Here is a 57,671-nt window from a genome sequence, read left to right as displayed (position 1 = left end):
GCATGATCGGCCACGACGTGCCCAGCCAGATTCTCAAGGCCGGCCGCCGTCTCGACCTGCATCCGGTGCCGGAACAGGCGCAAGGTATGCCCGTACAACGGGCGCTCGCATGACAAGGAGTGAAGCATGGCATTGATCGACCACCTCGACCATCTGGTGCTGACCTGCGTGGACCCCGAGGCCACGAAGCACTTTTATACGGAAGTGTTGCAGATGCAACTGGAGACCTTCGGCGCGGGGCGGCTCGCGTTTCGCTTCGGCAACCAGAAGATCAATCTGCATGTGCGTGGCGCGGAATTCGAGCCCAAGGCGCATGTGCCGGTGCCGGGTGCGCTCGATCTGTGCTTCATCGCCGCGGTCCCGCTCGATGCGGTGATCGCGCATCTCGCGCAGAAGCACTGGCCGATCGTCGAAGGTCCGGTCGAGCGCACCGGCGCGACGCAGAAGATCCGTTCCGTCTATGTGCGCGACCCGGATCTGAATCTCATCGAAATTTCCGAGCTGATCCAGGCCGGTTGATCCCTCTCGCCAGTTTTCGCCGTTGAGCCGGGGGGCGCCGGTTTCGCGGCGAGCACGCCGGCCCGCGCGGCCGGCACGCGGGCGTGCATCGCAGCACGTCCGCCTCTCCATTCTCCGATCTGCACTTCCTCCCAGGCCCGCGATGCAGGACAATCGTCTCTCGCGCCGGCTTTGCCCCATTCATCATGGTCAATCCACTTCACTTCGATCTGCAGTCGCTGCGGGTCTTTCTGCTCGTCGCGGAACATGGCAGCCTCACCAAGGCCGCCGAGCACGGGCAGCTCACGCTTTCGGCGGTCAGCAAGCGCATTGCCGAACTCGAAAGCGTGACCGACTGCGCCTTGTTCCTCCGCCGCGCGCGCGGCGTGGATCTCACGCCCGCGGGGCATGCGCTGCTGGAGCACGCCACGCGCGTGGTCGATCAGGTCAATCGCATGGCCACCGAAATGAGCGATTACGCCGCCGGCGTGCGCGGGCACGTGCGCATGTGGGCGAATACATCGGCAATCGTGCAGTTTCTGCCCGTCGATCTCGCCTCTTTCCTGAACGAGCATCCGGGCATCAAGGTCAGTCTCGAAGAGCGGCTGAGCCACGAAATCGTCGAGGCGCTTGGCGCAGGCAAGGCCGACCTCGGCGTGTTCGCCGACAACGTGCCCGCGCCCGGCATCGAGCGGCGGCTCTATCGCCGCGACGAACTCGTGCTGCTCGTGCCGCGCAGTCATCACTTTGCGCAACTCGAGGTGATCCGCTTCGCCGATACGCTCGATGAGGACTACGTGGGCCTGAGCGATGGCAGCTCGCTGCTCGCGCGCATGACGGACGCGGCATTTGCCATCGAGCGATCGCTGAAGCTGCGTATCCAGGCCTCGAACTTCGACGGCGTGTTCCGCATGATCGAAGCGGGACTGGGTATCGGCGTGCTGCCGCGCGACGCGGTGAGCGACGAGCGCGGCAAGGCCGGCGTCGTCAAGGTCAAGCTGGCGGACACGTGGGCGACGCGCACGCTCTGGATCGGCATGAAGGCGGATAGCGCGCCGAGCTCGGACATCGTGAGCCTGTTCGACTACATGTCGGCGCGCGCGGAGCAATGAAAAGCGGGGCGGCCCCGCAAGACGCGGCAGCCGCCCCGATGATGCTGGGACGCTCGAGGGATCGGGCGGTCAGACCGGATTGATCTCGTCCTGGCTGCGCCGCGTGGTGAGGGGCCCGAGCGCACGCAGGGTCACGGCGACGATGGCCAGCGCGGCGGAGATCACGCCGAACATCGCGATCGGGCCGTGCTGCGTGAGCACCGGCAACAGGATGAAGGGCAGGGCGCTGCTCATGATGCGCGAGAGCGAATAGGTGCTGCCGATCGCCGTCGAGCGCACGCTGGCGGGGAAAATTTCGGCCTGGTACACGTGGTAAGCGTTGCTGAACACATTCGACGCACAGGTCGTCAGCACGCCGAAGCAAACGATCAGCGCGGCCTGTCCCGAGTACGCGAAGCCAAGACCAAAAATGCCGATGGAGATCAGCGAGGCGATCACGAGCGTGCGGCGCTCGATCCAGTTGAGCAGCGGCACGGAAAGCAGCGAGCCGATCGGGTAGCCGAGGAACGAGAGGGCGACGAACAGCGTGCTGCCCGTCACGTCGATGCCGCGGCTCTTCACGACGACGCCCGCGAGCGTGCCGAAGCCGTAGTAGCCGAAGGCCTGGAACAGGTGAAACACGACGAGCATGACATAGCGCTTGTCGTAGGGTGCGCGCCGCAGCACGGCAATGCGCTCCGAGAGGCGCAGCGGATGCTGGCGCGTATGCGGCTCGGCAAAGCGTTTCGGCATCGGCGCGCCGGCGCTTTGCGCGAAGCGGCCCAGGGTGGCATAGGCTTCGTCGGTGCGGCCTTGCGCCAGCAGCCAGCGCGGGCTTTCCGGCAGGCGATGCTGCACGGCCAGCACGAACAGGGCGCCGAGGCTGCCGATGGCGAGAATGATGCGCCATCCCGCAATGCCGGCAGGATGGATCGGATTGAGCCAAACCGCGAGGAAGCCGACCAGCGGCACCGCGACGTACGAGGTGGTATAGGCCCACGCGGCCATCCGGCCGCGTTTCTCCTTCGGCAGGATCTCCGAAAGGAAACTATCGGCCACGGGATAGATCGCACCGACGCCCACGCCGGTCAGAAAGCGGCACACCACGAGCATGGTGGCGTTCACGGAAAATGCGGCGAGCAGCGAGAACGCGCTGTACCACACGAGCGTGAACAGGAAGGCGCGCCGCCGGCCGATGCGGTCGGCGAGACTGCCGAGGAATAGCGAGCCGAAAAACATGCCGACGAAGGCCGAGGCCAGCAAGAGCTTGAACGCGAGGCTGTGCGCATCGAGCCCGTATTCGTTCTGCAGCGCGGAGCCGATCGAGCTGACGAGAAAGATCTCGTACATGTCGAAGAAGAGGCCGATGCCGATCACCCACACCACGAAGCGGTGCAGCGCGCCCACGGGCATGTCGTCCATGAAGCTGCTGAGCGTGACGCCCTGAGGGCTTGGCAACGGGGCTTCCGCGGTGAGCGGGCGGCGTGGCGCTTCGCCCGGCGCGCTGCCGCCCAGGTCGAGGGGATGGCTGTTCATGCTGTCTCCAGTATTGTCGATGCCGCGTCACGAGCCGCGGTCGGGCGCAACTCCGTACGAACGGTACGGAACCGGCGTGATGGCAAGTGTGGGAGATTTTCGCGAGCGCGAAAATTGAGGAAGGGTGAAGCGTGCTTTCCCGTGGGGAAAGGCTAAGGCGGGGCGGCGCGTTCGAGCCGCGCCTTTGCGCCCGAAATGCGTCCAGCTTTGCGTTTGCGCGCCCGAGGCAGGCGCCGGGTCAGATCTGCAGCCGCTCGAGCACTTCAAGGAAGAGCAGCACCGCAATGAGGATGCCGATCCACCTTACCGTCAGTCTGAGGTTGAGGAGCGTCGGTCCCAGCGAGCTCACGGCTTCCGCGACGACCTTCGCCGCTCCCTCCGGGTCGCTGCTCGCCGCCGAGCCACGCAATGACGCCGTTGCAAAGTCGATCCGCAGGTGGGTGACATAGCCAGTCGCTATGTTCGGCCATTCGATCGTGTCGTCGCTTTCATTGGGACGGAGAAAGAGCCGGGGCTGGCGTGCCGGCTCGGCCGCGGGATCTTCGGACGTATAGAGGTGCCGCATTGCCAGACCCAGCTCTACCGCGCCAAGCTGGCCGTCCGAGATCGCCTTCGCGAGCACCTGCAGGCAGGCGGGGGGAATGTGGCACGCGAGCCACCATTGATCGGGCTCTCCGGCCTCGTCGTCGGCGGGATTGAAGCCTAGCCGGGCGGTGCCGAGCGCCACATCGGACATCGAGTTGCCCAGTTCGTCTTCCAGCGCGCGCAGGCCAAGCCGGTCGGCCGTGCTGACGTCGCGGGCTTCGAAGCTCACCTGAAGCATGCGCGTCGCCAGCTGGGGAAGGCCAATGATCGCAAGCTCCTGGCCGTCGAGATGCGCCACGCCGTGGAGCGATGTGGACAGAACCGGCTGCCGGTCCTGATCCAGCGGCTCGACGAGCTGCTGCGCCACCTGAAGCTGTTCCAGCTTCAACCACATCGACATGGTGGGGTAGTAGGTCCGCTTCGCGCTTTCCAGTTCGACGACTTCAAGAGCGTGATCTGTGCGTTCGACGAGATTCACCACCGCTCTCTTTTCCAGAAAATCCATGTCCCACTCCCGCCGCTAAGTCCGCCAAGTCCCTCGCCGGCATGAGACCAGGAGGTGAGTGCCGTCCGTCTGACCGCGTGATCGAGAAGCGTCCGCGGTATTCGCATTTTCGCGTGACGTGAATAGGGGGGATTGTACCCATCGGAAAGTTCGCCGCTATATGCCACAGGGCACATAAGAACGACCTTTCAATCCTCAGATGGATTCGAAGAACCACGTCGATCTGAAATGCTAATGAAAGCAATGGCGCTGCGCGAGCGGTCCGCTTCCATGCCGGAATCTCGGCATGACGGGTCGCTTGTGTGGGCCAGGACACACTCCATCGCCCGTCAGCAACGCGACCGCGCAACGCGATGGGTTTGCCCTACTGCAAGTGTAGGGAGGTGACCCATCGCAGGCTCCGCTGCCCATATCCAGAATCCACATACGGGTCAGTGTGACGATCGCATCAGCCCGCAACTGCAGTTGAGCGTGACGTTCAGCGCCTGACGCGCTGCTTGACCCCAAGGACGGAGGTCATATGTTCAGCATCCGCATGTGTCGCAATAGCGTGGCAGCCCTGCTGTGCATGATGTTTGCGATCCCCTCATTTTCCCAGTCGTTCATGGTTCAATGCCCGCCGACCACGCCCTCCCATCCGACGGCGCTGGCGGCGGGCGCCGGCGAACCGCCGTACACGGGACCGTCCTTCACGGGCCAGACCTCGGCATCGACGGGTGTCGTCAACGGCGCCATCAAGTGCCAGCAGATCTCGGGTGGCGACGGTTACGCGACGATGGCCAATGGTGTGCAGACCTATCTGTTCGCGTTCGGGCCGCTGTCCGGTCTCGCCGACATCAAGGCGGGCCTGCCCGGCACGCAGTTCGCCTCGGTGTTCAACACCGTCGGCGATCCGAGAACCGACCCGACCTATAACGGCGCGGTCGGTCTCACGCCCGATCCGGAATCCACGCCGCCCGGCCAGCTCACGGGCCATGTCGACCCGCGGCCGATCATGGACATCGGCGTGATGAACGGCAACGAGCCCGCGCCGATGATGGCGATCGACGAGGACGACGAGTTCTTCCTCACGCTCACGAACGTCGGCATGATCATGCGCCCTGACCTGTTCGAGAAGCACACGGTGCACTTCCACGGCTATCCGAATGCCTCGTCATTCTATGACGGCGTGCCGGACGCGTCGGTCGCGATCAACATCGGCGCGAGCTTCACGTACTACTACCTCGCGCCGGATGCGGGCACCTACTTCTGGCACTGCCACATCACGCCGCCGGAGCACCTGCAGATGGGCATGGTCGGCCAGATCTTCGTGCGTCCGCGTCAGAACCGCGTACCCGCAGGCCAGTCGCTCTACCAGTCGCTGGTGCTGCAGCAGCAGGATCTGCGCACGCGGTGCGGCACCGACATTCTGTGCACGACGCCGCTGCCACCGCAAAACGGCGTGCTGCACGTGAACAACCTGAGCGGGACGCCCACGCTCTACGCGTACAACGACGGCGACGGCTCGACCGCCTACGACGTCGAGTACCCGGTGCAGATCCACGGCTTCGATCCGAACTTCCACTTCGTCGGCATGACGTTCAATCCGGAGCCCTTCACCGACATGAAAGACAAGTTTTTCATGCTGAATGGCCGCAGCTATCCGGACACCGTCAATCCGAATCCGCTTTCGACGCCGGCGTCGGACGGCGTGCCGCGCTTCTCGCAACCGCTGCCGTCGCTGATCAATATCCCCGTCGGCGGCAAGGTGCTGCTGCGCATCTCCGATCTCGACGTCACCGAATATCAGACGCTCGCCTCGCTCGGCATTCCGATGCACGTGGTCGCGGTCAATGCGCGGCTGCTGCGCGACATGGCCGGCAACGACATGACCTACTACACGAACTCGATCACGCTCGGCGGCGGGGAGTCGCTCGACCTGATCCTCGACGCCAGCGACACGACGAAGTATCAGTCCGGGCAGGTCTTCTACCTGTACACGCCGAATCTGGATCATCTGGCGAACGACCAGGAAAACTTCGGAGGCCTGATGACCGAGGTGCACATCTGCAGGTCGGTGGATCCGAAGACGAAGGTCTGCACGCTATGAGACGCATCATGCACGCGATAAAGACGGTTCATGGCTGGCCTGCCATGGACCCGGCCAGGAAGTCCTGCACTTAGGAGAAGAGCCGTGGGACACATCACTTACCGCATCGGGATCGCGACCCTCGCGCGCCTCGGACGGCTTGCACGGTTCGGCGTGGCGGCGCTCGCGGCGCTCTTCTGCATGCAGGTGCATGCGGCCGCGCCTGGCATCACGGGAACGCATTTCGACCTGCGCGCCGAGGCGAGCCGCATCACCCAGCCGGACGGCAACAGCGTCTATTCGTGGGGCTACGGCTGCAACTCCGCGCCGGCCGGATTCTCGCCGCCCAACATTGCCGGTGCGAACTGCCCGAGCATGCAGATTCCCGGCCCGACGCTGATCGTCAACCAGGGCGACATCGTCACGGTGACGCTCACCAACAATCTGCCGGCGGCGGCGGGCAACACGTCGATCCTCTTTCCCGGGTTCGACGTCTGCATGGGGACGATCGACCCGACGACGCGGCTCTGCTCCGGCACGCCGACGGGCGTGCAGGGCCTGCTCACGCGTGAGGCGTCCCACACCGTCACGGTCACCTACAGCTTCATCGCCGCCACACCGGGCACGCACGCTTACTACAGCGGCACGCAGGGCGATCTGCAGATCGAAATGGGCCTGTATGGCGCGGTCATCGTGCTGCCCACGTCGTCGCCCGGCACGCTCGCCGTGCCGACCGGCTGCAACCCGATCCAGGGCACGCGCAAGCTGCTGGACGGCCAGCCCGACTTCCGCAATGCCGCGGCGGCCTACAATCACAGCGCGGCGTGCTACGACCGCGAGTATCTGTTTCAGTTCTCCGAAATGGATCCGCGCATTCACGCACAGGCGGAGCAGCAGGCCAGCAACGCCTGCACGAGTCCAACCGGCTGCATGACCGTCGAAACGGAGCCTTATCACCCGGCGTACTACATGGTGAACGGACGCTCGATGCCGGACGACATGGACCCGAACTACGCGGCGCAATATCCGAATCAGCCATACAACGGCAATCCGCACATGCACCCCGGCGAGCTGGTGCTGCTGCGGATCATCGGCACGGGCCGCTGGCAGCATCCATTCCACGAGCACGGCAATCACGTGCGCGTGCTCGCGCGCGACGGCAACATGCTGCTCGCCAAAACGGACGCGACCAAGGTCGCCGGCCCGCTGCTGTTCACGACCACGACGACGCCGGGCCTTGCGATGGACGGGATCTTCTACTGGACGGGCAAGGGGCTGAACTGGGACGTCTATGGGCACTACCCCGGCGACGGCAGCGTCTGCATCCCGGATGCAAACGGCTACTACACGCAGGATCCGACGGCGCCGAACTATTACGAGTGGTGCGCGGATCACAACAAGGCGCTCGAAACCCATCCGTTCGGCAAGGTGGGGAGCGGCGGCCCGGTGACGTTGCCCGACTCGCACGTGCTGACCAACGGCTTCTGGTACGGCGGCAGCCCCTATCTCGGCCCCGATGCGACCATGCGCGCGACTTCACCCACGGGTACGACGCCGCCAAGCGGCACCGTGGTGAATCCACCGCAAACGGAAGCTGGCTTTGCATTCATGTGGCACTCGCACAATGAGCGTGAGATCACCACGAACAACATCTTCCCTGGCGGAATGATGATGATGATGCTCGTTGATCCGCAAGCGTTCCTGATCGACGAATCGAACTAGAGGCGGGGAGAACGGCGATGAGATCCACCACACTCAAGGCAAATCTGTTAGGGATGCTTAAGGCGTCGATTGCCGCTTCCGTATTGCTGAGCGCGAGCGGGATGGCATTCGCCCAGGCATCCGTCACGCTGACTGCGAAGGCCACCACGGCCGTGATGTCCGACGGGCAGGCGGTGCCGATGTGGGGTTACAGCTGCACAGCGGCCGGTGCGCCGGCCACGTGTACGGCGGCGAACCCCGGGGCAGGGGCGAACTGGTCGCCCGTCGTCATCACGGTGCCGCCAGGTCCGCTCACGATTAATCTCGCCAACAGCCTGCCCGGCGCCGTGCCGACCTCGCTCGTGATCGTCGGGCAACTGGGCGGCGGTCTGGGCACGTCGGCGACGAGCATGCCGAGCCCGACGCACCCCACCCAGACCGCGACCACATGGCCGACCGCTGCCGCCGCGCCCGGCGGCGCGACCTTCACGCCGCCGACGCAAACGGCCCGCGTGCAGTCGTTCGCGACCGAAGTGGCGCACGGCAGCACCACCGCGCTCACGTGGAGCAACCTGAACCCGGGCACCTACCTGATCGAGTCGGGCACGCACCCGTCGATCCAGGGGGCGATGGGGCTGTATGGCGTGCTGGTGGTGAGAACGGCGGCCAACGGCACGACGCCCGCGCAGGCGTATCCGGGCATCAGCTACGACACCGACGTGCCGCTCGTGCTCAGCGAAATCGATCCGGTGCAGAACACCGCGGTCGCCGCCGCGGTCGCGACGCCGGGCTTCAGCGAAACCCTGTCCTGGTCCGGGCAGCCGGGCGGCTGCGGCGATTCGAAGTCGACTGCGTTCGGCACCTGCTATCCGCCCACGGTGAACTACGATCCGCGCTACTACCTGATCAACGGCGTCTCGTTCGACCGCACCAATCCGGGCGCTTCGACCTTCGCCGCGACGAGCGCCGCGACCACCGGGCCGGTGATGCTTCGCTTCGTCAACGCGGGACTGCGCATGCACGTGCCGGCCGTGGTCGGCGCGCAAACGGGCGCCACGCCGGTCTCCGGCTTCGCGTTGATCGCCGAGGACGGCAACGTGCTGCCCGGCAATCCGCGGATTCAGTCGGAAGTGTTCATGGCGGCCGGCAAGACCTACGACGCGCTGGTCAACATGCCAGCGGCAGCCGCTTCCGCGCTGCCGGTGTTCGATCGCGAACTGAGCCTGTCGACGAACAACGCGCGTGACGGCGGCATGCAGGGTTACATCAGCGTGAACAACTCCACCGCGGCGTCCGCTGCCGCGGTGGCGAACGCTTCGGTCACCGGTTCCACCTATTTCTTCGTCCCCGGCAAGACGCTGACCGTGTCCGACCCGGCGCGAGGCGTGGCGGCGAAGGACGCCAACGTCTATGGCGTGCAGGTGAAGACGCCACCGACTGGCGGCTCGCTCACGCTGAACCCGGACGGCACGTTCGTCTACACGCCGAGTCAAGGGACGACGGCCGACAGCTTCGTGTACCAGGCGAACGGCAATCCGAACGCCTCGGCGACGGTGACGCTCACCGCGTGCACGACGGGCAACGGGTGTCAGTCCGGACCGCCCACGGCCGGCAACGCCGCCTATACGAGCAACATCGCCTCGCGGCTGCAGATCTCCGAGCCCGGTGTGCTCACTTACGCCAGCGATCCGAATGGCCTGCAGCTCACCGCGACGCTGGTCGGCACCCCTTCGGGCGGCTCGGTCACGCTGAATCCGGACGGCTCGTTCTCGGCGAGCCCGGCGACGGCGCCAACGGGCAGCGCGGCATCCGCCAGCGTGACGTTCCAGTATCAGGCGGTGAACGCGCAGAATACGGCGAGCAACACGGCGACCGTGACGGTGACGTTCAAGGGCGGCAGCGGACTCGTCGTCAACGTGCTGGACGCGCCCAGCACGCAGCCGGGCAAGACGCCGGTGAAGATCAGCGACTACCGCTGGATCATCGAGGAAGACCGCACGTTCCAGATCGATCCGGCGTGCCAGGTGAACTCGCCCACGCGGCCGGCGACGTGTCCGCCGCTGCCGGTGCCGAGTCTCGGTGCGAACTTCCATACGAGCTACATGCCGGTGGTGGCGGCGGGCTGTGTCGGCGTCGCCGCGTGCGAAGCGGGGCAGACGGTCTACGATCCGGTCAGCCAGACCCACAAGCCGGCGGTGTGCGACATCGGCAACGGCGTGTGCCGGACCACGGCGGCGCAGCAGGTACCGGTGGATCCGTCACAGGTCGCGCTCGATCCGAAGAAGCACTATTACATTTCGATCCTGCCGGGCAACGCCTACAACTCGTTCACGAACGGCGGCGGCGCTCCGCAGCCGGTCGATCCGGCCAACCCCTCGGGCGCGCAGCGGCAGTTCGATATTTCCAAAGACTGTCCGAGCGTCGCGAACTTCGCGCCCGGCACGGGCAAGTGCGGCAACGGCATGGGCGGCGCGCCGATCGCGGCAGGGCAGACTTCGGTCAACGTGCTGCTCGAGGAATCGCCGTTCCCGACAGCGAAGGTTTCCGTGTTCGTGTTCGAGGATGACGCACCGCTGAACGGCGAAGTGGACGTGAGCGGCGGCACCGACACCTTCGGCTCGGCCCGCGAGCCGGGACTCGGCGGCTTCGAGATCAAGCTGTGGGACGACGCCGGCGGCAGCGGCAGCCCGACCGGACAGATGACTTACGACATGTTCAACATGCCGCTGTCCAATTCGCTGGCGGGCACGATCGACCCGGTCACCCAACTCAATGCGTGCCCGATTTCGACGAACCCCGACGGCCTGGTCGGCATGGTCCCGACCTGCCCGAAATACGAGTCGGACGGCAAGACGCTGTCGCCGCTCGTCGGTCAGGCGATCGTCGCCAACCTGATGCCGGGCCGCTACGGCATTGTCGCGACGCCGGCGGCCGACCGGATCGCGCGCGGCGAAGAGTGGCTGCAGACGAACACGCTGGACGGACAGAAGGCCCACGACTCGTTCATCAAGATCGGCGGCCCGGCTTACTTCCAGGAGTTCGGACCGGCGGGCTTCCACGTCTCGATCGGCTTCGCGAACCCGAAGATCGTCAACGCGCGGCTGCCTTTGCTGTGCGCCACCTCGACCTGCAACAACGGACTCAAGGGGCGGGTGACGAACCTGCACTACAGCCGTCCGCCTGACGAGCACCTGTACGGCAGCCAGTCGCGCAAGCCGTTGAGCTTCACGCAATGCTATGTGAGCGTGGGCGATCCGGATGGCGAAGACTACGCGTTCACCAAGTGCAACGCGGACGGCACGTTCAGCTTCACGGGCCTGCCTGCGGGCATCACTCGAATCACCGTGTTCGACCAGTGGAACGACCAGATCGTCGACGGGCTCGCATCGGCCGTGACGCTCGGCGGCGGCGCGGTGACGGACGCCGGCGACATCGCGGTCCTTCAATGGCAGACGAATCTCTATACGCGAACGTTCCTCGACACGAACGGCAACGGCGTGGGCGACCCGAGCAAGCCAGGGCTCGCGCTGCTGCCGACCAACATCCGTTTCCGCGACGGCAGCTATTCGGACTTCAACAACACGGACATGAACGGCTATGCGTCGTTCAACGAAGAGTTCCCGCTGTTCAACTGGTACGTCGTCGATACCGACCTGACCCGCTTCAAGCAGACGGGCGTGCACGTCGTCTATGACGCGGGCGGTCCGCCCGACGGCACGCCGGGCGGAGGCAAGTCGACCATTGCCGCGAACTACGCGAACACGCAGGAATCGGTCCATCTGCCGACGAACCTGCGGGTGCCGGGCGCGGTGTACTGCAACGACGCGGACTGCAACGACCGCTCGGGCTCGAATCCTTCGACCGGCCGGGTCGATCCGCCGTGGGTCACCACGATGGGCTGGCAGGGCTTCTCGGGCCAGAGCTCGTTCATCGAGTTCGGCAAGACCCAGTACGCGGCGAACGAGAATGGCGGCATCCACGGCGAAGTCGTCTACGCCTCGACACGCCCGTTCGACGACCCCGCCTTGCTGGTTCACACGAAGTGGACGCCCGACGTGCCGAACGTCACAGTGAACCTGTACCAGGAAGGCGTCGCGGCGGACGGCTCCACGAGCCTGAAGCTCGTCGACACGACGAAGACCGCGAGCTGGGACGACTGGGCCCAGGGCTTCCGGACGGACGGCGTGCCGAACATGAACTGTCCGGGCCAGAGCACCAGCGATCCGTACTTCTTCACGCTGCAGAACACGAAAATGTGGCTCGACCCGCAGCAGCGTGCGCTGCCCAACAACTCGCAGTTCAAGTGCTATGACGGCATGCACGTGTTCAACCAGGTGCAGCCGGCGCCGTACGACGGCATGTACCAGTTCCCGAGCGTCACGACCCGCAATCCGCAAAGCGGCCTGCCGACCGGCACCAACTGCACGATCTGCCAGGCGAATCCCACCAGTGACGGCACGCAGATGCTGCCGCCCGGCAAGTATGTGGTCGAGATCATCGTGCCGCCGGGCTACGAACTGGTGAAGGAGGAGGACAAGAACATCCTGATCGGCGATAACTACATCGCACCGGTAACGCAGCAGTTCGGCGGCATCGGCGACATCTTCATCCTGCCCGATCAGGCCGCGATGAACTCCACCTACAACCAGAACAACGCGCAGAATCCGACCACGAATCTCGGCTCGACCCCGCACGCCGAAGGCGACACCGGGTCCATCGAACGCTTCTGGCCGTGCGTCGGCGAGCTGCGGATCGTGCCGGACTACATCAGCCTGTTCCCGGGCTCGCAGGAAGTCTCGCCGTTCGCGGGGGCTTCGAGGAACCTGTGCGATCGCAAGGAGGTGGAACTCACCGACCAGAGCGCGGTGCTGGCGAAGTTCTGGATCTTCAGCTCGACGCACGTTGCCGCGCACTATACCGGCTTCATGCTGGACGACTTCTCGTCGGAGTTCGACCCGTACTCGCCGCAGTTCGGCGAAAAGTTCGCAGTACCGAACGTGCCGGTATCGTTCAAGGACTTCGCGGGCAACGAAATCTCGCGCACCTATTCGGACCAGTGGGGCATCTTCAACGGATTGACCTACTCGACCTGGCAGGTCAACCCGCCGAACCCGACGGGCTACGCGCCGACGATGATGGTCGCCTGCATGAACGACCCGTATATGGCCGACCCGGCGCACTCGGGCCAGACCATCAAGGACCCGCTCTACAACCCGGCATACAGCCAGTTCTGCTACGAGATTCCGTTCATGCCGGGACAGACGCAGTACATGGACACGCCGGTCGTGCCCGTCTCGGCCTTCGCGGACGGCTATAACCAGGTCGACTGTGCCTATCCGGACGGCACGCCGGGCATTGCCTCGGTGACCGGCGACGCGATTGCGGGCAATACGTCCGCGGGCAGCAACGGCGGCGCGGGCCCGTGGGTCAGCTCACCGCTGAAGACGCTGACGATCACGTCGGTCGGCACGCAGCAGGTGCCGAACCACGCCTACACGGGTCCGAGTGCCACCGGCGCGCCGTTCAACCAGAAGTTCATCACGCGCAACTACGGTTTTGGCCAGCAACGGGGCGTCGTGACGATCGCGGGCATCCCGGCGCTGGTGACAGCGTGGAGCGACGCGAAGATCACGGTGGTCGTGCCGCCTCTGCTCGGTGCCGATGCGGCCTGCACGATCCAGCAGCGCGGGGTGGCGACGCCGACCCAGTGCGGCCAGCTCGTCGTCACCGCGGCCAGCGGCAAGCGCTCGATCGACGCGGTCACCGTCACGGTCGGCGGCAAGGCGCCCACCTTCGTGGGTGGCGAGAACACGGCGGGCAATGCGATCCAGACCGCGATCGACCATGCCGCTCCGGGCGACATGATCGTCGTCGGTCCGGGCACCTACAAGGAGATGCTGCTCATGTGGAAGCCGGTGCGGCTGCAGGGCGTGGGTGCAACGTCGGTGACCGTGGACGCGAACCCGCATCCGTCGGGCAAGCTCGACCCGTGGCGCAGGCAGGTAGGGTGCCTGTTCGGCGATGCGCTGAACGGCGGGCTGATCTCCGCAAGCAATCCGTACGACTCGACCGGTGCGTACAGTTGCCTCGCCTCGATGCAGCGCAAGATCGACGGGATCCCGTTCGAGCCGACTTCCGGCTGGGATTTCAACCTCAACGGCAACCTGGCGGAGACGCTGATCGAGCCGACGCTGATGGGCGCGTACGAAGGCGCAGCGATCACCGTGCTCGGCAAGGGCGTGAAGGACGTGCTGGTGGGCGGTGTGCTGACCCAGGACCAGAACTGTGTGGCGAACGGCATCTGCACGCCGCTCACCAACAGCGCTGCGGACTGCACTGCCTATCCGAGCAACTTCCTGTGCAACCCGTCGCGCATCGACGGCATGTCGTTCACGAACAGCTCGCAAGGCGGCGGCGGTATCTACCTGCATGGCTGGAACCACTACACGGAGGTGTCGAACAACCGCGTCTTCTCCAATGCGGGAACGCTCACCGGCGGCATCATCGTCGGCCAGGTCGAAGTACCCGACGGCAACATCGCGGCGGATAACGTGACCCAGCTGGCGTTCCAGTACAACGTCCACGTGAACGTGCACAACAACCAGGTCACGTCGAACGCTTCGTATGGCGACGAAATCAATTCGACCACGCCGTCTTCGGCCGGAGGGGTGACGTTCTGTTCGGGCGCCGACTACTACAAGTTCAACTACAACTGGGTATGCGGCAATATCAGCAGCGGCGACGGCGGCGGTGTCGCGCACTTCGGCTTCAGCTACAACGGCGACCTGTCGCACAACTGGATCCTGTTCAATCAGAGCAACAACCCGACGCTGCCGACGTACGGCGGCGGGCTGATCGTTCAGGGCGTGCCGCCTGACGGCACCTTCTGCGAGAACGCGGCCACCGACGTCGACTGTGCGCCGCAGCTTTCGGACGGCGCGGGCCCAGGCATCACGATCGACGGCAACATGATTGTCGGCAACACGGCGGAAAGCGGCAAGGGCGGCGGCCTGCGCCTGCAGAACGTCAACGGCACCGACGTGCAAAGGAGTCCAAACGACAGCTCCCGGTGGTATCGCGTGAAGGTGACGAACAACATCATCGCGAACAACGTGGCGGGCTGGGCCGGCGGCGGCGTGTCGCTGCAGGACGCGGTGGCCGTGAGCTTCATCAACAACACGGTCATCTCCAACGACACGACGGCGACGGCCGGCGTGCTGTTCAACACAGCCGCCGCGACCCAGGCCAATGTCGGGCCGCCGAACTGCACGACCTCGGGTTCGGAAACGACGTGCCAGCCGACCACGACGTCGCAGTACGAGCCGGCCGGGCTCGAGACCGCGCGCCACACGCAGAACCTGGTGGCGGCATTCACGAGCCCGAACGTGACGTGCCCGGCGGGCAGCCCGCACTGCACGACGTTCTCGAACCCGGTAATCACGAATGACCTGTTCTGGCAGAACCGCACGTTCTACATCACAGTGGGAGGACTGGATCCGGGCATCGCCGGGCTGCAGAACGTGGTCACGCTGAATCCGTCGCTGAATCAGGCCGGGCACGCCACGGGCTATTGCGATCCGAAGGCGGTCTACTGGGACATCGGCGCGTTCGGCGACACCGGCGCCGCCAACCATGGGTCCGGTCTGACGATGAACCCGCGGTACTCGATCCTGACCGACGCCGGCGACTATCCGAACGCGAACAACAGCGGCTCGAATCCGGGTGTCGTGCATCAGTACTGCAACGGTGCGCGCGTGCCGCCGGAGGCGGGTGGCATCGGCATCACGGTGCCGCCGGGCATCGCGGACACGGTGCTGCCGAATCCGTTGTTCAGCCTGCTGCCGTCGGCGACGCCGGACGAGGGCAACAACTGGATCAACATGTCGTACGGTCCGCTGTCGCTGTTCAACGAGGCGAGCACGGGCACGCAACTCAACACGCTGCTCGGCAACTACACGATCCCGGGGACCTCGCCTGCGGTCAACCATGCCACGGGAGCGGGTGCGCCGAATCGCGACATCTTCGGCACGCCGCGGCCGCAGCTGGGTGGCTACGACATCGGCGCAGTCGAGTTCGTGAGAGCCGGCGTGTTCGCAGGGCAGCCGTACCCGCTCGCACTCGGGGTCAACGATCCGTCGACGCTGCTCGGATTGCTGCAGGGGATCTTGCCGAACGCCGCGAACGCCGGAGGGCTGCCCGGCACCGCGGGCGCACAGGGCAACCAGGGCAATCAGGGCCAGCCTGTGCTGCCGGTGGGTACGCCGCCCGCAGTCACGACGCCGGCGGGTCTGAAGACACTGGGAGCGTTGCCATGAGCCAGCGTCGCGACCGGTCGCCGCGGGCCGTGCTGCTGGCCGGCAGTATCTGCCTCGCCGCCGCCTCGCTTCAGCCGGCGGTGGGCGAGGCCGGTGCGAGCGCGGCGGCGAAGCAGTCGCCGTACTCGCCGGCGAGCCTGCCGCAGCGCGCGAAGGGCTACTACGAAATGATGCAGGGCATCGATCACCTGAGCGTGCGCCGCACGGCGTCGGGCAACCTGATCCGCTTCAGCTATCGCGTGACGGACCCGGTGGCCGCGCGGCCGCTCGGCGAAAAGACCGCGACGGCCGTGATGTTCGGGCGCACGAGCCATGCGTTGCTCGAAATCCCGGTAATGGACAAGGTCGGCGCGCTGCGCCAGAGCGGTCCGCTGGAAACCGGTCAGGAGTACTGGATGGTGTTCTCGAATAAAGGCGGTCTGATCAAGGCCGGGGAGCGCGTCGACGTATTCGTGGGGTCGTTCCACATCGACGGGCTGATAGTCGAATGATGGCGCACGCGCTTTTCTGCGCAGATGAAGAGGAGATGACTCATGAACCGCTTTCTTTCGCTGGCGATCCGGACCGCGTCGGTGGTGACGCTCGTGGCGAGCGCTCCCATGGCGCTCGCGGGGTCTTCTGCGGCGAGCGCACAGACCGCGGGCGCGGCGCACATGAGCGCCGCGCAGATCGTCGAGCGCAACGTCGCGGCGCGCGGCGGCCTGCAGGCGTGGCACGCCGTCAACGCGATGACGATGTCGGGGCAGCTCGAGGCGGGCGGCACGAAGAATACGAAGCTGCCTTTCACGATGACGCTCAAGCGCCCGCGCAAGAGCCGCATCGAGGTCCGCTTCAACGACCAGACGGCATTCCAGGTCTATGACGGCGCGCAGGGCTGGAAGGTCAGGCCGTTCCTCGGCCGCAACGAAGTGGAGCCCTACACGCCCGCGGAGGCCAAGGCGGCCGCATCGTGGGCCGAACTGGACGGTCCGCTCATGGACTATGCGGCGAAAGGCACGCGCATCGAAGTGCTCGGCATGGAAATGGTCGAGGGCCACCGCGCGTATGTGCTCAAGCTTTCGCTGAAAGACGGCACATCGCGCCGCGTATGGATCGATGCGGCCAGCTTTCTCGAACTGAAGGTCGACGGCGATGCGCGCAAGCTCGACGGCAAGATGCACAACGTCGCCATCTTCTATCGCGACTACCGCAAGGAGGGCGGCCTCGTCATGCCGCATACGCTCGAGACGGTGGTCGTCGGCGCAAGAGGCACGCACAAGCTGATCATCGATAAGGTCGCGCTGAATCCGCAGGTGGACGACACCGCGTTTGCCAAGCCTCAGGTCACGGTGGCGAAAGTGACGCATCCGGCGCCCGTCGTCAGCGCCAGCCCGGGCCCGAGCCCGCGTCCGGCGGTGAATGCGAAGCCAGGCGTAAGTGCCAATTCTGGCGCGCACCCGGGCCCGCGCCAGAGCGCAAGCCACTAGCCGCCGGGTGCCCCATGAGGTTGACGGCCATGAAACCAGTCGTGGTATGGATACTCGCCGGCAGCGTGGCGGCGGTCGTGTTCGCGGGCGAGCAGATCCCCGCGCACGAACTGGGCGCCGATGAGATCGTCGAGAAGAACGTCGAGGCGAGAGGCGGCCTCGACGCGTGGCGCAAAGTCCAGACCATGATCTGGTCCGGTCACGTGGATAGCGCCAATGCGCCTGCGCCGGATCTGCCGTTCGTCCTCGCCATGAAGCGCCCCAACAAGACACGTTTCGAGGTCACCGTGTTCAACCAGAAGTCCGTGCGCGTATTCGACGGCAAGCAAGGCTGGAAACTGGGCCCGAACGGCATGGGCAGCGCGACGCCGCGGCCGTACTCGATGGACGAGGCGAGCTCCGCGCGCGACGAGCAGGTGATCGACGGGCTCCTGATCGACCATGCAGCGAAGGGCGTCACCGTCACGCTCGAGGGCAGGGATCAGGTGGGCGGGCGCGATGCGTATCGTCTTGCCGCGAAGCTGCCATCCGGTGTGATCCGCCATGTATGGATCGACGCTCAAACGTTTCTCGACGTGCAGGTCGACCACCAGGTGCGCACGCCGCGTGGCCAGACGGTCGTCGTGGAGGTGAATTACAGCGACTTCAGGAGCGTCGAGGGTCTGCAGATACCGCTCGAGATCGAGAGCGGCGCGGCGGCGTCCGACAAAAAGGACAAGCTGACGATCGACAAGGTGTCGCTCAATCCGGTGCTGGACGACGGCATCTTCACGAGGCCCGCGCCGCCGCAGATGCACCGCAAATCGGTTTCGATCGACGTCGATGCCTCGCCGGCACTGCCTGGCGCGGGACATCCGTCGCCCTGATCATGAAGCGCGCGGCAAGCGGGCCGGGAGGCCGCACACGGGCTCCGTCGCGGGCGGCGCGATGGCTGGCTCCATGCGCGATGCTCGCCGCGCTGATCATGCCTGTGCGCGAGGCGCGTTGCGCGCCTGCCGCCGAGCCGGTCGCGACGGCAAGTGCCGGGCAGGCCATCTATCAGCAGGGCGTACTGGGTTCGGGCGCGGCGCTCGAGGCGATGCACGACGGGGGCGTGCGCCTGCAAGGCGCAGCCGCAGCCTGTATGAACTGTCATCGCCGCAGTGGCCTGGGTTCGAGGGAAGGCAACAGCAGCATCCCGCCGATCAGCTGGCGCTACCTCGTCGAGCCGCGCGCACAAAACCCGGAAGACGGCGACTTGCCGTACGTACCCGGAATGCGCGCCGAACGTGAACCGTACACGGAGGCGACGGTCGCGCGCGCCATACGCGAAGGCATCGACTCCGAAGGCAAGCCGCTCAGCAGCCTGATGCCGCAGTACGCGCTGAACGACGCCGACATGCAGGCGCTGATCGGCTATCTGAAACAGCTCGATCGGCGCAGGCCGACGGGCGTCACCGATACCGTGCTGCACTTCGCGACGATCGTCACCCCCGATGCGGACCCGGTGAAACGCGCGGGCATGCTCGATGTCCTCACGCATTACTTCGCCGACAAGAACATCTTTCCGCTCGGCGCGGTGCCGCCGTTGCGTTCGTCGCGCAAGATGATGTTCATGGTGAATCGGCGCTGGGAACTGCACGTGTGGGAGCTCAAAGGTCCGCCGGACACGTGGCGCGGGCAACTCACGCAGTTTCTGGCCCGGCAGCCCGTGTTCGCCGTGTTGTCGGGTCTCGGTGGCAAGAACTGGGCGCCGATTCACGACTTCTGCGAAGAGGAGGCCGTGCCGTGCCTCTTTCCCAACGTGGAAGTGCCGGTCGAAAACGATCGCGACTTCTATTCCGTGTACTTCTCGAAGGGCGTGCTGCTCGAGTCGGAGCTGATCGCGGCGCGCATCGTCGATGAAGCCGGCGCGCCGCCGGCGCTGGGAACGAAAGAGGCGAAAGCGTCGACGCACGTCTGGCAGGTCTATCGCACGGGAGACAACGGCGAACGCGGCGCCCAGTCGCTCGCCACGGCGCTGGCGGCTCACGGCATCGCGGTCTCGAACCACGTGCTCGTCCCCGGCGAGGCCGTTGCCGGTGCGCTGCGTGGCATACCGCGCTCGGACGTGCTCGTGCTGTGGCTGCGTCCGCCCGATATTGCGGCGCTCGCGCGAATCCCTCCAGCGACGCATACGGTGTTCATGTCGGGTCTCATGGGCGGGCTGGATAGCACCCCCCTGCCGGCGAGCTGGCGTGGCGTCACGCGCCTTGCATACCCGTTCGATTTGCCGGAAGGGCGGCGCGTGCGCGTCGACTACGCGTTCGGCTGGTTCTCGATCAGACAGATACCGATGGTGGCGCCCCAGGTGCAGGCGGACACCTACCTTGCCTGCGGTCTGCTCGCCGAGACCCTGAGCCATATGGTCGATGCGTTCGTGAGGGACTATCTGGTGGAGCGGATTCAGGACATGCTCGAACGCCGCATCCTGACGGGCTACTATCCGCGCCTGACGCTGGCGCCGGGGCAGACGTTCGCATCCAAGGGCGGCTATATCGTCCGCTTTGCCGGGCCGGACCACATCAAGCTCGTCGCCGACGGGGACTGGATCGTGCCGTGAGATCGATGGCGTATTGCGGGAGCGTGTCGTGCATCTGCACACTTTCGACGGAAAGCGGGAATAGCTCAAATGCGACGCGTCTATTTTTTGCTGCCCAACGCACAGCGCGCGCGAGCGGTCGCCAGCGAACTGCTGTTGCATCAGGTCGAGTGGCGGCATATGCATGTCATCGCCAACGAGAATGTGTCGCTCGACGGCTTGCCGCAGGCGTCGCTCGCGCAACGCAGCGATCTGCTTGCTTCGCTGGCGCGAGGCGCGGCAGTGGGCTGTGCGACCGGGCTGCTGGTGGCGCTGATTGCGCTTGTCTGTCCGCCCGAAGGCGTGCGGATCGCCGGCGGCACGGTGGCGATCCTCGCACTTTCAGGCGCAGGATTCGGCGCCGGGGTAGCGGCGATGGTCGGCGTCGAGATGTGCAATACGCGCTTGAAGCGCTTCGAAGAAGCGATCCTCCGCGGCGAGCTTTTGATGATGATCGACGTCCCGAAGGAGCGCGTGGAAGAGATCGAGGACATGATCGAGCTTCACCATGCACAGGCGCACGGCGAGGGATCGGACAAGACCATTGCCTTGTTTCGGTGACGTGTGCCCGCACGCGGTAGACAACGGAGGGAGAGCGTAGGACGCAGCACCCCTGCAAGTGTTCGCGTTCTACGTCGCAGAGGGCGTCCGGCCGACTGAACTGGTCCCCAGTCGGCCGGTTCGCTATGCAGGCAGTCTGGTGGCGCGCAAGCCGGCGATCAGCTGGCCGCGAGAAGCTGCTTGTAGCGCGCCAGCACGCGCGGCACGTACAGACGTGTTTCCGGCAGCGACGGCACGCGATAGCCGGCGCGAATCACCGCATTCTCACCGGCGTTGTAGGCGGCCAGCGTGAGTTCTACATCGTCCTTGAACAGATCGAGAAGGAAGCGCAGATAGCGGGCGCCGGCCAGCACGTTGTCTCGTGGATTGAACATGTCGCCCTGCGAGAATCGCGCAGCGGTTTCCGGCATCAACTGCATCAGTCCCAGCGCGCCCTTGTCCGAAACCGCCTTCGGGTTGTATCCCGACTCGATGTCGATCACCGCGCGAAGCAGTTCGGGTTGAACGCGAAAGGAGCGGCTCGCTTCATCGATCACGTCCGCGTACAACGGGGAGTCGGCGCCGCCCGGTGACTTGCGCGACCGGCGCCTCGCGCCTGGTTCGCCTGGCGGTTCGCCCGCGACGATCACCTTCAGTCCTGGCTTGCCGCGCACGTTCGTCAGAACGATGGCGCCGTTGCTGTCGACCGTGCCGAAAATCTGTGCGCATGCCGTTCCCGGCAACACCGCACCAAGCATCGCGAATGCGGCAATGAGCGCGTTTCCGAAGCTGGGTGACGGGTGGCAATGCATCGCTTTTTTCTCCTGCACCTGAATTGTGGTGGAAGAAAAAACGGCCCGGCAATGGGGCACCTCCCTACACTTTGTGACGCGAGAGAGCGGCCAAAAAGCCCATTGCAAAAACTTAACATTAGAAACAAATGGTAATAGACGGTAATCAACGACGGCCACCCGTCCGTCATGCGCAGTGCCTGAATTCTTCTCACTGGATGCAAAAAATATCGATTAGTTTTCACCCAATGATAAAAGCAAACGGATTTCCCGCTATCCCTTGCAATGGCTAATCTTCTGGAGATTCCAAAAGAGTTCGAATTTGAAACATTTTTCGGCGCTCGATGCACTGCCGAAATGCCTCGAAAAGTGGAGATGCGCGCCGTTGCTCGCTCTGCGCGAAGTGGCGTGAACCTTGCGGAGGGCAAGCGCGCACACAGTAACCCGAAAATAACATAAAGCTAACAGTTAGGAATTCGAATGTAAAGAGTGAAAGCTGTGTGGAAGGAAAGAATTTCGTCAAATCGTTAATACGGTTATGACGGCCGAGGGCGCTGGCACCGGGAGACAAGACGTGAATACCAAATGTCGCGTTGTAATCGCAGAGGATCACGATCTGCTGCGAAATGGTCTACGTTCGATGCTGTGTGCGCAAGCCGACTACGACGTCGTCGGCGAAGCGCGCGACGGCAAGGAAGCCTGCCAGCAGGCGATGACGCTCGCCCCTCATCTGATCCTGATGGATCTGTCGATGCGGGGGATGAACGGCATCGACGCCAGCGCGACAATCAAACGGCGCTCGCCGGGCATCCGGATCATCGCGCTCACGGTGCATCAGAGCGAGGAGTACGTGCGGGAAGCGCTGCGTGCCGGCGTCGACGGCTACGTGCTGAAGGACGTCTCGTTCGAAGAGCTGCTGGTCGCGATGCACTCGGTCATGCAGGGCAAGAAGCATCTGAGTGCGGACGTCTACGGGTATATGGTCGACTCGTTCGTCAGCGGCCGCGAAGCGCCCGCACCGAAGCATGCCTGGGACGTGCTGACGGCGCGCGAGCGCAGCGTGTTGAAGCTGATCGCGGAAGGGCGCACCAATCGGCAGGTCGGACAATATCTGAACCTGAGTCCGAAGACGATCGAGAAGTATCGCGCGAGCATGATGCACAAGCTCCATATTGCCAACCTGACCGAACTGGTGCTCGTAGCGATGAGCATGGGCTTGCTGACCTCGCTCGCCGCCAAATGCGCCGAGCCGGACGTGAGCGACGAGCATTTGCCGGAACGCACCGATCCGGCGCCGGGCTCGGGGCCAGGCGGCGAAGAGCCCGAATACCGGCTGGGCGAGACGGGAACCTGAGTGCGGCGAGGCCGGCGCTAGCGCGTCCAGGTCGCGCAGACGAGCGTCCCGGTCGCCGCGGACGACTCGATCGAAAACGCGCCGCCGTGCGTTTCTACGCGGTGCTGCATGCCGACGAGTCCCAATCCTGTTGTATACGCTTCGTCCGTGGCGAACGGATGGTTCTCGTAGCCAATGCCGTTGTCCCGAATCGTCAGCACGAGGCGGGCCGCATCGCCGCGCAGGCTGAGGGAGATCTCGGTTGCCTCGGCATGCTTGACGGCGTTGTTCAGCGCCTCCTGAGCGACTCTGAACATGTCTGCTTTCAGATGCTCGGGCACGTCCTTGTCGGCGACATCGCAGTCGAACACGACCGACATCGCCTCCGTGCCGCGTTCGATGCGCCGGCACAGCGAACCCAATGCCGCGGGCAGCCCCAGTTTGTCGAGCATGAGCGGCCTCAGTTCGCCGCATATCTGCCGCACGTCGCCGATCGTTTCGCGGATCCTGAATACGGTTGAATCCAGCAGCTGCACCGCATCGTCGACCTGCCCGCGACGGATGCGCATCAGCGCGTCCTCGGTCATCAGCTTGACGAGGGTGAGCGCCTGGCCGAGGCCGTCGTGCAACTCCGAAGCGAGACGCTGGCGTTCTTTCTGCTGACCTATCATCAGATACGTCTGGCATAACCGCTCGCTCGCGGCGAGCCGCTCGGCGGGGTCGGCAGCCCCGGGTTCGATGATCAGCGGTTCTTCGAAAAGCGTCAGCAAGACGCCCGAATCCATCGCTTTCGTGGGCACCCATTGCTGATGCAGTGCAAGCCGCGTCGGGTGACCGGTCCGGCCGGTGAGCACGGCGCTGAAGGAATGAAACTCGCGAACTGCGCTGGCGGACAATTCGTCTGCCAGCGCGGCATGAGCGTCGTCGGGCGCAAGGTCGACGAGGCCCTTGCCGATGAGTTCGGCGCTCGAATAGCCGAGCAGTGCGGCCGCGCTGCGGTTGGCCGAGACGAAGGTCCCATCGGGCATGAGAATCGCGAGCGCCGCGCCACGCGCGTCGGTGACGACGCCGGCGTCGGCTTGGCCGGCGCAGGCCGCACTACGAAGCTTGCGCATTGCGTCGATCAGATCGAGCAATCTTACCTGCGGTCCCCCTGGCTGAATCGCATCCATTGGAGCTCCCCGATGCGTCGACATAATCCGATCGTAAGAATACCGGGATTTTAGGCCGTGAGCGATGCAAGCCGCAACGGGGAATGTGTGGGCTCGTAGTGTGGGGACACCCCCATTGCACGGTGCGGGTTTTCCATCAAGCGGGCATACCCTACCGTCGTTTGGGGCCCCTCCACCCATGACGCTCGTTGGCAAATTCATGACACTGGGCTCGCAAGGGAGTGAAAGCGCCGCGACCTGCGCATCGCGAGAAGCGACCTTTCTCCTCATTTCTGGAGACCGGTATGAACAGGACTGCAAAATTAAGGCTCGGGGTGCTGGCGGGCATGGCACTCGCGGCAACCGCGGCATGGAGTGCGCCGGCCGATGACGCCGCTGCCGATCCTCACATGCATCATCACATGATGGCTGGCATGACGACGCGCACGACCGAGCAATACACGCTGCCTTCGGTCGACCTCGTGCGCGACGACGGCAAGACCGTTTCGCTCGTCGACGAGTTGAACGATGGCCGTCCGGTGATCGTCACGTTCATCTATACCACCTGCACGACGATCTGCCCGATGACCAGCCAGACGCTCGAGCAATTTCAGAACGATCTGGGCAAAGACCGCGACAAGGTCCATATCGTCTCGATCTCGATCGATCCGGAAGAGGACACGCCTGCGCGTCTGAAGGCCTACGCGGCCAGGTTCGAAGCCGGCCCCGAGTGGCAGCACTATACCGGCACGGTCGAGGCGAGCATTGCGGCGCAGCGCGCGTTCAACGTCTATCGGGGCGACAAGATGAATCACACGCCGGTTGCCTTCCTGCGCGCCGCGCCGGGCAAGTCCTGGCTGCGCATCGACGGCTTCGCCACGCCGTCGGAGCTGCTCGCCGCCTATCACGATGTCGTCGCTTCCAACTAGGCCTGCAGCGTCCCGCAAGGAGCGACGAAATTGGAAAAAAGACATCGTGTGCTGATTGCCGAGGACCAGCATTTATTGCGCAGCGGCCTTTGCCGCATGGTTTCCGAACTGGACGACTACTGCATCGTCGGCGAGGCGAGCGGCGGGCTCGAGGCCCATCGCCTCGCGAGAGAGACGCTGCCCGACCTGATCCTGATGGATCTGACGATGCCCGGCGGCAGCGGCTTCGAAGCGATCACCGCGATCAAGCGCGAGTTTCAGCGCGTCCGGATCATCGTCCTTACCGTGCACTGGAGCGAAGACCATGTGCGGGAGGCGTTCGCCGCGGGCGCCGACGGCTACGTGGTCAAGGACGCGTCGTTCGATCAACTGGTGCGGGAAATGCGCTTCGTGATGCAGGGCAAGCCCGCGGCCGGCGCCAACCGGATCAGCGGAGGGGCGCACGGATCGCAGGAGGACTTCGCCCACAAGGCGCAGCTCTGGAACGCGTTGACGGGCCGCGAACGCACGGTGTTGCGGCTCGTGGTCGAAGGGCACACCAACCGTCAGGTCGGCGAGTGCCTGAGTCTCAGCCCCAAGACCATCGAAAAGCATCGCGCGAACCTGATGCGCAAGCTCGGCATCCGGAACCTGAATGGTCTCGTGCGCATTGCGATCGACATGGGCGTGCTGTCGTTGCCCGACGACGAGCATGTGTGAAATCCCTCCAGACGGGAGCGTGCAACTGGAGGGTCTTTACCCATGTCTTTGGACGGCACTCCCTACTTCTTGCCCGTATCGACCTGAACAAGAATGCATCCAACGGCTTCAGCGGCGCTGAAGCGGTGAGTCGATACAGGGGGGAGCCGTGCATAGCGAATCGACCTCTATCCAACGCGGTGTGCGGATGCCCGAGTCAGAGGCGCCACGGCGTTGCGCCGGTTTTGCGGCACCGGCACGCACGTATGCGCGCCGCGGCTTCACGCTGCTCGAACTGCTCGTCGTGATGGTCATCATCGGCTTGCTGGCCGGTCTCGTCGCGCCCCGATATTTCGAACAGGTCGGCAAGTCGAACGTCAAGATCGCGCGTGCGCAGATCGTGTCGCTCGGCCAGGCGCTCGATCAATACCGGCTCGACGTCGGCGCCTATCCGACGACCGAAGAAGGCCTGGAGGCGCTCGTGGAGAAGCCGCAGAATGCCACGCGCTGGAGCGGGCCGTATCTGCAGAAGGCGGTGCCCGTGGACCCGTGGGATCGCGCGTATCAGTATCGTTCGCCGGGCGACCACGGCGATTACGACCTGTATTCGCTCGGCAAGAACGGACGCGGTGACGGCACGGGCGAGAACGTCACGATCTCGTCGTGGTAGGGGCGCGCGGCGCGGGTGAGTTGTCTGTCAGGAGAGTCGACGTGAAGTACGTGCTGCGTGTCTTCGATACGAATGGCTCGGTCCAGACGCTTCGCCTCGACAGCGAAACGCCCGCGGCGGCCACGGCACTCGCGCGTTCCCGCGGTCTGCGCGTCGTCTCGGTGCGCGCCGAGGGCGGCCGGCGGCGGCAACGTGCGAACCGGCTGGGGCTTCCCGGCGGCCGGTTCAACGTCGAACTCTTCGCGCGCGAGCTCGCCGCGCTGCTCGATGCGGGCGTGGGTGTCGTCGACGCGTTGCGCACGCTTGGCGGCAACGAGCGCCGCGAGGCGTCGGCGCAAGTGTATCGCGACCTCCTGCGCCAGCTCGAAGAGGGACACTCGCTGTCCGCGGCGCTCGAGCACGCAAGCCATATCTTCCCGCTGGTGCTGGTGGCGTGCGTGAAGGCGAGCGAGCAGACCGGCGGTCTCGCCGACAGCCTCACACGCTACTCGCGCAACAGCGCGACGCTCCACGAGCTGCGTGCACGCGTGGTGTCCGCGGCGATCTATCCGACGGTCCTGCTGTTCGTCGGCGCGGCGGTCGTCCTGTTCCTGCTCGGTTTCGTGGTGCCGCGCTTCGCGAGCCTGCTCGAACACAGCGGGCGCGAGCTGCCCTTGCTGTCGCGCATGCTGATGGCCTGGGGCGGGTTGGTGCACGCGCACGGGTCCGGACTGTCCGCGAGCGTCGCGGTGCTGGCCGTGGCGACGGGCTTCGCTTTGCGCCGCCCGTTCGTGCGCAACTGGATCGCCGACCGCATGCTGGCGCTGCCCGGTATCGGACAACACTTCCGCGTGTTTCGCCAGTCGCAGTTCTATCGCACGACGGCCATGCTCGTCGACGGCGGCATTCCCGCCGTGAAGGCCTTCGACCTCGCGCAGGGCCTGGTCGGACGAGCGGACCAGACGGCGCTCGCGGGCGCACTGCATCAGGTGCGCAACGGCGCGAAAATTTCGGACGCGTTTCAGGAGGCGGGGCTCGCCAACGCGATCGCGTACCGCCTGTTGACGGTCGCGGAGAAGACGGGTGGTCTCGGCCCCGTGCTCGACCGCATCGCGGCGTTCCAGGAGGCGCAGGTGTCGCGCACGATCGATCTGATTTCGCGCTTGATCGAGCCCGCCATGATGATCTTCATCGGCGTGGTGATAGGCGGGATCGTGGTGCTGATGTACATGCCGATTTTCGAAATTGCCTCGAGCATTCAGTAGACCGAATTGGGGAAGGCGCGTGGATACCCTTACCGACCAGCCGGATGGCTCGCAAGCCGAAGCGCGCGCCGATCTGCGCGACGCACTGAGAGCGCTCGGCGAGCGGCATGGTTCCGGCATTCGCGCGCTCGAGGAGTTGATGGCGCAAACCTCGCTCAGCGCGGAAGAACTGCGCGTGCAACTGGCCGCGCTGTTCCGCATGAAGTCGATCGCCATGCGCGAGCTGAATCGGCTCGAACCGGACTTCGAAGTGATTTCGTTCGTCGAAGCGGCGACTCGCCTGTGCGTCTGCTTCCACGATCCCGATGCCAGTCACGCGCGGCTGTTCGCGATCGCCGATCCGCTCGATGCGCGCACGCGCGGCTGGGTCGAGCACCGGATGCGCGCGCAGCCGGGCGTGCCGTATAGCTGGGCGCTCGCGAGCGCGGGAGACATCAACGCGTATCTGACCGTGCGCGAGAAGGACGTGCGCGCGATGGACTCGCTCGCGTTCGACGACCCGGTCCAGAACACGGTCGATCCGGCCTCGCTGGCGTTGACGCTGCAGGGCATCAGCAGCGACGACAGTCCCGTGGTCAGACTGCTCAACTCGACGATCTACGACGCGCTCAAGATGATGGCGAGCGACATTCACCTCGAATGCCGCGCGAACGGGCTGATGATCAAGTGCCGCGTGGACGGCGTGCTCGCCGTGGTCGGCCGTGCCGAGGGCCGCGACGTCGCCGACCAGGTGCTCTCGCGCGTGAAGGTGATCTCCGAGCTCGACATCGCCGAGCGGCGCGTGCCGCAGGACGGCCGTTTCAAGGCGCAGTACGCGGGGCGTGAGATCGACTTCCGCGTGTCGATCATGCCGAACCAGTTCGGCGAGGACGCGGTGCTGCGGATTCTCGACCGCTATCAGCTTTCGCAGTCGGCGGGCGGCCTGACGCTCGAGGCGCTCGGTTTTCAGGAGGCCGATACGCGTTTCATGCGCAAGCTCGCGTCGATGCCGTACGGCATGCTGCTCGTCACGGGTCCGACCGGTAGCGGCAAGACGACGACGCTCTACGCGATCCTCACGGAAATCAACAACGGCCTCGAGAAGATCGTGACGATCGAGGATCCGGTCGAATACCAGCTGGGCGAAATCCTGCAGATCCCGGTCAACGAGGCGAAAGGGCTCACGTTCGCCCGCGGGCTGCGCTCGATTCTGCGGCACGATCCGGACAAGATCATGGTCGGGGAAATCCGCGATCCGGAAACGGCGCAGATCGCCGTGCAGGCCGCATTGACCGGGCACCAGGTGTTCACGACCGTGCACGCGAACAACGTGTTCGACGTGATCGGCCGTTTCACCAACATGGAGGTCGACCCGTACAGCTTCGTCTCCGCACTCAATGGCGTGGTGGCGCAGCGCCTGTTGCGGCAATGCTGCCCGGACTGCGTGACCGAAGACAGGGTGGACACGGAAACGCTCATCCGCTCGGGCATCGACCCGGACGCGGCGGGCGGCTACCTCTTTCGCCGCGGCGCGGGCTGTGGCGCCTGCCGTGGCAGCGGCTATCGCGGACGGCGTGCGATCGCCGAGGCGCTGCGCATGAACGACGAGCTGCGGCAACTGCTGTCGGAGCGCGCGCCGCTCGGTCACATCAAGGCTGCGGCGATGCGCTACGGCATGCAGACACTGCGCGTCGCCGCGATCGATCTGGTGAAGCGTGGCGAAACGACTCTCGAGGAGATCAATCGTGTCACGATGGTCGAATAGTCCGGTTGCGATCGGAGTCGGCACGCGCGAGATCGTCGTCGGCGTACGCGCGCCCGGACTCTGGCGCCCGCGCAAGCACCTGCCGCCCGCGGAGCCGGCCAGCTTCACGATTCCCGATGACCAGTACGGCACGGAGACGGGTTTGCTCGACGCGCTGCGCGCAGCGCTCGTCACCACGCCAGGCACCGAAGCTGGCGATGCGGATGAACCGGCGCGCCGCGAGGCGAAGCCGGCGACGCGCAACGCACACGTGGTGCTGGACGACTTCTGGGGCATCCACGCGATATTGCGCGGCGACTTTCGCACGCTGCGAGCGCGCGAGCTCGAAGAAGTCGCGCTGGCCCATTTCACCGACACCTATGGGGTCGACGGCGCAACGCTGCTGGTGCGCTTCTGCGTGCAGCAGGGCGGCCGTGCGCTGTTTGCGAGCGCCATGTCCCGCGCGCTTCATGACGGCATTCATGAAGTCGGTGCGTCCGGACAGGTGCGGATTGCGCGCCTGAAACTGGGCCTGCCTGAAATGCTCAATTGCATCGACGTTGCAGCGGGCGGCGACGCACTGCTGATGTTCGTCGCCGAGGAGTTGATGCAGGCCGTGATGATCGAGCGGCGCGGCTGGGCCGCTTACGATGCGCAGCGCCTGTTTCCCGGCGACGCGGCCAATGCGTCGCGGCTTGCCGAACTGGCCGAGCAGCTGTTCGAACGCTCGGCGACGCGAGCGGGCCTCAAGCGGGAGGACTGCACGATCTATCTGTTCGGCCACGACACCGACTTGGCGCCGTTCGAAGCGCGTTTTGCGGCCGCGATACGGCCGGCCCAGCCGGCGACGGACAACTCGCCCGCGCGCCGGCTGATGGAGTATGCGCAATGATCCAGGTCCTCGACATCGACTTCGGCAGGCGGCGCGCACGCACCGGGACGAGCGGCCTGATCCTGCTGTGCGTCGCCGCTCTGCTGCTGCTCGGATGCGGCGCGCGGCTCTGGCATGCCTATGCCGAGAACGATCGCGTGCAGGCGCAACTCGACGCCGTGCGCCATCGGACGTTCGCGCAGAGGCACGCGGTCACGCCGCCGCTCACGCCGGCTGCCAGGCAGGCGGAAAAGCAGAGCCTGTCGATACTGCGCGAACTGACCGTACCGTGGCAAGACCTCTTTTCGATCGTGGAAGATTATCCGGATCATGACGTGGCGCTGATCGGCATCGATCAGAACCCCGCGCAGAGCCAGATTCGCATCACGGCCGAAGCGAAGAATACCGACGCGATGATTGCGTACCTGAAGTATCTGCAGACGAGCGTGCTGCTGCGCGAAGCGGTACTCAACGACCATCTGGTCGAGAACAACGTGCCGGGCAAGCCGGTTCGTTTCCAGATCACCGCCGTCTGGAGGAAGTCATGAATGCGGATCCGTTGCGCGACCGTCTGCTGACACTGCGATTCGAGCTGCGGCGTCTGTTCGGCCTGGCTGGATTAATCGGTATCCTGATGATTGGCGCCGCGGCCCTCATGTGTGCCGAGATTGCCAGCGTGGAAGCCGATACGAAGGAGATGCAGGCCCCGGGCCATGTCGTCGAGGCGGCAAAGACGCGCCATGCAGTCGGCAAGCACGATGCGGAGGCCGACGCAGTAGCGCTCGCGGCCTTGCCCGAACTGTTCCCGCACTTTTCGCAAAGTGCGGATGACATCGCGTCCATATTCGAGCAGGCGCGCGGCAGCAACCTGACACTCGGGTCTGCCGAGTACCAGGTGAGCACGGATGCGGGCGCGCGCTTCACGCGCTATCAGGTGATGCTGCCCGTCAAGGATCAGTACAGCGCGATCCGGCATTTTCTCGCCTTGGTGCTCAACAACGTGCCGAATGCAGCGCTGAGGGAAATCCACGTGGAACGTCCCGCGGTGGACGGCAATATTCTCGATGCGCGGGTGCGCTTCGAACTGATTTACCGGAGCGCCCAGCCATGAAACCCGCTCTGCCCATGCGTGTGCTGCTGGTGATTTGCGCAATCGCGGCCGCCGGGGCAGGGTATCGCGTGCTGGTCGCGGCACGCCAGATGCCGGCGCAGGCCGCCGCGCTCGACAGCCCGCATCGTACCGATACGCACGCGCGGCCGGATACCAGGCGCCACACGCACGCGTCCGAGGCGGCCGCGAAGGCTGCGGGAGCGGCGACCGCGTCTGCGGCGCAGGCCTCGGCCTCGGCGGCGGCCCATGCGAAGCTCGTCTCGTTGCGCGCGCCGCTTTCCCTCGAATCGGCTCACGATCCCTTCACGGCGTCCTCGTGGCTTCCGCCGCCGCCCGTCGAAGTGCCGGCCGCGCCGGTGCGGCCGCCGCCGCCCACCGCGCCCCCCGTGCCGTTCGCCTACGTGGGGCAGCTCGATGCCAAGGCGGCGAAGCCGCAAGTCTTTCTCAGCAACGGAGACCAGTTGCTGATCGTGTCGCCGGGCGACGTGATCGACAACCAGTACCGTGTCGAGTCGGTGTCGGAGTCGGACGTCGTGCTGACCTATTTGCCGCTGCACGAAAGACAGGTGGTCGCCATTCCACGAGAGGACAAGTAAATGAAAACCTCACGCACACGGGGTGCGGGCCGTGAAGGAGACAGCGGCCCGGCAACACGCCTCTCGCCAGTCATCCGGTTCCCTGTTCGGTGCCCGGACGCGATGCAGGCCGCGAGACGACGCGCGCTTGCCGTCGCCGTGTCCGTGCTCGCCTTTAGCGGCTGCATGCACGTCCCGAACGTTCACGACGATCCGACCGATGCCCAGGCGAAGGTCGACTATCTGAACCAGCGCAACGCCCAGGTCAACACGCTGCTCGACCAGGCCGATCAGTACCGCAAGAACTATCAGTTTGACGAAGCGATCCGCAATCTCTTCCAGGCGTACGACATCGATCCGACCAACGAGCGCATCCGCAAGATCGGCTTGCAGATCGATCAGGACCGCAAGGACCTGGCCATCCTGCAGGAGGCCGAACGTATGATGAAGCGCGGCGCGTACGCGCAGGCGGCCGAGCGGGTGCACCGCGTGCTGGTGGAGAACCCGACCAACACCCTTGCGCAGCAGATGCAGACGGAACTCAACGCCAAACTCAGTCAGCAGCGGGCGGAGCGCGACGACAAGCTGGCGGCTTCGTCGATCATGCAGAAACCCGTGACGCTGCAGTTTCGCGACGCGAACGTGCGCATGGTGTTCGAGGCGTTGTCGCGCACCACCGGGTTGAACGTGATCTTCGACCGCGACGTCCGCGCCGATCTGAAGACGACGATCTTCGTGACGAACGCGTCGGTGCAGGACACGGTCGACATGATCCTGATGCAGAATCAGCTCGACAAGAAGCAGCTCAACGCGAACACGCTGTTCATTTATCCCGCCACGCCCGCCAAGCAGCTCGAATATCAGGAACTCAAGGTGCGCACGTTCCAGTTGTCGAACGTCGACGCCAAGCAGATCCAGCAATTGCTCAAGAGCATTCTGAAGGTCAAGGAAGTCGTGATCGACGAGCGCGCGAATACCGTGACGGTTCGCGGCACTCCCGACACGATCAAGGTGGCCGAGGAGATGATCGCGGCGCAGGATCTGCCGGATCCCGAGGTGATGATGGAAGTCGAGGTGCTGGAAGTGTCGCACGAGCGCCTCACCGATCTGGGTATCGACTGGCCCAACTCGTTCACGATGTCGACCCCGAGCACCGCGACGACATGGGGCCTGCTGCATCATCTGACGATCAATGAACTGAATGTCAGCAGCCTCTCGGCCACGGCGAACTTCAAGCTCACCGATACCGACGCGAACCTGCTTGCGAGCCCGCGCATCAGGACGCGCAACAACGAGAAGGCGCGCATCATGATTGGCGATAAGGTGCCGGTGATTTCGAGTTCCAGCACGCCGAGCACGAGCGGCCCGTCTTACACGCAAATGATTCAGTACCTCGACGTCGGCATCAAGCTCGAGGTGCAGCCGCGCGTCTATCGCGATGGCGACGTCGGCATCCAGCTGAATCTCGAAGTCAGCAACATCACGAATACGATTTCGAGCAGCAATTCGAACGGCCTGAATTCGCTCGCCTATCAGATCGGAACGCGCAGCGCCTCGACGAGTCTGCGCCTGCGTGATGGCGAAACCCAGATTCTCGGCGGCCTCATCTCGGACGAGGACCGCAGGAACGCCAACAAGGTGCCTGGTCTTGGCCAGTTGCCGGTGCTGGGGAGGCTGTTCTCCAACCACCAGGGCGACCACGTCAAGACGGAGATCGTGTTGCAAATCACACCGCACATCGTCCGGCCGCAGCTTGCCGCCGATGCGGATACGCAGGAGTTGTGGTCGGGCACCGACGTCAACGTGCACGCCGATCAGCTGCGGCTGGACCCCGTTGTGGCGAACGCGGCAACGTCGGTGGCGCCTGCGGTGAAGCCGATGCCGGGCATGGTCGGCGGCGGCACGGTTGGCGGCGCGTCGTCGCGAGGCGGCGCCGAGGCGTACCCCGCGCTGCCGTCGCCTTCGAACGGCGCGTTCGGACAGATGGCCCCGGCGCCGCGCACGACGCCGCCGCCCGAGCCGTACGGCGGACGCTTCTCGCGAACGCCCACGCCGCAAGCGGCTCCCGCGCCGCAGTCCGGCCAGGGCGCGGCACCCGCACCAGCCGAACCGTCGGCCGCGGAGCAGACGGGCGGCGAAGCGGCGGCCGCCGCGGCACCGCCGCCCGCGCCACCGCCCGCAGCGCCTGCGCCCCCCGCACCGCCGCCGATGCTGACGATGCCGCCTGGCACGATGCCGAGCGATAACCCGCTTCGCCCGGTCGAGGGTGGGTACTGAGCCGTGGCTACCGGAACGACCACGATGCGCCTGTGCGCCACACGCCAGCTCGATCAGCGTGGATTTACGCTGATCGAGATGGTGATCACGCTCGCGCTCGTCGGCATTCTCGCGCTCGCCATCATGCCGTTTTCGGAACTGATGGTGCAGCGCCAAAAGGAGCTGCAGCTGAGCGACGCATTGCGCGAGATCCGTACCGCGCTCGACGCCTATAAGGAGGCGAGCGATACCGGCCTCATCGACAAGGATGCCGAAGCATCCGGCTATCCGCCGACGTTGAGCGTGCTCGTGACTGGCGTGAAGAATGCCCGGGATCCGAAAGGCGGACTGCTGATGTTCCTGCGTCGCGTGCCGCGCGACCCCTTCTTTAGCGGCGACCCGGACACGCTCGCCGAGGACACGTGGAGCGTGCGGTCGTATGGCGAGCCGCCGGATCAGGCCGCGAGCGGCGACCCGGGCATGAGCAGCGAACAGGCTGGCAAGGATGTGTTCGACGTGTCTTCGAAATCCGATCGCGTCGGCATTAACGGCGTCCCGTACAAACAATGGTGACGATGCATCATGAAACCCGCTCGCACGCACAAGGCCCGCGGCTTCACGCTGATCGAACTCGTCGTCGTGATGGCCATCATCGGCCTGCTTCTGACGATCGCGGTGCCGCGCTACATGCACAGCATCGAACGCGGCAAGGAGCAGGTCAGGCAGCAGAATGTCGCCGTGATGCGCAATGCGATCGATCAGTACTACGGAGACAACGGCCAGTATCCCGAGACACTCGACGAACTGGTGGCGAAGCATTACTTGCGCGCCGTCCCTGTCGATCCGGTCAATGGCGACGACAAATGGGCGGTGATCGCTTCGCCGGACGAAAACAAGCCGGGCGTCTATGACGTGGCGCCGGCGAGTGCTCCTCAGGGCGCGCCACCGCGCGCAGAGGGGAGCGCCAAATGAGCCGTGCGGCCGGCACGTCACGTGTTGCCGCGCGCGCGAAAGCGCGGGCGAGGCGACGCTCGCGGCCGCGGGCCGCGCGTGAGGGCGGGCTCGTGCTGCTGGCGCTCCTGATTGCGCTGATGCTGATGTCGATTGCCTTGGCGGGGGCGCTCGACGTCTGGTCGCTGCAACGCCGCCGCGAGCAGGAGAAGCAACTGCTGTTCGCCGGCAACCAGTATCGGCTCGCGATCCTGCGGTACTACCGCGTCGGCCGGGCTTATCCCGCATCGGTCGACGAACTGCTCGACGACAGACGGTTTCCCAAGCCTTTGCATCATCTGCGTTTCGCCTATCCGGATCCGGTCACGGGCAAGAACGACTGGGTGCCCATGCTGCAGGGCGATCGCTTCTACGGGCTCTTCAGCCGCTCAGACGAGGCCACGATCAAGCGCGCCGGATTTCCGCGGCAATACGAGGATTTCGAGGGCGCGGAGACCTACGACGGGTGGAAGTTCCTGTTTCTGGCCCCGGGCCTGCGAACCACGCAGAGCAATGCCGGCGGCCTCGCCGCGCCCAGCAAATCGACCAGCTTTCCTGCGCTTTCTGGCTTCGATGGCGGCTTCCTGCCGGGGCAGCGGGTGCCCGGGTCACGGTAAACCGATCTTGCTCACTATCGTGTCGCGATGGCGCTCGTCCCGATAACGGGGATCACGGCGAAGCGGAATGCCCCAGGCGCAGACCAATGGCGATCGGCCAAAAGCGAATCGATCCACGAAGCCACAGCGGCGTTCACGTCGGCTCGAGGCCGACGAGCAATCGTTAAGTCTGGTAAATGTAGGCGGAACGGCATGATCAGGCGGCAAGCGCTTGAGGGGCCGGTGTGCCAGACGCGTAAGAACTGGTCGAACAGCTACGAATTTGGAGCATGAAGTTCGACGCCGTCGAAGCCTGCCTCGCATGCATCTACGAATCATGCAATGTACGGGGCACATAATCGACACGTCGATCAACTGATGATGATGGATACGTGCGGCCAGACTTTCACTCGAGAGGACCATAAGTGGAAGCGAAAAAGACGCAAGCGTAGAATGAGTCTCCTGCAACTGAAGTAAGGTCAGCAGAATGAACCTCGCGCGAATCGACCTCAACCTATTGCGGGTATTCGATGCGGTATTTGAAGATCGCAATCTAATTCGTGCTGGGAAGCGGCTGAACCTTAGTCACTCAGCGATCAGTCACGCGCTTGGAAGATTACGAGACGTACTGGAGGACGATCTCTTCATCCGGACAGCGAAGGGAATGGAACCTACGGCACGGTCCGTGGCAATGGCGGCGGGCATTCGCCACGCGCTACTCCAGATTCAGGGCGCGTTGGGCGACGAGCCCTTCGTAGCGCATCTGGCCACCCGCGAATTCGTTCTGGCAGCGAATGACTACATCACAATGGTTCTGCTAAGCCAGCTGAGCCTGAAACTGTTCGTCGAAAGTCCACTCGTCAATCTGGTGGTGCGACCTTCCACGCGGCTTGATCTGGCGGGTCAGATCGATATCGGTCGAATCGATATTGCGATCGGGACCTTTGCGGACGTTCCCCCGCGATTCCAGTCGATGCCGATATGGAAACAAACAGAATCGATACTTGTTCATAGAAGTCACCCGATAGGCGGTAACCGCGCAGTGACGGAGGAGGATCTTCTAACGTTTCCACTGGTCGTGACGTCCCTCGGTGGATCCGAAGAGGGCGCCGTGGACGGGTTCATCGTTGAGCGGGGTCTCGCGCGGCAATCTGAAATGTTTGACCGTCAGGCGTTGGAGCAGGCATGTGCCGGGGGAGCGCGTTCGCCGAGGTTGCGAGTTTGCGTCGCGCATTCGCTTGCCATTCCTGCATTGCTGCGCAATAGCGAAATGCTCGCGCTGGTGCCGTCCCCCCTTGCGAGTGAATTCGAGAAACTGGGGGAGTTTCGTGCGTTTCAAACGCCTTATCCCACCCGTAGCGCCTCCGTAGTGGCCGTTTGGCATAGCCGGAACGAACACGATCCCGCACTTAAGTGGCTAAGAGCACAAATTCTTGATGTGGCAGAACACATCAAAAGTTAGCGTCACTTGTGCGTCGATCGTCGATGGGCCGAACGCATAGGCGTTCACTGTTCAAACTTCAAGTGATGCTGTCAATCGGAGGGCGGCCGACTCCGCGTCGAGTGCTGTAAAGCCATCCGCCATTATTTCGCGCGCTCGAAAGCGCAGCGAGCCGAGCACCAGATGGGCAGCACGACGCATGCTCTCCGGGTCTTCCCGGTTCGCGTCCAGATCGATACCGACGCCGGACAATTGTCGTTACGAGCATGATCACATCAGATTCGTTGGCGAGATCAATTAGGGTCGGTCCAACCAACTGGACGGAATCGCGTTCAATCAGTTATTGCACAAATTTCAATTCGAACGACAACAAGACTATGAGAATATTCTTTTCGATAGTCGATTGATCGTATGCCGAAATGATTATCGGCGTTTCGCTCCCCTGATGACGCTATGGGTGCTTGATGAGCAGGTCTCCGTCTGCACGCACGAAAATCCATTTGGAGACGATCCCTCAAATCCTGAACCATTTCGTGGCTATGCGCCGCTATCACCGCATAGCCGGCGAATGTCGTCTCCATTGTCTTCCGGGCAAGTGACGACTGTTCGCCGATTCGGAACCTTTATGGATTCCTCAACCGCGATGGGAACACCGCGAACACGGAAAGACACATGCACAACAAGTCCCCCTCATTTCGTCACTCGCTCTGCCGTGAGCGTCACATCGAAATAATGGCGTTGTGGCGCGCCGGGGCAAAGTGTCCAACGTGGCCAACGTGCCCTGCAGACGTGTGGAGTTGCATCAAATGAGCAGTACAGATTTACCTAATATGCTCCCTGCGATGCTCCCGCGTCTCTGGGCATTTGCGCTGCGCCTCACTCGCGACAGGCATGACGCTGAGGATCTGGTTCAACGCGCGTGTGTCCGGGCGTTGGAGCGCGTGGATCAACTTCAACCGGAAACTGCGCCGCTGAGCTGGATGTTTTCGATCGTGCACACAACCTGGATCAACGAACTGCAGGCCCGCAATGTACGCAACCGATCCAGCGCCGAATGGGATGAAAGCCGTATCCAGAACGTTCCTGACCGATCGATAAGGACACCGGAGGAGGTGCTAATGAGCAGACAGATTATTGGGGCGGTGATGCGACTGCCGGAGGCGCAACGCGCAGTGATGCTGCTGATTGCGCTTGAGGGAATGAGTTACGCAGAAACGGCCGAGATTCTCAACGTGCCGATTGGAACCGTGATGAGCCGGCTGGCGCGCGCACGGCAGACAATTGGTGAGGGCTTCATGAGTGGCCGGTAAAATCGCGGCCCCGGAAATATTCTCTGGCGATGAATGTACCGAGACTTCCCGACAGAGTATTTCGCGTGGCCGCGGCCTCTTTGCTTAAAGCGGCTTGCCTTCGCTCGTCTTCCACTCTGGCATGAGCGTATTGGCAGGCAAAGCAGGATTGAGGACTTTTCGCGCAACCTCAACACCCGCTACTGGCAAGCCGGCGCGATCAAGCAGGCCAACCTGAACCAGCACCGAGGCCTGATCCCAATAGATATGTTCCCTGGCGAGACGTCCCTCTTCGAAGCGCGCGATGATCACAGCAGCGACCTCGATGCGTTTTCCAGTTGGAGGAATGCCGGGCAGAAAGTAGTCCATCTCGGACGAATGTGTGAAGGTGATCACCATCTCGTCAACGATCTGGTCTTCGCCGATCGTCCGGCTGACGGGGATAATCTCCATATCGGCAGGATTCACATTGAGGAAGTGATACTTGTAGAATCGGCGCAGTTCCGCGGAACCGTCACCACCCGTCAATGTCGGAACATGATTGACGTAAGGTGTGTCCGTCATGACGGACATTGCGGAATCTAGATCGTGCGCCACCATCTCACTTTGAACATGGTGTTCCCAATTAGCTACTCGAGGATCTGCTTTCAATTTTCATCCTTTGAAAAATGCGTGGTCAAACGAGGGGGTAGCGCAGCTTCTTTCACGACGGCCGGTGATACGTCCTTTTGTATTGCCAACACATCCGGAAGAGGCCACATCTTGAATAACAGCCGGATATGCAGACTTATTCCGGTGGCGCGCCATTGGCGAACCCCGCGCTTCTGTGGCGAGAGTTATTGAATACGGAGCGTGAAATAACACTGGATATCGAAGGCAAACCAGGGTGCTCGGAGATATTTTCACACTATGCGACTCGCTGCCCGTCCGCTTTCAACATCGTGCAGGAAGCGTTCGAGAATGCGATCGAAATCGTCCGGCGCTTCCTGGAACGGCGCGTGTCCAAGGGCCGCCATGCGATGACAACGTCCCTCCCACAAATTTCCATAGGCGACGGAGTCGACATAGGCGAGATTGATCATTCGATCTTCTGCACCATTCACGACTGCGAGAGGAACCGTGGATCTCTTTATGGCCAGGCCCTGGTCTCCGGCCTCTCCGGTGCGTGCCGCCTCGAAGCGGCGCCTGCGGAAACGGCCGTCCGCGCGCGCCACAGAATCACGCAGAACGGGATCCGCCGCCGCGCCGAAGACTGCTTCGACAAAACCATGAACGTCGGCCTCGGAAAGATCTTGCGGCCCCGCGGCCTGAAGTGCGATGAACGCCTGAAGCATTGCGCCATGTTCTTCACGCCGACGGGGTGCGTCCCGGTGATCATCAGTCCGCGCATGCCGGGAAAGCGGGTGAGCATATCGATACCGATACGACCGCCAAGTGACCAACCGAACACAACCGCCTCGCTCACGCGAAGCGGATGCGCGTGAGCGTTGAAGTAGCCATTTAGAAATCCTCAATTTGGATTCGATTGATGCGTAACGACAGCAAGAACCTCGTCTGCCGGGATGACGGCGCCTGTCGTAACATCGGAGTCGGTGAGGTGCAGCACCGCACGGACGATTTTCTGAGTGGTATCGATGATGGCGATGGCGGGTGCCACAGCGTTGACCTTCACGTTGTGCGTGCCGAGCTCGGCGGCGAGTGAGCGTGTGGCATGGTGAATCCCGCCCGATATTAGCGACGGAATGAAAGCCGGCATGTTGACTTCCGGTCGCATGCTGACGTTTGCGGTAATACTGATGATATGGCCTTGCCTGTTCGCAGCCATATGCTTCGCAGCCTGCTGAGAAGGGAAGATGAATCCCCGCAGACTCGTATCGACCATGTTTTCGATGTCTTCGGCCGTATAGTCCATCAACCGTTTGGTGACGAAGACACTGGCGTTGTTGATCAGAATATCGACCTTGCCGAAGCGCTCGATCGCCCCGTCGATCAATGCCCTGGCGATCGCGGGTTTAGCGATGTCACCTGCCATAAAGGAAACGCGATCTGGATTGCCTAGCCTCGCTGCCACGCGCGAGCGCTCGGGCGTGTATGCAATGCCTACGACGTTATAGCCGCGCCTGAGATAGGCATCTGCAACTGCGAGGCCGATACCGTTTGATACGCCCGTGACGATAACGGTTTTATTCCCGATGCTCATTCATTCCTCACCGAAATAGTGTCAAGAGAGAGGAATCTATGCGACTTCATCGCGCGTTTGCGCGCCGGTTCTATCCCGCTCGACGCATTGGATTCCTGGAATTCGCTCAAGATTACGCACTTCAAAAAACAGTTATTCACGCTGCTTATTCCAGTAGCAATGTTGTACGCAACCGTTGATCACCTCCGGCGACAGGTATGAGTGTGCAGACAATTCATCAACGCTCGATCTATGTCTTCGGACGTGGAATAGTTCGTGGGGTCGACTGTTTTGTGAAGCAGGGCAAGCAGGCAACCACCCCGTCGACGAACACCTCGCGGTGACCCTCTCGTAGTAGGGGAGTCTTTTACACATTCAAGGGACAGACATGATTTCGTCAGTTATGAAACGGATCACCGATGACAAGGTGAATTTCGTCGATCTCCGCTTTACCGACACACGCGGCAAGGAGCAACACGTTACGGTGCCGGTTTCGGCATTCGACGAGGAGAGGTTCAGGAGCGGCCATGCGTTCGACGGTTCGTCGATCGCTGGCTGGAAGGGCATCGAGGCTTCAGACATGCTGCTCGTGCCAGATCCGAAGACAGCCTTCATCGACCCGTTCTATGCAGAGTCGACCCTCGTGCTGACCTGCGACGTGGTCGAGCCGGCCGACGGCAAGGGCTACGAGCGCGACCCGCGTTCGCTCGCCAAGCGCGCTGAAGCGTACCTGAAGAGCACGGGCCTCGGCGACACCGCCTTCTTCGGCCCGGAACCCGAATTCTTCATTTTCGATTCGGTCCAGTGGAGCGCTGACCAGTCGGGCTGCTTCGTGAAGATCGGCTCGGAAGAAGCACCGTGGTCTTCGGGCAAGGAATTCAAAGGCGGCAACATGGGTCACCGTCCGGGATCAAAGGGCGGTTACTTTCCCGTCGCTCCCGTCGACTCGTTCCAGGACATTCGTTCGGAGATCTGTCTGTTGCTTGCAAAAGTCGGTGTTCCGGTTGAAGTGCACCACCACGAAGTGGCGGGCCAGGGCCAGAACGAAATCGGCACGAAGTTCTCGACGCTGGTTCAGCGCGCGGACTGGACGCAGCAACTGAAGTACATCGTCCACAACGTCGCGCACACGTACGGCAAGACGGCGACGTTCATGCCGAAGCCGGTCGTCGGCGACAACGGTTCGGGCATGCACGTTCACCAGTCGATCTGGAAGGACGGCCAGAACCTGTTCGCGGGTAACGGCTACGCGGGCCTGTCGGAATTCGCGCTGTTCTACATCGGCGGCATCATCAAGCACGCTCGCGCGCTGAACGCCATCACGAACCCGGGTACGAACTCGTACAAGCGTCTCGTGCCGCACTTCGAAGCGCCGGTCAAGCTCGCTTACTCGGCACGCAACCGTTCGGCATCGATCCGTATTCCGTACGTGTCGAACCCGAAGGGCCGCCGTATCGAAACGCGCTTCCCGGATCCGCTCGCCAACCCGTACCTGTGCTTCTCGGCACTGATGATGGCAGGTCTGGACGGCGTGCAGAACAAGATCCACCCGGGCGAAGCCGCTGACAAGAACCTGTACGACCTGCCGCCGGAAGAGGATGCAAAGATCCCGACCGTTTGCGCCGGCCTCGACCAGGCTCTCGAAGCGCTCGACAAGGATCGCGAGTTCCTGACGCGCGGTGGCGTGTTCACTGACGGCATGATCGACGCGTACCTCGCGCTGAAGGAAAGCGAACTGCAACGCGTGCGTATGACCACGCATCCGGTCGAGTTCGAACTGTACTACTCGCTCTAACGCATCTAGCAGGCGATCAGGTAACACGAATTCTGTTAAATCAATATCGCAAACCATGGTAACAAATTAGTGGTCCTGATGTATCTAATGCATCAAATCGCCGCGTAACCGATTTCATTGACCACGCCACGGCGTTGCGTCAGCGAGAACGGTATTTTTCTGGAGATCACCATGTCATTCATCATGTACTTCGCTTTCCTTTTCGAGCACATTGGCTACTTGTTCGAGCGTGCGGAACGACGCCGCCGAGATGAGTATCTTGCCGGCGCCCGAGATTTGATCGAACTCGAACTCCGCATGCGCTCACTAGAAATGGATGGTTATCCGCAATCACATGGGTAATGCTCAAGAGCCATTTTTAGAGTGATGCACTCGTAGCACTCCCTCCCGCGAATCCGCCTTCATTGCTAGTCGATCCCTTAGCGGGATTGGGAATAAACACATCTACATGGCGGTTTTGAACTTACGTTCGGTCATTGCGGACTACGTGCTCGCAATGTTTTCCGTGATGCAGCGTCCGCCGATGTGATGCCCTATTTCAGATAACCGTTTCAGGAGTTACGATGTCGAATCGATATTTTGGTAATCGAGCTGTTGTCATTGGCGCGGGAATGGGGGGGCTGCCCGCCGCACAGGTGCTGGCCAGCTACTTCAAGGAAGTTGTCGTGCTTGAACGGGATATTCTTCCCACTGACGCAACGCCGAGACCCGGTGTGCCACAAGGTAAGCATCCGCATGGCTTGCTTGCCGGCGGCCTCAAAGCGCTGTCCGATCTGTTTCCGGACTTTTCATCGACGCTTGTGCAGGCTGGCGCCTATTCGCTCGACTCTGGTCGTGAGGTTTGCCATGAGTATCCGGGGCAGGAACCGTTGCCGATTCGCAGTCTCGGCGTCGCCACCTTTACGATGACGCGCCCATTGCTCGAGCTTGCCGTGCGCCGTCGTGTGCAGGAAAACGCGAACGTTGTCTTCCGCGATGGATGCCGTGTCGTCGCCCTCGGCGCCACGCCCGACGGCAATGCGGTCGCCTCGGCGATCTACAAGACCCAATGCGGCGAGCTCGAAGTATTACCCGCTGATCTCGTCGTCGACGCATCGGGACGCGGAAAGCTTACGCTGGACTTCCTCAAATACATCGGGCACCCGATGCCGGAGGAGACGGTCATTGGCGTGGATTTCGGTTACTCGACTGCGGTCTATACGATTCCACCCGATGCGACGCCCGCGAGGAAGGTCATGATCACCATGCCCAGGGCGCCGGGGGAAAGTCGCACGGGCATTGTGCTGCTCCGTGAGGACGGTAAATGGTTCGCGGCGCTGGGAGGACGGGGCGCTGACACGCCGCCCGCCGACGGCGCGGCATTCACGGCCTACGCCGCAAGCCTCCCGACGTCCAGCGTGTATGACGCGATCAAATACGCAACACAGCACGGCGGCATAGAGCGGTTCGCCTTCCCTGAAAGCCGTCGACTTCACTTCAGCGCCGACAATTTTCCTCGCGGACTGATTCCGATCGCCGATTCAGTTTGCCGCTTCAACCCAGTCTACGGGCAGGGGATGAGCGCCGCGGCGCAGGAAGCCGTCGTGCTGCGAGACCTGCTCGAGGCGCACGCCAGTGATGCCGATCCCCTTGCCGCACTGAGCGGGGAGTTTCTGTCTGCTATCGATTCGATCATCGAGAATCCGTGGTCGCTGGCGGCGCTTCCTGATCTGGCGTATCCCGACGCGCGGGGCAAGCGTCCACCCAATCTGGAGAAATTGATCGAGCATCACATGGCGATCACTAAGGCAGCGCACCACGATCCCGACATCCACAAACAGCTGATTGAGGTGTTGAATCTGCTTAAGCCGGTCAGCGCGCTACAGGCGATCGAGATCGTGGATAAAGTGACCGGAGAAGAAGTCCAGAATCCGACGGCGTCCGCATGAAGCGGCGGCGCGCTGGCCACATGGCTGGCGCGCAGATCTACGCTTAAAGATTCGGGAGGCGCTAGCTGAGAGGAAGCGCATTAACGCAGAAAGCGCACGGAACTTGGGTTATCTCAGTGGTACGAGGCACCTGGCAGGTGTCGCTTGAACGCGAAGTGCTGCGGGATCCGACCGAGGCTCGAAGAGCGATGGACGCTCGACGCGAGCAAGATGAGTGGCACCTATCTATGCGATTTCATTCGGGAACCTACCTCGTCACGTCGTATTCAGTACTCCGTGATAGCGTCTCCGATGCGTCATTCCGCGAGCATGGCCGCAAACTGTTTGCGCGCAAGGTCAAGCGCGGCGACACCTTGATGTCGCGGAACAATTGGGTGCCCGGCGAATGCAGCGGGAACTACGTGGTCGTTGGCGGGCCAATCTACGTTTTGAAAGGAAGCTATGCGTGGCAAAACGTTGCTTGTTCAACGAGGGCAGGGAGTTTGAGCGAGACGAATTAAAGCATTGGTTGAAGAGTTAAAGCTTTTTTTGAGAAAAGTTGCATTAAAGCGGAAGTTAAATTCTGGTTTCAACTTCCGCTTTATTAGTCAATTGCACACGCAGCGAAATCCCGCATAAACATACTGATAACGCGGCTGAAACCAGTTGCGGAACGTCGGCCGCAGCATGCATTGGGCCGTGCGCGGCGAGCCGCCTTTCATTGCGTAGTGCTGACCGTCGAAGAAGTTGGCCGAATACCCTTCATAGAACGGGAACGCCTTGAAGCCCGGCAGCGGGCCAAAGAGCGTGGAGGTCCATTCCCAGCCATTGCCGTACAGGCCTTCCACGCCCCACGTGCTGGCGCTGTCCGGCGTGGCGTCGACGGCCACGGGGTTCCAGTCGCGGAAATCGAAGTTGTCGCTGCGGCCGGGCAGCGCGCCGTGCGCCGCGCGCTGCCACTGCGCCTCGCTCGGCAGCGCCATGCCGCGCCAGCGCGCAAAGGCGCTGGCCTCGGCGTGGCTTACGTACACGGGCCACGCAAGCGGCAATGCAATGTCTTCGAACATCGTGCGCAGCGTCCAGCCTTCGGGGCCGCGCGACCAGAACACGGGGTGCGCCACGCGTGCGCTTTCCTTCCAGGCCCAGTCGGCGTCGTTCCAGAGTTCGCGCCTGTCGTAGCCGCCGTCCTCGATGAATTCGAGAAACGCGCCGTTCGTCACCATGTAGCGGTCGATCTCGAAGGCCGGCACGTCGACCTGCTGCTCCCCGAACTCGTTGTCCCAGCCGAACAGGCCACGCTCGGCGGTCATGCCGAGTTCCGTGCGGCCCGCGGGCACCTGCACCGTTCCGGCTTTGACCGTACGGAGCGGGTCGGCGCGCGCGCCCGTCGCGGCGGGCGCCTGCTTTTGCTCGAACGGCAGCTGGTGGAGCATGTAGGCGAGCGTTTCGACGTGCATGAGCCGATGTTCGATCGCGACGTTCAGCAACTGCCCCGGCGTGTCGTGATTCGAGGCATCGGGCGGCAGGTCGAGCGTCGAGAGCTGCGCGTCGATGCGGCTGCGTGCGTCGCGTCCGTAGGCCAGGACTTCGGCGAGATCGGGCCAGTCGGCGCGCACGTCGGTCGGCAGGCCGCCATCGACAGGATCGATGCCGAACGCGAACAGCTGGTCGAGGCGCGCATCGACGGAGGGCAGGTCGAACAGGCGCTTGTCGAAGAGGTTACGGTCAAATGCTTCCAGATGACCGATATAGAACACGATGCGGTGGCGCTCGCGAATGGGCCGCTCGTACAGAAATTCGGGCTTGACGACGTTGAAGAGCGCGTCGCTGGCGCCGCGCGCCGCTTCGAGGCGGGCCGCGAGCGTGGGGGATTGCGGGAGATGCATTTCGGCCATTCTCCTTGCGTGGGCGTAGTACGAAACTTTAACCCTGCGCAGGAGTTGTGCCAACGGCGTTGCCGCGCCAGTGAGGTGCGGCGCGGGCGCCCCGGGCAGGCCGCCCGCCCGGGGTTTGGCGCGAATTACAGATGCCGCAGACCTTCGATATCGATGATACGGATCAGCTTGCCCTGTGCGTCGATCAGGCCGCGCTTTTGAAATCTCGACAGGGTGCGGCTCACCGTTTCGAGCGTCATACCGAGATAGCTGCCCATGTCCTCGCGCGTCATGCGCAGGTTGAACTCCGCGTGCGAATAGCCGCGCTGGCCGTTGCGTTCGGAAACGTCGAGCAGGAACGCGGCGACGCGTTCGTCGGCGGAGAGCGAGCCGAGCACCATCATTTGCGACGATTCGCGGATCAGCTGCTCGCTCATGAGGCGGTGCAGCCGGTCCTGCATGGCGCCGGTTTCGCGGCACAAATGCTTGAGGGCCGAGTAGGGGATGAGGCAGACCGAGCTGTCTTCGAGCGCCACGGCGCTGCAGGTGTGGAAGCCGGTGCTGATGCCGTCGAGGCCGAGCGGGTCGCCGGCCAGACGCAGGCCGGTGACCTGCTCGCGGCCGTCGCGGTGCGCCATGACCGTCTTGAGCGAGCCGGAGCGCGCGACGTAGAGGTTGTCGAATGTGTCGCCGGCGCGATACAGGGCTTCGCCGCGCCGCACACTGCGCGCGGAGCAGATCAAGGCTTCGAGCTTGGGCAGGTCGTCGAGCGTGAGGCCCTGGGGCATGCACAGGTGCCGCATGGCGCACACCGAACAGCGCGTGGACGTGCGCGGCGCCGTCGTCAGGGGCGTGCGATTGCTGCGGCGCACGGTGGTTTGAGACGTGACGGTATGGTTCAGCATGGACAATGCTCCTTTGATTTCTGTCCAGGCATTGTCTACCGGGGTCGAATCTCAGATTAGTGGCAAAGCGACGCGCATTTAAGATGAATCGTTTTGAGGCTTGTCAGAAGCCGCTCACGCGGCGTCTGACGGCGCGCAAGCGACTTTCCAATATCACGCAAAACGGCCTGCACCCAGTGCGACTACTGCCCGGCATTTCCGGCGGCCGACGGGATCAGGAGGACGGGCAGCGTGGACTGCCGCACGCACCGTTCGGCAACGCTGCCGAGGATCAGGCGCTGGAAGCCCCGGCGGCCGTGCGTGCCCATCACGATCAGGTCGGCGCCCGCGGTCTTCGCGGCGTTGAGCACGAGCGTCGGCACGTCGTCGAGCGAGGAGGCTTCGCCCGTGACCATGGCGCCTTGCACGCCACGCTCGCCCATCGCCTTGTCCATTTCTTCCGCGAGTTCGTTGCCCTGCGCGATCATCTGGTTGCGCAGGATCGACGGGTCGTAGCCGGGCGCGTCGAAATACATGGGCGTGTTCTCGATCACGTAATACGGCTGCAGCGTCGCGCCCATTGCCTTGGCCAGGTCGAGCGCGGCTTCGAAGGCGCGGCGCGAGGTGGCGCTGCCGTCGACGGCGACAAGGATGCGTGTGTACATAAGACCTCCTCTTTGAGTGGGATCGAGAATCGCGCGGCCCCGGGCGATGCTGCGACGAGGCGGGCGCGGCGTGTCGTGACTGGCGAGAAGCTTAATGGATCGCAGGTAAACACGCAGCCGGACTGTATGAAATGTGGAAGGTGCAGGAAGGAAGATCAAGTGGGTTGCGTCGGAATACCACAGCGCCGCCTGGTTTCGTTTGCTATGTCGTTATGTTGCACGCGCACCGGCATACCGCTATCGTTGCCTCTTTTTCGCTCCGCGCAGTCTTCCCCTCCCGTGAAACCTTCCTCCGCTCACCTGCCGTTTCGCGACGCGCTGCTGGCCATGCTCGGCATCGGCCTCGTCAACATGCTCGTCGCACTCGATCAAACCGTCGTCAGCACCGCTTTGCCCTCGATCGTCGCCGAACTGCACGGTTTCGAGTTCTACGCGTGGATCGCGAGCGCCTACCTGCTGGCCTCGGTCGTGACGGTGCCCGTGTTCGGCCGGCTCGGCGACTACTTTGGCCGCAAGCGCTTCGTGATCGCCGCGGTGATCGTGTTCACGGTGGCCTCCGTGCTGTGCGGCCTTGCGACCGACATGCGTTTTCTGGCGGCGGCGCGCGCGTTGCAGGGCGTTGGCGGCGGGATGATGGTGGGTACGGCGTTCGCCTCGATTCCCGATCTCTTCCCCGACCCGCGCGCGCGAGTGCGCTGGCAGGTCGTCATGGCGGCCGCCTACGGCATCGGCACGGCGGCGGGGCCTTCGCTGGGCGGCTGGCTCAGCGAGCACTTTGGCTGGCGCTCGACCTTTCTCGTCAATCTGCCGGTGGGCGCGCTTGCACTTTATTTCATCTGGGCGCATCTGCCACGCTACCAGCCGGCGCGTACCGGCGAGGTGCGCATCGACTGGACGGGCGCCGCGCTCGTCGCACTGGTGCTGGGCGGCTTCCAGACCCTGATCGAGGCGGTGCCCAAAAGCGGCCTGACGGCCGGCAACGGCGTGCTCGCGCTGGCGGTACTCGCCGGCGCGGCGGCGCTGCTGGCCTGCGAGCGCCGCGCGACGCACCCGATCATCCCGCTCGACCTGTTTCGCGACCCGCAGCTCGTCACGTTGTTCACGCTCTCGACGCTTTCGGGCTTCGTGATGTTCTCGCTGATCTTTTTCGCGCCGCTCCTGCTGCAGGGCGGTTTCGGGCTGTCGCCCCAGGAGGCGGGCCTGCTCGCCACGCCGATCGCCGCCTGTATCGCGCTAGGCAGCCTGATCAACACGCGCATCGTGATCCGGCTGCGCAAGCCCACGACGATTCTCACCGTCGGCTTCAGCCTGCTGGTCGCGGCTTCCGCCGGTCTTGCCTTCGCGTCCCGGCACACGGCTCACCTCTGGCTCGAGCTGGCGATGTCGGCGGTCGGTATCGGGCTCGGCTTCATCCTGAACAACCTGAATATCTTCGGCCAGGAGATTGCCGGGCGGGAGCGTTTCGGCATCACGACCGCCTTGCTGCAATCCACGCGCATGGTGGGCGGCATGCTCGGCACCAGTGTCGTGGCGACCATCGTCAACCATCGCTACGCGGCCGGAGTGGGGGACGCGCTGGCGGTCATCGGCGTGCCGCTGCAACAGCGCTGGCAACCCCAGCTCGCCGATCCGCGCGTGCTGATCGACCCGTCGCTGCGCGAGGGCCTCGTCGCGCAGATGAAGGCGGCGGGCCTCGACGGCGCGGCGCTGATCGATGCGGTGCGCCACGTACTGGTGGACGCGATCCATCTGGGGATCGGCCTGACGGGCTGCGCGGCGCTCGCGGCGGCCCTGTGCGTGGGGCGGATTTCCCACATTCGCTTCAGCCGCAGCGCCTCGACGGCGCAGAAAAGTGCGGAAGTGCGCGCCGACGAGGTCAAGGCCGATTAGGGCGCCTGGCGTTCGGGTGTAGGCAGTCTGCGCAGGTTTTCGGGTTAGATTTGTCTGACAAAAACAACACATGCCTGGCTGAGCGAGCACGGCCGCGGCGCCCAGCCAGCGCGTATCTGTCCCTGCGCGGCGTCGCCCTCAGGCGGCGTGGGCCATCGCCCCGAACAGCGCGTGGTGCGTTTGCTGGCTCATCGCGATTTCCAGCGCGACGGCATTTTCCACGCCAATGCGCATCGGCGCGCCGAGCCGCGTCAGTTCGATGCCCGTGCGGCGCAGCAGGCGCTCCATTGGCGTCGTGGTCACCGTCACATAGCTGTTGATGCCCGCCCGGTCGGCGAACGAGACGACCGCGCGCATCGCGCTCATGGTCACATCGGCGAAGCCGAACGCCTGGTCGTTGCCCGACTCGATGGCGAAACGGCTCAGTTCCCAGATGTTGCGGGACGTAGGCGCAGCCTTGCCCTGCAGCAGTTGCGGGAAGGTGTCGCGCAGCATGTTGGGGCCTTCGGTGGGCATCAGGCGCCAGCAGCCGCGCACATGGCCCGCGCCGTCCTGAATCAGCATGTAATGGGGCCCGAGCGCGTCGTAGCCGTCGATTTCCATCCCCGCAATGGTGGGAATGTCCCAGCCCAGGCGGTCGCGGAACACGCGCGCGCGCAGCCGGTACATCTCATTGATGTCCTCGTTGTCGAAGTCCTGTCTCAGTCCGATCCGTATCGCAGCTTGCATGACAACTCTCCCGATTTGTGTGGAAGCGCGGCAGTACGGTTCGAAAGCTATGCGTTATGAATATAAAAAAACACCTATCTAGATAGGTAGGTGCGCAGATAGGGCCTCTTAAGGAGAATCACTTCCGCGGCAGTCACTCATCAGGCATATCTGACAGCGAGAGTCATCATGGAACTTATGGGCAATCAATGGCACTCGGGTGCGAATACCATGTCGTCCCCCGGGGATCTGTCCTCGGTCGTCGACCGCGTCCTGATCATTGCGTATCGGAAGAAGAAGAAAGAAAGCCAGCGCCGCTTCTGGGCGCGTTTCGGCGTGACGCAGTCGCGCGGCAGCCGGTTCGAGTCGGGCGCGGAGATTCCGCCGCCGGTGTCGATTCTGCTCGGGCTGTATTTCAACAAGACGATTTCGGACGGCGACCTTGGCCGGGCCGAGCGCGTGTTGCGCGGCGAAGCACCGATGGTGCTTAGCCCGGGTCAATAAGACCCATCTGGGTCGCAATCACGGCTGCCGCTCGCCGTGAGTTCACGCCGAACTTCCCGCGAATGTTCTTCATGTGGAAGTTCACGACGGCCTCAGAACAATTCAGGATGTGAGAAATTTCCCAGGTGGACTTGCCTAGCGCAGTCCACTTGAGGCATTCCTTTTCCCGTGGCGTGAGCTTGGGAATCAGCGACTGAACGTGGTCGTTCAGATGCCGCTGGCTCGTGTCCAGCACGAGATCGCGCAGCAGGACGAGATTCGGCAACGCGCGGTTCACGTCGTCCCAGAACTTGTCCGTCGGATTCGCGTCGTTGACGAAGCAGAGCATGCCGATTTCCTGGCGCGGGCCATGGATCGGCAGGGTGATGCCTGCGCGCAGCCCGTACGAGCGGGCCTCCTCATACATCGATTGTTGCTGCTCGGTCGCGAACAGCTCCGGCGACCAGATGAGCGGCGCCGAACGCGTGGTGCAATGCGACACGGTCGGGTCGAAGTAGGCCATGCCGTGGTCGTTGTACGTCTGCCGCCAGGCGGCCGAGTAGTTCGTACGGATGAACGCATCCTCGAGCCTCATGCCCGGGCGCGGCAAGATAGCCAGCATGAGCTGGCTGAATCCCCACGAACTGGCGAGCTTCGCCACCGCGTCGAACCACGCTGCCTCTTCGGGCGCGTCGAGCACGGGCGACATCTGCTCAATAAAATGTAGAGGCACGTTCAACACTCTCCATCAGCGCTGGGCGAGATCGCGGGGCAAGCCCTCAGACACTCGCTCCTCGCTTCTTATGATGTAAGAATTTATCACTAAATTCCTATCTGATCCCCCCTCGTCTGCAATCCTCCCGCTTTGCTGGGGTCATTTCTGTCAGATTTCGGTGACATCGGAGAGAATTCTGCGTCTCCTGAACAAGCGCTCGCCTGCACGAAAAAAGTGCATTGCGCCGGAGCCGAAATAAAGCCAGACGCCATTTCGAAAGCGGCAAAAGCGTGCAACTCGCCGGGATAATGCTGGCGATTTATCGGCTTTCATTAATTTTCAGGCTTTTCATTTCGAGTTTTAACTGCACTCGACTGGATACTGTCCGTATCCGCCATTGCTGCGATATCGCCTGGATAATCGCAAACAATTCGCCGCATGGTGAGCGGCGAACCGTCGTTCAGGGCTTGCGCTGCAACTCGATCACGCGTGTCGGTCGCAGGTGGTTGACCGCGAAGTGCAGACGCCCCGGGCTGCGGCGCACGCCTGCTTCGCGTGCGGCGTTGCGCTGCCACTCGGCGTCTTCGGGCTCTTCGGGCGCGCTCATGCCGAGGTCGACGGCCTCGTAGCCGGACTCCAGCGCGATCGGCAGCCGGTGCACGCCCTTGCGGCTGTCGAAACCCGCCAGGCCGTCATCGGCTTCCGCCACGCTGTTGACGAGCGTCGCGTTGCTGGTCGTCACCTCGTCGGGGCCGATGCAGCCTTCGCCCGCCAGGCGCGCCGCCTCGCGGTTCTTGCCGTCGGTGTCGACCGAGCTGTCGTGCGTGCGGTCGTTGTGGAGTTCGGCGCTGCGCGGCCGCGACGGCGACGCGCTCACATCTCCCACCTTCGCTGTTTGCATGTCGTCGGGACGATTCATGATGCTTCCTCCTTGGAAGATCTGGGTGCCTGCGTTCAGCAGGCCATTCCGCAAGCGCCGTTCCGCTGCAGCGCCGCACCCTTGAATCGGGGTGAAAAGCAAGCCGGTTCGCCAGGAGAACGCCTCCAGCGATGTTGCATTTTTTTCGTTGGTTTGGGCTTTTTCCCAGGAGTATGATCCTCTTTCAACGAGTTGGCGCGCTTTCGATTAATGGGCCGGGCGAGGGCTCATGCTGTGGCTTTGCCGCACGATCCTGAATGCACGCGCCAAATAAAATGGACGAGGCAGTCAGGGGCGGGTGACACACATGCACTTCGACGCTGCATTTACGCATCGTGGCTATTTGCTGAATTGCGCACCGGCGCGTGCCGGTGACGGCACGTATCAGCCGTATGTGGTGATTTCGCGCTCGAGCGACGGCGAACTCGTTGCCAACCGATTTTTCCCTGCCGAATTGCGCTTTTCCGATGAGGGGGCCGCCATCGCCCATGCGCGCGACTGGGCCGTGCGCTGGATCGACGCGAGCACGGTCACGCTCTGAACGCGCGCGCCCCGCGGGCCTGGCCCGGCTCCGCGGACGCTTCGGCGAACTCCGGCAAAACGCGGTAATCTCTGGGGGCGATACACTCACTCCCGCACGGACCCTGCATCCGCTGCCGCATCACCATGTCCAAAGCTGCTTCCCCCGACTGGGGTCTCGAACAGATCGTCGCCGATCTGCGTGCGTCGCGTGAAGAGCGGCACCGCACGCGCCATCCGCTCGGTATCCGCGAACTGCCGTCACGCGACGCGGTCGTCAACATCGTGGCCGGCCTGCGCGCCGCGCTCTTTCCCACGCATTACGGCGCGCCCGACCTGACCGACGAGAGCATCGACTACTACGTGGGCCATACGCTCGACAGCACCTTGCGGCTGCTCGCCGAGCAGATTCGCCGCGCGCTGCGCTTCCTGCCGGAAAGCTCGCAGGCGAGCGACGACGAACTGCGCGCGCGCGCATTCGAGGTGGCACGCGAGTTCGGCCGGCAACTGCCCGATATTCGCGCGCTGCTCGTGAGCGACATTCAGGCGGCGTTCACGGGCGACCCGGCCGCGCAGCACATCACCGAGATCCTGCTGTGCTACCCGGGCGTGTGGGCCATGACGCATCATCGGCTCGCGCATGCGCTGCACCGTCTCGGCGTGCCGCTGCTCGCGCGCTTCATCAACGAGATCGCGCATTCGGCAACGGGCATCGACATTCACCCGGGCGCCCAGATCGGTTCGAGCTTCTTCATCGACCACGGCACGGGCGTCGTGATCGGCGAGACGGCGATCATCGGCGAGCGCGTGCGTGTATATCAGGCCGTCACGCTCGGTGCGAAGAGCTTCGCGGCCGACCTCGACGGTACGCTCGTGAAGGGCAATGCGCGCCATCCGATCGTCGAGGACGACGTGGTGATCTACGCGGGCGCGACGATCCTCGGCCGCGTGACGATCGGGCGCGGCTCGGTGATTGGCGGGAACGTGTGGCTCACGCATAGCGTGCCGCCGGGCAGCAGTGTGCGCCAGGGGAAGATTCGCGAGATCGAGCGGGGCGACGAAGGACCGCTCAAGTGAGGAGGGGAACGGGACACGCGGTCCCGTTCTTTATCTGTGCGTTCCGATCAAGTATTCGAGACGCTCATCGCGCTCGGATTGCCGACGATCGCGAGAAACTCGCGGCGCGTGGAAGGATCGGTGCGGAACGTGCCGAGCATGCGCGACGTCACCATCGCCACACCCGCCTTGTGCACCCCGCGCGTGGACATGCATTGATGCGCCGCTTCGAGTATCACGCCCACGCCCTTGGGCTGGAGGATTTCATTGAGCGTGTCGGCGATCTGTGCGGTCATCTTCTCCTGGATCTGCAGACGCTTCGCGAACGCGTCGACGAGACGCGCGAGCTTCGAGATGCCCACCACGCGATGCTCGGGCAAATACGCCACGTGCGCGCGCCCGATGATCGGCACCATGTGATGCTCGCAGTAGCTCTCGAAGCGGATGTCCTTCAACACGATCATTTCGTCGTAGCCGTCCACCTCAGAGAAGGTGCGCGACAGGATTTCGCGCGGATCGACCTCATAGCCCGCGAAGAATTCCTCATAGGCGCGCACGACGCGACCCGGCGTATCGAGCAGCCCTTCACGAGCGGGGTCGTCCCCGGCCCAGCGCAACAGCACGCGTACGGCGTCCTCGGCTTCGGCGCGTGACGGGCGCGCGACGGTCGTGCTCGCTGCGCTCTTGCGTTGCTTCGCGGCTTGGGTCGTACCTTGCTTCGCGCTTTGCTTCGTTTTCCCGGCCTTTTTTTCTTCGCTCATGCATGGGCTCCTGTCAGGTGGGAGTACGCCGCTTTGGCGTGCACCACGAGCGCCCATTGTTTCATGTTTTGTCGTGCTTGGCGCGAGGGGTCATTTGGGCCATTCGTCCATGGCGTCGTTGAACAGTTCCGCCACGATGCTGCGCAGCCATTCGCCACGCGGCGCATTGTGATACTTGCGATGCCAGTGCTGCTTGAGATCGAAACGCGGCAACTGCAGCGGCGGCTCGACGAGCGTGATCGATGCATGCTCGGACACATAGGCGAAGCCGATGGCATGCGGCACGGTCGCGATGAGGTCGGAGCGCGTGAGAATGAACGGCAGGCTCATGAAGTGAGGCGTTTCGAGCACGGCGCGCCGGCGCATGCGCCTTTTCTCCAGATACTGCTCCAGCACTTCCTGGCTGCGTCCCTCGGCACGCACGACGGCATGGCCCATGGCGAGAAACTGCTCGATCGTCATGGCCTTGCCCGCGAGCGGATGCCCGCTGCGCATCATGCAGATGAAGCGGTGCGTGAAGAGGCGCTGCTGGAAGAAGTTGTTGCCGCCGAGGTCGGGGAAATAGCCGACCGCGAGATCGATGTCGCCCGATTCGAGACCGCGCTCGACCTGGCCAGGCGGCAGCGACACCGAACGCAGGTTCGCGTTGGGCGCGCGCTCGGCGAACACCTGCAGGAGACGCGGTAGAAACACGATCTCGCCGACGTCGGAAAGCGCGATGGAGAACGTATGCGTACTCGTGGCGGGATCGAAGTCCTGCGCCTGCAGCATGCCTTTCTCGATGCGCACCAGCGCGTCGCGCGCGGCGGGAATCAGGCCGAGCGCGCGCGGCGTGGGCTCCATGCCGCGCGAGGTGCGCACGAAGAGCGGGTCGCCGAAGAACTCGCGCAGCTTGCCGAGCGCCGTGCTCACGCGCGGCTGGCTCACGCCGAGCCGCTCGGCGGCGCGGCTCACGTTGCGCGTCTCCTCCATGGCCACGAGAAAGGGGATGAGATTCAGATCGAGGTCTTGCATGGAGGCGAGGGCGGCGGCGCTGACTATGTCGAATTCGGATAAAGACTAGTCGATGAATCGGAATTCCGGATATTGGGGTATGTGCCCACAGGCGCGCCCGGCCTGAAGGACGGCCCGCGCGTGCGCTCCGGCGCGCACCGTCGCCGACATGAACTAGATTGCCTGTGTGGGTAGACCCGCCTTGACAAGCGCTTGAATCCACTCCAATAATGCGCTGGACGTTCGCTAAACGAATCAGTGTTCGTATATAGAACTTTTTCGCGATCGAGTGACGTGGACCTTCCGCGATGCGCATCGCTTTCAGGAACAGGCATGATCAACAAGATTTTCGACTCGCTTCAAGCCGCCGTGGCCGATGTGCATGACGGCGCCACGGTGATGATCGGCGGCTTCGGCACGGCCGGTATGCCCGCCGAACTGATCGACGCGCTCATCGAGCAGGGTGCGCGCGACCTCACCATCGTCAACAACAACGCGGGCAACGGCGACATCGGCCTTGCCGCGCTGCTCAACGCGAAGCGTGTGCGCAAGATCATCTGCTCGTTCCCGCGCCAGACCGACTCGTATGTGTTCGACGCGCTCTATCGCGCCGGCGAAATCGAGCTCGAACTCGTGCCGCAAGGCAATCTGGCCGAGCGCATCCGCGCCGCCGGCGCCGGCATTGGCGGCTTCTTCACGCCCACGGGCTACGGCACGAAGCTGGCCGAAGGCAAGGAAACGCGCCTGATCGACGGCCGTCACTATGTGCTCGAAGCGCCGCTGCACGCCGACTTCGCGCTCATCAAGGCGTACAAGGGCGATCGCTGGGGCAACCTCGTCTATCGCAAGACGGCGCGCAACTTCGGCCCGATCATGGCGAGCGCGGCGAAGGTCGCCATCGCGCAGGTTTCGGAGGTCGTCGAACTCGGTCAGCTCGATCCGGAAAACATCGTGACGCCCGGCATTTTCGTGCAACGCGTCGTGGCAGTGCCGCAAGCGGCGCATCAAGCGCACGCCGACCAAAGCGGCCAGGCAGCCTGAAGGAACGGAGAGAGGCAATGAAACGACTGAATCGCGATGAAATGGCCAAGCGCGTGGCCGCGGACATTCCCGAAGGCGCGTATGTGAATCTCGGCATCGGCGTTCCGACGCTGGTGGCCAACCACCTCGATCCGAGCAAGGAAATCTTCCTGCACAGCGAGAACGGCCTGCTCGGCATGGGCCCGGCGCCCGCGCCCGGCGAAGAAGACGATGAGCTCATCAACGCGGGCAAGCAGCACGTCACGCTGCTCACCGGCGGTGCCTTCTTCCACCACGCCGACTCGTTCGCGATGATGCGCGGCGGCCACCTCGACTACTGCGTGCTCGGCGCGTTCCAGGTGTCGGTCAATGGCGACCTCGCGAACTGGCACACCGGCGCGCCCGACGCGATTCCGGCCGTGGGCGGCGCGATGGACCTCGCACTCGGCGCCAAGCAGGTGTTCGTGATGATGGAACTGCTCACCAAGCAAGGCGAAAGCAAGCTCGTGGGCGAATGCTCGTACCCGGTGACGGGCGTGGGCTGCGTGGGCCGCATCTATACCGACCTCGCGGCGTTCGACGTCACGCCCGAAGGCCTCGCCGTGCGCGAGATCTATTCGGACATCGATTTCGACGCGCTGCAGAAGCTCGCCGGCGTGCCGCTGATCGACGCGACGCAAAACCGTCGCGCAGCGTAAACTGTCTGTAGACGTGCGCATCGTTCGCACGTGAGTGGCGGGGGGGGGGGCGG

At 63.7% G+C, this 57,671-nt stretch carries 51 protein-coding genes (1 of these 51 running past the window's edge); 37 read left to right on the top strand and 14 right to left on the bottom strand.

The features are described 5' to 3' along the window. From AB4Y35_RS40610 to AB4Y35_RS40600, 3 genes are all read left to right on the top strand, one after another. Nucleotides 1-113: the final stretch of a hydroxymethylglutaryl-CoA lyase gene (locus AB4Y35_RS40610; RefSeq protein ID WP_368708701.1), read on the top strand. 865 nt of this gene lie to the left of the window's left edge; only the last 113 of its 978 coding nucleotides appear in the window; its start codon lies off the left edge, out of view; the stop codon is at nt 111-113. 13 nt (nt 114-126) lie between these two features. Beyond that, nucleotides 127-519, top strand: coding sequence for a VOC family protein (locus AB4Y35_RS40605; protein WP_368692419.1), 393 nt, complete (start codon nt 127-129; stop codon nt 517-519). Nucleotides 520-704: 185 nt separating this feature from the next. Beyond that, nucleotides 705-1,610, top strand: coding sequence for a LysR family transcriptional regulator (locus tag AB4Y35_RS40600; protein ID WP_368708700.1), 906 nt, complete (start codon nt 705-707; stop codon nt 1,608-1,610). 69 nt (nt 1,611-1,679) lie between these two features. Here AB4Y35_RS40600 and AB4Y35_RS40595 read toward each other — a convergent pair whose 3' ends face one another. Both AB4Y35_RS40595 and AB4Y35_RS40590 read right to left on the bottom strand, forming a co-directional pair. Beyond that, entirely contained in the window at nt 1,680-3,125 is a 1,446-nt protein-coding gene (locus AB4Y35_RS40595) for an MFS transporter (RefSeq protein WP_368708699.1), read from the bottom strand. 238 nt (nt 3,126-3,363) lie between these two features. Then, nucleotides 3,364-4,215, bottom strand: coding sequence for a hypothetical protein (locus tag AB4Y35_RS40590; RefSeq protein ID WP_368708698.1), 852 nt, complete (start codon nt 4,213-4,215; stop codon nt 3,364-3,366). 520 nt (nt 4,216-4,735) lie between these two features. Between AB4Y35_RS40590 and AB4Y35_RS40585 the strand changes: the two genes are divergently transcribed. From AB4Y35_RS40585 to AB4Y35_RS40550, 8 genes are all read left to right on the top strand, one after another. Further along, nucleotides 4,736-6,304 carry a multicopper oxidase domain-containing protein gene (locus tag AB4Y35_RS40585; protein WP_368692423.1) on the top strand — a complete coding sequence of 523 codons (1,569 nt, stop codon included), beginning with the start codon at nt 4,736-4,738 and terminating at the stop codon, nt 6,302-6,304. 180 nt (nt 6,305-6,484) lie between these two features. After that, nucleotides 6,485-8,005, top strand: a complete 1,521-nt coding sequence (locus AB4Y35_RS40580) for a multicopper oxidase domain-containing protein (protein ID WP_368708722.1) — start codon at nt 6,485-6,487, stop codon at nt 8,003-8,005. A 17-nt stretch (nt 8,006-8,022) separates the two neighbouring features. Further along, entirely contained in the window at nt 8,023-16,299 is an 8,277-nt protein-coding gene (locus AB4Y35_RS40575; RefSeq protein ID WP_368708697.1) for an Ig-like domain-containing protein, read from the top strand. Beyond that, a complete protein-coding gene (locus AB4Y35_RS40570; RefSeq protein WP_368692425.1) occupies nt 16,296-16,790 on the top strand; it encodes a hypothetical protein in 495 nt (164 codons plus the stop codon). The genes AB4Y35_RS40575 and AB4Y35_RS40570 overlap by 4 nt, the downstream gene beginning before the upstream one ends. Nucleotides 16,791-16,898: 108 nt before the next feature. Then, nucleotides 16,899-17,765, top strand: a complete 867-nt coding sequence (locus AB4Y35_RS40565; protein WP_368708721.1) for an outer membrane lipoprotein-sorting protein — start codon at nt 16,899-16,901, stop codon at nt 17,763-17,765. A gap of 29 nt (nt 17,766-17,794) precedes the next feature. Beyond that, nucleotides 17,795-18,631, top strand: coding sequence for a hypothetical protein (locus AB4Y35_RS40560; protein ID WP_368708696.1), 837 nt, complete (start codon nt 17,795-17,797; stop codon nt 18,629-18,631). A gap of 98 nt (nt 18,632-18,729) precedes the next feature. Continuing rightward, the gene (locus tag AB4Y35_RS40555; RefSeq protein WP_368708720.1) at nt 18,730-20,346 is read left to right on the top strand and encodes a c-type cytochrome; all 1,617 of its coding nucleotides are present in this window, start codon (nt 18,730-18,732) and stop codon (nt 20,344-20,346) included. A 69-nt stretch (nt 20,347-20,415) separates the two neighbouring features. Beyond that, a complete protein-coding gene (locus AB4Y35_RS40550) occupies nt 20,416-20,925 on the top strand; it encodes a DUF1269 domain-containing protein (protein ID WP_368708695.1) in 510 nt (169 codons plus the stop codon). Nucleotides 20,926-21,083: 158 nt separating this feature from the next. Here AB4Y35_RS40550 and AB4Y35_RS40545 read toward each other — a convergent pair whose 3' ends face one another. Beyond that, nucleotides 21,084-21,662 carry a lytic transglycosylase domain-containing protein gene (locus AB4Y35_RS40545; protein ID WP_368708719.1) on the bottom strand — a complete coding sequence of 193 codons (579 nt, stop codon included), beginning with the start codon at nt 21,660-21,662 and terminating at the stop codon, nt 21,084-21,086. Between the two features lie 607 nt (nt 21,663-22,269). Between AB4Y35_RS40545 and AB4Y35_RS40540 the strand changes: the two genes are divergently transcribed. Continuing rightward, nucleotides 22,270-23,049, top strand: a complete 780-nt coding sequence (locus tag AB4Y35_RS40540) for a response regulator (RefSeq protein WP_368708694.1) — start codon at nt 22,270-22,272, stop codon at nt 23,047-23,049. Between the two features lie 17 nt (nt 23,050-23,066). Here AB4Y35_RS40540 and AB4Y35_RS40535 read toward each other — a convergent pair whose 3' ends face one another. Then, entirely contained in the window at nt 23,067-24,401 is a 1,335-nt protein-coding gene (locus AB4Y35_RS40535) for an ATP-binding protein (protein ID WP_368708693.1), read from the bottom strand. A 125-nt stretch (nt 24,402-24,526) separates the two neighbouring features. On the opposite strand from AB4Y35_RS40535, the gene AB4Y35_RS40530 reads away from it, so the two are divergent. The 15 genes from AB4Y35_RS40530 (at nt 24,527) to AB4Y35_RS40460 (ending at nt 38,573) form a co-directional block, all read left to right on the top strand. Further along, nucleotides 24,527-25,108, top strand: a complete 582-nt coding sequence (locus tag AB4Y35_RS40530; RefSeq protein ID WP_324162455.1) for an SCO family protein — start codon at nt 24,527-24,529, stop codon at nt 25,106-25,108. A 30-nt stretch (nt 25,109-25,138) separates the two neighbouring features. After that, on the top strand, nt 25,139-25,807 hold the full coding sequence (locus AB4Y35_RS40525; protein ID WP_368708692.1) for a response regulator: 669 nt from the start codon (nt 25,139-25,141) through the stop codon (nt 25,805-25,807). A gap of 187 nt (nt 25,808-25,994) precedes the next feature. Further along, entirely contained in the window at nt 25,995-26,456 is a 462-nt protein-coding gene (gene gspG, locus AB4Y35_RS40520; RefSeq protein ID WP_368708691.1) for a type II secretion system major pseudopilin GspG, read from the top strand. 41 nt (nt 26,457-26,497) lie between these two features. Continuing rightward, complete coding sequence (locus tag AB4Y35_RS40515; RefSeq protein ID WP_368708690.1) at nt 26,498-27,700, top strand: type II secretion system F family protein; 1,203 nt, start codon at nt 26,498-26,500, stop codon at nt 27,698-27,700. Between the two features lie 19 nt (nt 27,701-27,719). Continuing rightward, a complete protein-coding gene (locus tag AB4Y35_RS40510; protein ID WP_368708689.1) occupies nt 27,720-29,444 on the top strand; it encodes a GspE/PulE family protein in 1,725 nt (574 codons plus the stop codon). After that, complete coding sequence (locus AB4Y35_RS40505) at nt 29,425-30,315, top strand: hypothetical protein (protein ID WP_368708688.1); 891 nt, start codon at nt 29,425-29,427, stop codon at nt 30,313-30,315. The genes AB4Y35_RS40510 and AB4Y35_RS40505 overlap by 20 nt, the downstream gene beginning before the upstream one ends. Further along, complete coding sequence (locus tag AB4Y35_RS40500) at nt 30,312-30,842, top strand: hypothetical protein (protein WP_368708687.1); 531 nt, start codon at nt 30,312-30,314, stop codon at nt 30,840-30,842. The genes AB4Y35_RS40505 and AB4Y35_RS40500 overlap by 4 nt, the downstream gene beginning before the upstream one ends. Beyond that, a complete protein-coding gene (locus AB4Y35_RS40495) occupies nt 30,839-31,405 on the top strand; it encodes a hypothetical protein (protein ID WP_368708686.1) in 567 nt (188 codons plus the stop codon). The genes AB4Y35_RS40500 and AB4Y35_RS40495 overlap by 4 nt, the downstream gene beginning before the upstream one ends. Then, on the top strand, nt 31,402-32,001 hold the full coding sequence (locus AB4Y35_RS40490; protein WP_368708685.1) for a hypothetical protein: 600 nt from the start codon (nt 31,402-31,404) through the stop codon (nt 31,999-32,001). Before AB4Y35_RS40495 ends, AB4Y35_RS40490 begins: the two co-directional genes overlap by 4 nt. Continuing rightward, complete coding sequence (locus tag AB4Y35_RS40485) at nt 32,002-34,257, top strand: secretin N-terminal domain-containing protein (RefSeq protein ID WP_368708684.1); 2,256 nt, start codon at nt 32,002-32,004, stop codon at nt 34,255-34,257. Nucleotides 34,258-34,281: 24 nt separating this feature from the next. After that, a complete protein-coding gene (locus AB4Y35_RS40480; RefSeq protein WP_368708718.1) occupies nt 34,282-34,809 on the top strand; it encodes a type II secretion system protein in 528 nt (175 codons plus the stop codon). A gap of 9 nt (nt 34,810-34,818) precedes the next feature. After that, on the top strand, nt 34,819-35,208 hold the full coding sequence (locus AB4Y35_RS40475; protein ID WP_254315530.1) for a type IV pilin protein: 390 nt from the start codon (nt 34,819-34,821) through the stop codon (nt 35,206-35,208). Between the two features lie 119 nt (nt 35,209-35,327). Further along, nucleotides 35,328-35,843 carry a type II secretion system protein gene (locus AB4Y35_RS40470; protein ID WP_368708717.1) on the top strand — a complete coding sequence of 172 codons (516 nt, stop codon included), beginning with the start codon at nt 35,328-35,330 and terminating at the stop codon, nt 35,841-35,843. A 466-nt stretch (nt 35,844-36,309) separates the two neighbouring features. Further along, nucleotides 36,310-37,284: a LysR family transcriptional regulator gene (locus tag AB4Y35_RS40465; RefSeq protein WP_368708683.1), complete on the top strand. Its 975-nt coding sequence runs from the start codon at nt 36,310-36,312 to the stop codon at nt 37,282-37,284. Nucleotides 37,285-38,069: 785 nt separating this feature from the next. Then, nucleotides 38,070-38,573, top strand: a complete 504-nt coding sequence (locus tag AB4Y35_RS40460) for an RNA polymerase sigma factor (RefSeq protein WP_368708682.1) — start codon at nt 38,070-38,072, stop codon at nt 38,571-38,573. Between the two features lie 84 nt (nt 38,574-38,657). Here AB4Y35_RS40460 and AB4Y35_RS40455 read toward each other — a convergent pair whose 3' ends face one another. Further along, entirely contained in the window at nt 38,658-39,203 is a 546-nt protein-coding gene (locus AB4Y35_RS40455) for an ester cyclase (protein WP_368708681.1), read from the bottom strand. Nucleotides 39,204-39,331: 128 nt separating this feature from the next. Between AB4Y35_RS40455 and AB4Y35_RS40450 the strand changes: the two genes are divergently transcribed. Further along, entirely contained in the window at nt 39,332-40,036 is a 705-nt protein-coding gene (locus AB4Y35_RS40450) for a hypothetical protein (RefSeq protein WP_368708680.1), read from the top strand. A gap of 26 nt (nt 40,037-40,062) precedes the next feature. Here AB4Y35_RS40450 and AB4Y35_RS40445 read toward each other — a convergent pair whose 3' ends face one another. After that, a complete protein-coding gene (locus AB4Y35_RS40445; protein WP_368708679.1) occupies nt 40,063-40,752 on the bottom strand; it encodes an SDR family NAD(P)-dependent oxidoreductase in 690 nt (229 codons plus the stop codon). Between the two features lie 367 nt (nt 40,753-41,119). On the opposite strand from AB4Y35_RS40445, the gene glnA reads away from it, so the two are divergent. The 3 genes from glnA (at nt 41,120) to AB4Y35_RS40430 (ending at nt 44,454) form a co-directional block, all read left to right on the top strand. Further along, complete coding sequence (gene glnA, locus AB4Y35_RS40440; RefSeq protein WP_368708678.1) at nt 41,120-42,526, top strand: type I glutamate--ammonia ligase; 1,407 nt, start codon at nt 41,120-41,122, stop codon at nt 42,524-42,526. Nucleotides 42,527-42,697: 171 nt separating this feature from the next. Then, complete coding sequence (locus tag AB4Y35_RS40435; protein ID WP_368708677.1) at nt 42,698-42,868, top strand: DUF3563 family protein; 171 nt, start codon at nt 42,698-42,700, stop codon at nt 42,866-42,868. A 221-nt stretch (nt 42,869-43,089) separates the two neighbouring features. After that, nucleotides 43,090-44,454, top strand: coding sequence for an FAD-dependent oxidoreductase (locus tag AB4Y35_RS40430; RefSeq protein ID WP_368708676.1), 1,365 nt, complete (start codon nt 43,090-43,092; stop codon nt 44,452-44,454). A gap of 587 nt (nt 44,455-45,041) precedes the next feature. On the opposite strand, the gene AB4Y35_RS40425 is transcribed toward AB4Y35_RS40430, so the two are convergent. From AB4Y35_RS40425 to AB4Y35_RS40415, 3 genes are all read right to left on the bottom strand, one after another. Continuing rightward, nucleotides 45,042-46,319: an SUMF1/EgtB/PvdO family nonheme iron enzyme gene (locus AB4Y35_RS40425; RefSeq protein ID WP_368708675.1), complete on the bottom strand. Its 1,278-nt coding sequence runs from the start codon at nt 46,317-46,319 to the stop codon at nt 45,042-45,044. Between the two features lie 134 nt (nt 46,320-46,453). Then, the gene (locus tag AB4Y35_RS40420) at nt 46,454-47,212 is read right to left on the bottom strand and encodes a helix-turn-helix domain-containing protein (RefSeq protein ID WP_368692449.1); all 759 of its coding nucleotides are present in this window, start codon (nt 47,210-47,212) and stop codon (nt 46,454-46,456) included. Between the two features lie 182 nt (nt 47,213-47,394). Then, on the bottom strand, nt 47,395-47,856 hold the full coding sequence (locus tag AB4Y35_RS40415; RefSeq protein ID WP_342924717.1) for a universal stress protein: 462 nt from the start codon (nt 47,854-47,856) through the stop codon (nt 47,395-47,397). A gap of 327 nt (nt 47,857-48,183) precedes the next feature. Here AB4Y35_RS40415 and AB4Y35_RS40410 point away from each other — a divergent pair, with 327 nt between their 5' ends. After that, the gene (locus tag AB4Y35_RS40410) at nt 48,184-49,746 is read left to right on the top strand and encodes an MFS transporter (RefSeq protein WP_368708716.1); all 1,563 of its coding nucleotides are present in this window, start codon (nt 48,184-48,186) and stop codon (nt 49,744-49,746) included. A gap of 138 nt (nt 49,747-49,884) precedes the next feature. Here AB4Y35_RS40410 and AB4Y35_RS40405 read toward each other — a convergent pair whose 3' ends face one another. After that, nucleotides 49,885-50,475 carry an acyl-homoserine-lactone synthase gene (locus AB4Y35_RS40405; protein WP_133184734.1) on the bottom strand — a complete coding sequence of 197 codons (591 nt, stop codon included), beginning with the start codon at nt 50,473-50,475 and terminating at the stop codon, nt 49,885-49,887. A gap of 210 nt (nt 50,476-50,685) precedes the next feature. Between AB4Y35_RS40405 and AB4Y35_RS40400 the strand changes: the two genes are divergently transcribed. Next, nucleotides 50,686-50,958, top strand: a complete 273-nt coding sequence (locus AB4Y35_RS40400; protein WP_233885339.1) for a helix-turn-helix transcriptional regulator — start codon at nt 50,686-50,688, stop codon at nt 50,956-50,958. Here the strand turns inward: AB4Y35_RS40400 and AB4Y35_RS40395 are convergent. Together AB4Y35_RS40395 and AB4Y35_RS40390 are read right to left on the bottom strand one after the other, a co-directional pair. Continuing rightward, nucleotides 50,942-51,646, bottom strand: coding sequence for a LuxR family transcriptional regulator (locus tag AB4Y35_RS40395; protein ID WP_028206371.1), 705 nt, complete (start codon nt 51,644-51,646; stop codon nt 50,942-50,944). The two genes, AB4Y35_RS40400 and AB4Y35_RS40395, sit on opposite strands and share 17 nt — an antisense overlap. A gap of 466 nt (nt 51,647-52,112) precedes the next feature. Then, a complete protein-coding gene (locus AB4Y35_RS40390) occupies nt 52,113-52,553 on the bottom strand; it encodes a DUF3005 domain-containing protein (protein WP_368708715.1) in 441 nt (146 codons plus the stop codon). A gap of 325 nt (nt 52,554-52,878) precedes the next feature. Between AB4Y35_RS40390 and AB4Y35_RS40385 the strand changes: the two genes are divergently transcribed. Both AB4Y35_RS40385 and epsC read left to right on the top strand, forming a co-directional pair. Further along, complete coding sequence (locus AB4Y35_RS40385; protein ID WP_069267130.1) at nt 52,879-53,112, top strand: hypothetical protein; 234 nt, start codon at nt 52,879-52,881, stop codon at nt 53,110-53,112. Between the two features lie 125 nt (nt 53,113-53,237). Then, the gene (epsC, locus tag AB4Y35_RS40380; protein ID WP_368708674.1) at nt 53,238-54,167 is read left to right on the top strand and encodes a serine O-acetyltransferase EpsC; all 930 of its coding nucleotides are present in this window, start codon (nt 53,238-53,240) and stop codon (nt 54,165-54,167) included. 47 nt (nt 54,168-54,214) lie between these two features. Here the strand turns inward: epsC and folE are convergent, their stop codons facing one another. Together folE and AB4Y35_RS40370 are read right to left on the bottom strand one after the other, a co-directional pair. Continuing rightward, a complete protein-coding gene (gene folE, locus AB4Y35_RS40375; protein WP_368708673.1) occupies nt 54,215-54,907 on the bottom strand; it encodes a GTP cyclohydrolase I FolE in 693 nt (230 codons plus the stop codon). A 90-nt stretch (nt 54,908-54,997) separates the two neighbouring features. Then, nucleotides 54,998-55,921 carry a LysR family transcriptional regulator gene (locus AB4Y35_RS40370; RefSeq protein WP_368697180.1) on the bottom strand — a complete coding sequence of 308 codons (924 nt, stop codon included), beginning with the start codon at nt 55,919-55,921 and terminating at the stop codon, nt 54,998-55,000. Nucleotides 55,922-56,233: 312 nt separating this feature from the next. Here AB4Y35_RS40370 and AB4Y35_RS40365 point away from each other — a divergent pair, with 312 nt between their 5' ends. Then, nucleotides 56,234-56,941 (top strand): 3-oxoacid CoA-transferase subunit A, encoded by a 708-nt coding sequence (locus AB4Y35_RS40365; RefSeq protein WP_368692454.1) that lies wholly within the window; start codon nt 56,234-56,236, stop codon nt 56,939-56,941. Nucleotides 56,942-56,958: 17 nt separating this feature from the next. Beyond that, entirely contained in the window at nt 56,959-57,618 is a 660-nt protein-coding gene (locus AB4Y35_RS40360; RefSeq protein ID WP_368708672.1) for a 3-oxoacid CoA-transferase subunit B, read from the top strand. Nucleotides 57,619-57,671: the final 53 nt, after the last annotated feature.

The sequence above is a fragment of the Paraburkholderia sp. EG286A genome, assembly GCF_040965375.1.
Lineage (GTDB): Bacteria > Pseudomonadota > Gammaproteobacteria > Burkholderiales > Burkholderiaceae > Paraburkholderia.
The sequence above is the reverse complement of the archived record's forward strand: the minus strand, read 5'-3'. Positions and strand labels throughout refer to the sequence as shown.

Excerpts from the sequence above, each read along its gene's own strand:
- AB4Y35_RS40605 (WP_368692419.1), top strand. The coding sequence starts at position 127 with ATGGCATTGATCGACCACCTCGACCATCTGGTGCTGACCTGCGTGGAC.
- AB4Y35_RS40600 (WP_368708700.1), top strand. The coding sequence starts at position 705 with ATGGTCAATCCACTTCACTTCGATCTGCAGTCGCTGCGGGTCTTTCTG.
- AB4Y35_RS40595 (WP_368708699.1), bottom strand. The coding sequence starts at position 3,125 with ATGAACAGCCATCCCCTCGACCTGGGCGGCAGCGCGCCGGGCGAAGCG.
- AB4Y35_RS40590 (WP_368708698.1), bottom strand. The coding sequence starts at position 4,215 with ATGGATTTTCTGGAAAAGAGAGCGGTGGTGAATCTCGTCGAACGCACA.
- AB4Y35_RS40585 (WP_368692423.1), top strand. The coding sequence starts at position 4,736 with ATGTTCAGCATCCGCATGTGTCGCAATAGCGTGGCAGCCCTGCTGTGC.
- AB4Y35_RS40580 (WP_368708722.1), top strand. The coding sequence starts at position 6,485 with ATGCAGGTGCATGCGGCCGCGCCTGGCATCACGGGAACGCATTTCGAC.
- AB4Y35_RS40575 (WP_368708697.1), top strand. The coding sequence starts at position 8,023 with ATGAGATCCACCACACTCAAGGCAAATCTGTTAGGGATGCTTAAGGCG.
- AB4Y35_RS40570 (WP_368692425.1), top strand. The coding sequence starts at position 16,296 with ATGAGCCAGCGTCGCGACCGGTCGCCGCGGGCCGTGCTGCTGGCCGGC.
- AB4Y35_RS40565 (WP_368708721.1), top strand. The coding sequence starts at position 16,899 with ATGGCGCTCGCGGGGTCTTCTGCGGCGAGCGCACAGACCGCGGGCGCG.
- AB4Y35_RS40560 (WP_368708696.1), top strand. The coding sequence starts at position 17,795 with ATGAAACCAGTCGTGGTATGGATACTCGCCGGCAGCGTGGCGGCGGTC.
- AB4Y35_RS40555 (WP_368708720.1), top strand. The coding sequence starts at position 18,730 with ATGCCTGTGCGCGAGGCGCGTTGCGCGCCTGCCGCCGAGCCGGTCGCG.
- AB4Y35_RS40550 (WP_368708695.1), top strand. The coding sequence starts at position 20,416 with ATGCGACGCGTCTATTTTTTGCTGCCCAACGCACAGCGCGCGCGAGCG.
- AB4Y35_RS40545 (WP_368708719.1), bottom strand. The coding sequence starts at position 21,662 with ATGCTTGGTGCGGTGTTGCCGGGAACGGCATGCGCACAGATTTTCGGC.
- AB4Y35_RS40535 (WP_368708693.1), bottom strand. The coding sequence starts at position 24,401 with ATGAATTTGCCAACGAGCGTCATGGGTGGAGGGGCCCCAAACGACGGT.
- AB4Y35_RS40530 (WP_324162455.1), top strand. The coding sequence starts at position 24,527 with ATGGCACTCGCGGCAACCGCGGCATGGAGTGCGCCGGCCGATGACGCC.
- gspG (WP_368708691.1), top strand. The coding sequence starts at position 25,995 with ATGCCCGAGTCAGAGGCGCCACGGCGTTGCGCCGGTTTTGCGGCACCG.
- AB4Y35_RS40500 (WP_368708687.1), top strand. The coding sequence starts at position 30,312 with ATGATCCAGGTCCTCGACATCGACTTCGGCAGGCGGCGCGCACGCACC.
- AB4Y35_RS40495 (WP_368708686.1), top strand. The coding sequence starts at position 30,839 with ATGAATGCGGATCCGTTGCGCGACCGTCTGCTGACACTGCGATTCGAG.
- AB4Y35_RS40490 (WP_368708685.1), top strand. The coding sequence starts at position 31,402 with ATGAAACCCGCTCTGCCCATGCGTGTGCTGCTGGTGATTTGCGCAATC.
- AB4Y35_RS40485 (WP_368708684.1), top strand. The coding sequence starts at position 32,002 with ATGAAAACCTCACGCACACGGGGTGCGGGCCGTGAAGGAGACAGCGGC.
- AB4Y35_RS40480 (WP_368708718.1), top strand. The coding sequence starts at position 34,282 with ATGCGCCTGTGCGCCACACGCCAGCTCGATCAGCGTGGATTTACGCTG.
- AB4Y35_RS40475 (WP_254315530.1), top strand. The coding sequence starts at position 34,819 with ATGAAACCCGCTCGCACGCACAAGGCCCGCGGCTTCACGCTGATCGAA.
- AB4Y35_RS40470 (WP_368708717.1), top strand. The coding sequence starts at position 35,328 with ATGCTGATGTCGATTGCCTTGGCGGGGGCGCTCGACGTCTGGTCGCTG.
- AB4Y35_RS40465 (WP_368708683.1), top strand. The coding sequence starts at position 36,310 with ATGAACCTCGCGCGAATCGACCTCAACCTATTGCGGGTATTCGATGCG.
- AB4Y35_RS40460 (WP_368708682.1), top strand. The coding sequence starts at position 38,070 with ATGAGCAGTACAGATTTACCTAATATGCTCCCTGCGATGCTCCCGCGT.
- AB4Y35_RS40450 (WP_368708680.1), top strand. The coding sequence starts at position 39,332 with ATGCAGACTTATTCCGGTGGCGCGCCATTGGCGAACCCCGCGCTTCTG.
- AB4Y35_RS40445 (WP_368708679.1), bottom strand. The coding sequence starts at position 40,752 with ATGAGCATCGGGAATAAAACCGTTATCGTCACGGGCGTATCAAACGGT.
- glnA (WP_368708678.1), top strand. The coding sequence starts at position 41,120 with ATGATTTCGTCAGTTATGAAACGGATCACCGATGACAAGGTGAATTTC.
- AB4Y35_RS40435 (WP_368708677.1), top strand. The coding sequence starts at position 42,698 with ATGTCATTCATCATGTACTTCGCTTTCCTTTTCGAGCACATTGGCTAC.
- AB4Y35_RS40430 (WP_368708676.1), top strand. The coding sequence starts at position 43,090 with ATGTCGAATCGATATTTTGGTAATCGAGCTGTTGTCATTGGCGCGGGA.
- AB4Y35_RS40425 (WP_368708675.1), bottom strand. The coding sequence starts at position 46,319 with ATGCATCTCCCGCAATCCCCCACGCTCGCGGCCCGCCTCGAAGCGGCG.
- AB4Y35_RS40420 (WP_368692449.1), bottom strand. The coding sequence starts at position 47,212 with ATGCTGAACCATACCGTCACGTCTCAAACCACCGTGCGCCGCAGCAAT.
- AB4Y35_RS40415 (WP_342924717.1), bottom strand. The coding sequence starts at position 47,856 with ATGTACACACGCATCCTTGTCGCCGTCGACGGCAGCGCCACCTCGCGC.
- AB4Y35_RS40410 (WP_368708716.1), top strand. The coding sequence starts at position 48,184 with ATGCTCGGCATCGGCCTCGTCAACATGCTCGTCGCACTCGATCAAACC.
- AB4Y35_RS40405 (WP_133184734.1), bottom strand. The coding sequence starts at position 50,475 with ATGCAAGCTGCGATACGGATCGGACTGAGACAGGACTTCGACAACGAG.
- AB4Y35_RS40400 (WP_233885339.1), top strand. The coding sequence starts at position 50,686 with ATGTCGTCCCCCGGGGATCTGTCCTCGGTCGTCGACCGCGTCCTGATC.
- AB4Y35_RS40395 (WP_028206371.1), bottom strand. The coding sequence starts at position 51,646 with ATGTCGCCCGTGCTCGACGCGCCCGAAGAGGCAGCGTGGTTCGACGCG.
- AB4Y35_RS40390 (WP_368708715.1), bottom strand. The coding sequence starts at position 52,553 with ATGCAAACAGCGAAGGTGGGAGATGTGAGCGCGTCGCCGTCGCGGCCG.
- AB4Y35_RS40385 (WP_069267130.1), top strand. The coding sequence starts at position 52,879 with ATGCACTTCGACGCTGCATTTACGCATCGTGGCTATTTGCTGAATTGC.
- epsC (WP_368708674.1), top strand. The coding sequence starts at position 53,238 with ATGTCCAAAGCTGCTTCCCCCGACTGGGGTCTCGAACAGATCGTCGCC.
- folE (WP_368708673.1), bottom strand. The coding sequence starts at position 54,907 with ATGAGCGAAGAAAAAAAGGCCGGGAAAACGAAGCAAAGCGCGAAGCAA.
- AB4Y35_RS40370 (WP_368697180.1), bottom strand. The coding sequence starts at position 55,921 with ATGCAAGACCTCGATCTGAATCTCATCCCCTTTCTCGTGGCCATGGAG.
- AB4Y35_RS40365 (WP_368692454.1), top strand. The coding sequence starts at position 56,234 with ATGATCAACAAGATTTTCGACTCGCTTCAAGCCGCCGTGGCCGATGTG.
- AB4Y35_RS40360 (WP_368708672.1), top strand. The coding sequence starts at position 56,959 with ATGAAACGACTGAATCGCGATGAAATGGCCAAGCGCGTGGCCGCGGAC.